Here is a 57,671-nt window from a genome sequence, read left to right as displayed (position 1 = left end):
CTTATAATGCTTAATTCTGATGTAGGATAGGTTTCCCTTTTTTTGTCTGATATAGATTTCTGGCTATTATTGTAAGGATCACAATTATGCCTCCAAAAATAGCGTGATGCCCCGGCATTTCCCCTGTAAACCAGAAGACCCAAATGGGATTTAGCAGTGGTTCTATGACAGGAATTAGGATTGCCTCGATAGCAGATACATGTAGAATGGCTGTAGTATATAAAATATAAGAAATTCCTAGCTGAAAAACACCTAACACCAGCAGTGCAAGGATACTTTTTAGGCTGGGTATCGATAAGAAGAAAAAAGGCAAAGCAATTACAAAAGTCAGCACGTTGCCCAGCAAGGTGATCTCTACCGGAGATCCTTCATTCTGAAGCTTCAAAAAAATAATCATAGCAGCCATAGCTATACCACTGAGAACGGCAATCAGATTACCCTCCATATGGCCGGTTTGCAAGTCCCCAATAAAAAATACAAACATTCCTAATAGCACAAGGACAATAGCAGCCCAATCTGATTTTCGAATCCTTTCCTTTAAAAACCAACTAGAAAACAAAGCCACCCATATAGGGGCAGTAAACTGCAGCAATATGGCATTGGCTGAAGTGGTGAGCTTATTTGCAGAGACGAAAAGCATTAGAAGGGCAGAATAAGAGAGGGCACCTCCCAGCATATTCTTTTGCATTGGAATTTTAGGTTTTCTTAGATAAAAAAGCATAACAATCGCAGCGATACCGCTTCGAGCACCGGCGATGGCCATAGGGTTCCAGTCTACCAGCTTAATAAATAATCCTCCGGTGCTCCATAGAATAGATGCGATGATCATATACTTTATTGCTTTTTGACGGTTCATATTCACTAATACTCTCCCATCATTTAGTTTTTTTAATAAAAATCTATTCTCTATTATGATTCAATTATATATACTAGAAGCATACGGTACAATGGTTTTAGAATAGGTTTTTAATAAGAGTCATTACATGACATTGTATAGGGGGCAGGGAGATGCTTAAAAAAACAATTTCTTTCTTTTTGATTTTGATTCTAGCAGTTTCATTCAGTGCTGTGTATGCTGAAGAGATTGTACCGTTGAAGGGTGACATCAACGGCAACGGGGTCGTAAACCATATCGATTTCTTGCTGTTATCGGAATATTTAGAGCCAAATATAGAGATCCAATATGATCAGAAAAAAGACCTGAATGGTGATGGTATCGTTGATACGAAAGATTTAGAGCTCTTAAGACAGGGGATGCCCTTACTGGAACTGCATGGTTATTATCCGAAAGAGATTTTCAAGGCCAATAATTTCAATCAAAAGGATCTCCTCAAATATTTCAATGATTTGAGTTTTGCATTTTACGATATTACGGAGGATGCTTCAACTGCTGAGAATCCCAGTATAGCCATAAGACCTATGGTTTTGAATGAAAACCACATAGAAGCCCTGCAAATTGCAAAACAAAATAACATTCCCATTCGCTTCAATCTGTTTTCCAAAATGAGTATATTACATAAAATTCTTCCATATGCTGAAAAACGACAGCTGTTGATTCAGCAAACCACAGATATGCTAACTCGGGAAGTTGTTCAGGATTCCGGAATCTATTGGAATGGTGTGGTGATCGATTTCGAGGAGATGAGGAATACGAGGATAAATTCCATCAATGGAGTAAGAGAAAACATACTGTACGAAGGCAGGCTGATGAGTGAGTGGTATGTACAGTTTCTGCAAGAGCTAAGGCAGGCATTAGCCGCTGCAGGCTCCGACAAAGACTTATATGCAGCAGTACCCTATTCAGCCTACTATGATGGTTATAATTATCGGGAAATAGGAAATATAGCAGATAAAGTGATCGTGATGGCCCACGACTATGAACCAAAGGGAAGCATTAAAAAATCCGATGTAATGTTGTATTTGAAAAATCCGGCTTTTGTGGATTCCATTGCACCGGCTAGCCGGATTGAAAAAGCAATACAGGCTTTGACAAATCAGGAGACAGGCATTCAAGATCCAAAGAAGATTATACTGCAGATTTCCTTTGGAACAGCCCAGTGGAAGTTCCCGAATATTGAAAAACCAGAGGATTGGGAAAAACTTTCTCCGGAAACAGTAGGAAACTATTCAACACCTTCCTATACACAGATTTATCAAAGAATGACAAGCAGCCTTGATCCGGCCATACCCAGCTATATCAAGGTACTGGAAAGTCCCTATATAGCCTACTATAACAGTGTAGATAAGTCCTATAACTTTATACTTTATGAGGACAGCAGGAGTGTAGCTGAAAAGATTAAAAAAGTACGGGAAGCCGGGCTTGGGGGCATTTCTCTCTGGTCATTGGGGAGGATTCCTGCCTATGAAAATCCTATAAGGGATAGCAGTACCCTGGAATTATATATGAATGTCTGGACACAAATCCTTGAGTCCGCAGGGTTCTGATTGATAAATAATCAATAGAAAAATATTAAAGCCATCTGTCCAATGATAGACAGATGGCTTTAATATTAAAAAAATGCTGATCAACATAGACTTCTTTCTTGACTTGATCACTTAGTTTATTTGCAATAGCTTTGACTGTCTCCAGAAGGGGGGGAATCTACAACCGCCTAAAAACATTTTTATAAAGCAGAACCTATTAAGGTATTGACACATATAGGACTATTATGATAATGTTTAATTATTGAAAACGATTATCATTATCATATTAAGGGGTGTCTAAAATGATTGAAATGAAAAAAGCTTTTCTAGAAAATGCTTTAACCTCCACAAAAGCAGCTGAAGATGGCTGCAGCTGCACCAATTGCCAATGCCATCAGCCTAAGGGATGTGGATGCAAGGAAAAAGGCGATTAAGCAAATCCACAGCAGCTTATAGAAAATAAGTTTAGTGCTAATGAAGGAGGTAATTGATTTGAAAAAAGTAACAGTGATTTATTGGAGTGGGACTGGAAATACGGAGATGATGGCAAAAGCTGTAGCAGAGGGCGCTGAATCTGATAATAGTGTGGTGAGATTGCTAAGTGTGGACAAAGCTTCTGCAGAGGATGTAGCAAATGCCGATGGCGTTGCATTAGGTTGCCCGTCGATGGGAGCAGAGGTTTTAGAAGAAACTGAAATGGAACCCTTTGTAGCGTCTTTGGAAAAAGTTGTAGCAGGCAAACCCCTGGTGCTGTTTGGGGCTTATGATTGGGGAAATGGCGAATGGATGAAGGATTGGGAAGAGAGAATGAAGGGCTATGGTGCGAACCTGGCTGCAGAGGGCCTCATTGTAAATCTAACACCTTCTGATGAAGATTTGCATGCTTGCAAGGAATTGGGAGCAAAGCTGCTCTAGCTACATAGAATTTTTACCAAACTGTATATGATAGTGAAAACTTAGGACATAATCTCCGGTGCAATGGAGGTTATGTCCCTTATTGTTTCAAACTGTAAATATGAAGCTTTAGAAAGAGGATCATTGATAGCATAATAAAAGCATTATAGATATCTGTAAATGGTTTTTATTCATAGGAATGGGTATAAAAAATATGAAGCAATGAATGTTTTACCTGTGATAAAATGGTAGATAGAGTTATTTTTTAGAATTGATAGATATAAGAGTAATATGATCACGATGGCAATTGTAAAAAAAAATTTACGAATATTATTTCATATTGGAGGGAGAAAAAATGAAACATAACCTTAAGAAAGGCTTGGCTTTATTACTGATGACGGCCTTAATACTGGGAATCGCTGCTTGCGGAAGAGTTGTGGCACCAGGAACCTCAACACAGGTAGAAACACCGAAAGAAAAAACCAAAATAAAAGTTGCTGCTTTAAAGGGGCCTACCGGTATGGGTATGGTAGAATTGATGCAAAGCCATGAAGCGGGGGACGCTGGGCTAGACTATGAATTTACTCTTGTTGGAAGTCCGGACGATCTAGTAGGTAAGATCATTAGCGGAGAAGTCGATGTGGCGGCAGTACCGACCAATTTAGCACTGGTTTTGCATAACCGGACAGAAGGTGCTGTTCAGCTGGCTGCAGTGAATACACTAGGGGTTTTATATATGATAGAGAATGGCGATACGGTCCACAGTATGGATGATTTGAAGGGAAAAACCGTATATACCAGCGGAAAAGGGGCTTCACCGGATTATATATTCCAATACATATTGCAGAAAAATCAGCTGACAGCTGACAAGGATGTTATGCTGGACTATAAACTGCAGCATGCTGAATTGGCAGCAGCCTTGGCTGCAGGAGACGTAAACCTTGGCCTTCTGCCGCAGCCTCATGTTACTACAGCGCTAATGAAAAATCAAAATTTAAGAATTGCCCTAGATATCACAGAGGAATGGACAAAGGTTGTAGAAAACCAAGGCAAGCTGGCCATGGGCGCTATTATCGTTCAGAAAGAATTTGCCGAAAACCATCAGGGAGCATTTAATGTATTCTTAGAGGAATATAAGAAATCTGTGGACTTTGTCAATACACATGCAGATGAAGCGGCGGTACTTATTGAGAAATATGAAATTCTCCCCAATGCAGCTATTGCAAAGAAAGCAATTCCTTATAGCAATATTGTTTATATAGATGCACAGGAAGCGAAACCTTTTTTACAGGATTTTTATCAAATTTTATTTAACTTTGACCCTAAATCTATTGGGGGGAAATTAGCTGATGAAGGATTCTACTATAAAAAATAATCGTAAACCCCTGAATAAATTATTCATTTTTTTGTTTTGGGTGGCGATGTGGCAAGGGATGTACTTTATCATTGGACGGGATATTTATGTCCCGTCTCCTTTTAGTGTACTTATGACGCTGAAGGAATTACTGTTTTTACCAATCTTTTGGAGAGCCATTAGCTATTCTATCTATCGGGTGTTAGCAGGACTCTTCTTGTCGATTATACTAGGCGTAAGCATAGGAATCATCTCCAGTATGAATGATTATGTTTATCAACTGATTAATCCCCTAATGGCAGCTATCAAATCCACGCCTGTTCTCTCTTTTATCATTATTGCTTTAATATGGTTTTCTTCTTCCAATGTTCCGATCTTTATCTGTTTTTTAATGTGCTTTCCTATTATTTGGACCAATGTGGTTGCTGGGGTCCGGAATGTAGACCGGAAGCTCTTACAGATGGCCCAGATATATGATGTTCGAAAGCTAACGACACTGAAAAAAATATACCTGCCCTCCATCAGCCCCTATCTATCTGCCGCATGCATAACTTCCCTGGGATTAGGATGGAGAGTGAGCGTGGCAGCGGAGGTATTAAGCCATCCTAGAAATGCCATAGGCAGTCATCTCTATAGTGCTAAAGTCTATCTGGATTCCAGTGAGCTATTTGCATGGACAGTAGTGGTTATTCTTTTAAGCCTGCTGTTTGAAAGTATTTTTGCCCGCTTGATTAGGAAAGTCACCATGAGAAAACCCTCTGCAATCAATAATGAATAAAAGGATGTGTCAGGATTGGAGCTGTTGATCAAAGACCTTCATAAAAACTACGGAAGCTTAGAAGTGATCGCTGGCTTGAACATAGCTTTGCCATCAGGGCGAATTCATTGTGTTTTTGGACCATCAGGATGCGGGAAGACTACTTTAATGAATATACTGACTGGCCTGATTCAACCGGACAAAGGCGAAATTCAAGGATTTAGCAATAAGACATTTTCCTATATTTTTCAGGAAGATCGGCTATTGCCTTGGTGCACTGTGGAGGAGAATCTTCTATTTGTTTTGGAAAACCGTTATGAGAGAAGTGAGGCAGTAAAGAGGGTAGATAAGTATTTATCACTAGTAGATTTAGAAAGGTTTAGAAAAAGCTACCCGGAAGAGCTAAGTGGAGGTATGCGGCAAAGGGTAACCATTGCCAGAGCCTTTGCCTATGGGGGAGATATTTTTGCTATGGATGAACCCTTTAAGGGACTGCACTTAGAGTTAAAAAAGACACTGATGGACTATATTATTCACTATTGGTACGATAAGAAACCTTTCTTCATTTTTATTACCCATGACATCGATGAGGCTTTATATTTAGCAGATGATATTTATGTTTTTCAGGGTCCGCCTCTCAATTTAGAAAAACAAATCACCATTGATATTCCTCATATTCGGAGGGAATGCAGAAAAGAGCAGATGAATCATTATAAAGCATTGCTTATGAAAAAATAATCTAAAAAAGTTTGGAAAAGAGCATTGACAGAAATTTCATTTTGCTATAAACTGAACATGTTCAAAACAAATACAATAAAACCTTGAAGCATTTTGGAGGTGTAGGATGAATCAAAGCGAGCTAGATGCACGAAATAGAATAATCAAGGCAGCAATCGAAATACTGGATGAAGTTGCCGATGTAGATAAGATTACTGTTCGACAGGTTGCTGAACGGGCAAATGTGGGAGTTGGCTTAATCAACTATCATTTCAAGACGAAGGACAATTTGTTGAGCATTGCAATTGGTGAGGTCATGGTGAAAATGGCTACTGGGTTCAGCACACCGGGGCATTACTCGGATATGGAACCTGTATTGAGGCTTAAAAAAATGCTGAAGGAGCTCTATAGTTTTGCGGAACGCCATGAAAAGCTGGTGAAGTTTACGTTAACCCATGGCATACTCAATGGGGATATGCAGACGCCTCTCTTGCTAGTACCTGCACTGAGGGAGATATTTGGAAACCGAAAGGATGAAATCCAATTAAGAATCATAGCATTACAGATCATTATGCCTATACAGGTAACCAGTATCAGTCCATCGGCCTTTCATTATTACAGCGGCATAGATCTGTACAATGAAGCCCAAAGAAATAACTTTATAGATACTTTAATAGACAATCTAGTGAATCAATAAAACAAACTGCTCTTTGTTATAAAAAAAATGAAATGGGGGATCTATATGAAGATTTTTTCACTTATTATCGCCATTGTTTCAGGATTGCTTTTATCTTCTACTTTGATCTGCGGGTTGTGGATAAGGGCAAATAAAGTGACAGATGTAAGTTCATTGAACTTTCACATGAGTATTGGGATTGCATCGGTTCTATTTAGTCTCATTGCGGTGATATTGCTGATGCGATTGGCATTAAGACTTTAACGAAAAGGTACAACAGGCAGTACATTCTTAGAAAGAGCTGCTTGTTTGTACATCCATCAGGATTTTATAGGTAGAGGTGAATTATGAAAATTATAGCATTGATGGGCAGTCAAAGAAAAAATGGGTCCGGTTACAGATACATGACTCAAATCAAAAATAAAATCATAAGTACATCCGGTATTGACTTTGAATATCTGTTTCTTTCTGATTTTGATATTAAAATGTGCAAGGGTTGCATGGTATGCTACGAAAAAGGAGAAGATGCCTGTCCTTTAAAGGATGATTACCTTTATGTTATTGGAAAATTGCTTGAGGCGGACGCTGTGATATTCTACTCTCCCACTTATACACTATCCATTTCCGGAATGCTGAAGAATTTTTTTGACCGCAGCTCTTATATCTGCCATAGGCCTTTATTTAAGGGAAAATATGCAGTGATCATGACCGCCGTGGGAGCATTTGGGGAAAAGATGACTCTGAGAACATTAAGTTGGATTGTTTCAGCTATTGGTTTTAGAATTATAGGAAAAATTGGCATTCGAAATGGGGGTTACGATAGAAAACCTGATTATGCATTAAAAATAGATAAAAGGCTTCAATATGAGGCTTTAAAATTAGTGAATCTAATAAAACAAAATCAGCCCATTGAGCCTAGCCTATTTGAACTTATATCTTATAACTATCAAAAAGAAATTTTCAGCAGGGATACGGAAGGCTGCAGGTATGATAAACAATATTGGATCAATCTAGGATGGACTGCTCCCCCCACGGACTATTTCTATGATGTGAAAATCTCCCAAATCAAAACAGCGATTGCAAAGCTTTTAACAAAAATATTGATAAAAACAGGGTTTATTGCAACTTAAAGTGATAGAATTGACGAGATAGCGACTATCTGTATCGTATAGGATGAGGATTTTTGCAACAAACCTCGTGGGCCATATGAATAAAAGCCTATAAAGCAGATTACAAATTTAAGGGCTGATTCATGTGTCGTCTTAAAAAAATTGGGCAGACACGAAGGCCTGCCCATACCGGAAATACAATTTGTTTTAGAATCATCGTAATTCTGCATACGAACCAGCGACAAAAGATTATTTAATTGGGATATATATGTCAAATTCTCCATTGCGCATAAATCTTTCGTCATATAATTCCAATTGAGGCCTGCAATCCATTTCATACCCTGAAGCCGGAAGCCACTGGGAAAATATATTTTCGTAAAAACCTCCCAAGTCTTTTATTGCACCGGCATAAGTATATACCACATACTTACCGCTTTGGACAACCTTTGTTTCCATAAATTGAGGCACATCCTCAAAGCTGTCTACCTCTGCACATGCAGTATAGTGAAATCTGCCTTCTGAGTCCATTTCACCATCGCAGATACCATAAAACCGCATAGACTTGCTTTTCTGCTTGATATCCTTGTAGTGTTTGTTAAATGCCTCCCAAAGACCAGGAATTTCTCCATTCTGATTGTCTCCAAAATAAGTCATTCCTACGGCTTTAAACTCTTGGATGTTTACAATTTTTCCTTCCATATTTATTAGCTCCTTTCATATACTTGATATAATCAATTATATCAACGAATACTTGCCAATAGCATGTCAGGATTTTATGGGATTATTATATAAACATAAAATTTTATTGCATTTTTGGATTATGTACTCCCTAAGCTCAGCAGGTTCTAAAACCTCTATTTTGCTGCTCAGAGGAAATATTACGCTGCAGGCAGTTTGAAAACTGATCATATCCATATCATAAATCCAGGTATCCCCCACTTTGATGGAGGCATGTACATGAAAGCCCTGAAGGAGCTGCTGCTTTTCCTCGTAGAATTTAAGCTTCACTGGATATGCATTATGCTCGGTCTTTGAAGAAGCCTGCTTCACAAACTGGCGTTTGCTATTTTCCCAAAACCTTTCCAGAGAAAAGCTCTCTGCTATGGTAAAACTTTCATCCAAAACCTCAATATTTTCTATTCTGTTACACATAAAAACCCGAATGTCATTTTTTAGTTCGCAAAAAGCGATTACATACCACTCTGAATTTTTAACTACAGCACCATAAGGCCTTAAAATCCTTTCTGATACTTCACCATTATACTTTTTATAACATACTTTTAACTTTTTCAAATTGAGTACTGAATTTTTGATGATGTCTATATTCTTGTTTTCGACTCTCTTGCCCCACCAAGGCTCCGAGTCAATAAAAAACCTTTCCTTCGCTTTTATGATTTCTTCCTTGTGTTCTTTAGAAACACTGTTTTCAAGCTTGATAACCGCATTTTTTAGTTGTTGGGCCATTTCAGTGTTCTTTTCCGGTCTAATGCCCATACTTGAAAGTAAAAGATGAAGGGCATCTCCACTTTCTAGGACATTTGAATTAATTTTATAGTTCTCCATAAAAGAATATCCTCCATTAGGACCCGGAATTGAATAAATAGGAATGCCTGCTTCGCACAATATATCAATATCTCTATATATGGTTCTTTCAGAGGTTTCAAGTATCCTGGCTAAATTTTTTGCTGTCATTATCCCGCGGGAATCAAGCAGCATCATAATTCCTAATAGTCTGTGAAGCCTCATTCAATCACACCTCCACCTTAATCTCATTTTCCTCTGATATAGCTTAGATCATGGGCTTTATTTCCCTTTTGGGAATAGAAAATGGTTTTTTTTTCAATTTTTCCATCGCTTTTTCCAATCTATTTATCCCTTCGGATATTACTTTTTCATCATGCTGCGAGAAGCAGAGACGAAATTCTCTGTCCTCTCCCGGTGCTGCATAAAAGGCTTCTCCTGGTATAAAGGATACTCCGGTTTTTAAAGCCTCCTGCAGCAGTTTTTTTGATGAAAGGCTTTCATTGATTCTACACCATATATAGAAGCCGCCTTGAGGGATGTGAAAGGAAAGCTTTGATTTGAAGCTTAGGTTAAGGGCATCTGCCATTACATCTCTGCGATTTTTATAGATTCCCCGTATCTTTGTCAGATGCTCTCCAAGGTGCCCTTCTTTGATGAATAAGTCCAGCAACCATTGTGAAATGTTGTTGCTGTGGAGATCAACATACTGTTTCTCCAGTATGATTCTGTTTATCAGTGATGGATGAGCAACCATGTATCCAAGCCTTAATCCTGGCATCAGGGTTTTTGAAAAAGTGCTTAAATAGATCACCCCTCCATAGTCATCCAAGGATTTCAAGCTCATGGGTGGAATATCTTCATAATAGATGCTGCTGTAGGGATCGTCTTCCAGAATGGCCAACCTATAACGGGCTGAAAGCTGAATGAGCTGCTTTCTTTCTCCGGCTTTTATAATCGCACCGTTGGGATTTTGAAAGGTAGGTATACAGTACATCAATTTCGGCCTGTAGCGGGCCAAGTAGTCTTCCAATATTTCAAGGGGGAAATGCTCTCTTTGGGGCAGGCTTAATACTCTGGCTCCCAATGATTGAAAAACCTGAATGGCTCCCAGATAGGTAGGCTCTTGGATGATCACATAATCACCGGGCTCAATCAGCACCCTTGCAGTAAGATATAAGCCTTGCTGAGATCCGGAAAGGATAACTACCTCATCGGCGTGACACCGGATACCCTCTAGTGCCAGCATTTGCGTAATTCTGTTTCTTAAGGGTTCATATCCGTGAATAGGGATATGTCCAAAATCTTTAGGGTCTAAGGCTGACAAATTATCCAAGTAGAGCTTAGAAAATGTATGGACAGGATAAAAATTAGGGTCTGGCATTCCCGCATCAAGGGAAATTTTATCCTCCAGCACATTGCTAACCATCAGTTCACTCATAAGAGAAGACATTGAAGACTGCATATAAGGCTTTAACAGCTGAGGCCAGGGCATTTCATAATTTGATCTGTTGCCTAGAATATATCTGTCACTGACATAGGTGCCGCTGCCATTTTTTATACTTATATAACCATCTTTTTCTAAGTGGCGATAAGCATTAATTGCTGTGGTTCTGCTTACCTGGAATAGCAAAGCCAGCTCCCTTTCTGCAGGAAGCCGTTCACCTACTGTGAGAGAGCCATCATCAATCTTAGCCTTTATAAGGGAAGCAATCTGCAGGTAATAGGGTGATGAAGTATCCAATTTAGTATTTGCGATCAATTTGGATATATCCATTTCTTGATTTTCACTCCTTTGGTATCCAATTTGCTCTAATAATAATATAATTGGATATTTATTTGGTATTTCCTTCTACGTATAATAAAAAATAAAAGGAGTTGAAATCTACAGTGGAAAAAGATATCGCCTACACCTTTCAAAATGGAAATAAACTTATCTGGAAGGAAGTACTGAAAGACTGCTTACCGATTACTGCAGGAATCGTTCCCTTTGGGTTGACTTGTGGCATCATGGGAAGAACAGCAGGTTTTTCGGCTTTCGAAATAACCTTCATGTCTATGACCGTATTTGCCGGGGCAGCCCAGTTTATGGCTATTGCCATGATTAACTCAGGCATTATCAATTGGGGAGTAATTGTCTTTACTACTTTTTTAATTAATCTGAGACACTTATTAATGGGAGCATCCTTATCCCCTTATCTTTTTAAGCAGCCTAGAATCCTTCAGTACCTTTTAGCCTTCAGCATGACCGATGAAAGCTATGCATTAACGATCAACAGAATTGAAAAAAAGGGCTATGATTTATATTACCAGTTGGGAGTAAGCTTTTTTTTGTATATCATATGGACGTCTTCTACTTTTCTAGGGGCTGTTCTTTATCAAAATATTCCTAACCCCTTGGAATGGGGACTGGATTTTGTCATCCCGTTAACCTTTCTGGTTTTGTTAGTACCTCGGCTGGCAAACCGAAATGCTCTGCTTGTAGCACTGGTTTCAGCTCTGACAGCTGTTTTAGGGGCTTTGTATCTGCCAGGCAAGTGGTACATCATTCTGGCCGCTGTTGCGGCAAGTATTGCTGGTGGACTTATTGAAGGAGGAAGAAGAAATGAATTTTAAACTAATTTCCGTTATAATAGGTATGGCTTTGGCAACCTTCATCACCCGAATGGGTGCACAGGTTATTTTTAGCAGCACGGGAATGCCAGTGTGGCTGGAGAAGTGGTTGAAGCATGTACCGACAGCATTTTTAACGGCGCTGATAACGCCGGCTGTTTTACTGCCAAAGGGTTATCTGGATCTATCCTTCAACAATAGTTATCTCTTGGCAGGGATTGTTGCTGCATTCACAGCTTATAAAACTAAAAATGTATTAACCACCATTATTGTAGGCATGGCGGTTATGATCGCTGTAAGTTATTGATTATGTCGTCATACACGAACTCTATCATCTTGTCCATATGAATCATGACCGTTCCTTTTGGCGCTTGGCAGGGAAAATCTATCCAAACTACAAAGAAGCGATGACTATTTTAGGGACGGAAAAAACGAGAGACATGTAGGAAATATTAATGCAAATGGAGGTCAAACATAAAATTTATATGGCGATTATACACTGAAACACAGTCATCAGATACCGCCTGAAAGCATTATAATATATTGGAAGGAAATAGACGATCTATTTAGAATTGTTTATAATGTATCTACAGACCGATTCAGATCAAGGAGGGATTATATGTCGCTTCAATCCTTGCAAGCTCAAAAGATCGTAGAAAGATTGATGAATATCTTAGGTAAAAATATAAATGTAATTGATACAAGAGGAAACATAATAGCATCAGGAGATATTACCAGATTGAATTTATTTCATCGGGCGGCAAAGGCAGCGGCGGATCAGAGAAAAACGGTTTTAGTAGATGATAATAATATTATTGACTATGAAGGATGCAAAAAAGGGGTTAATATACCAATTTTTAACGATAACAAAGTGATCGGTGTGGTTGGAATCACAGGAGAACCCTCAGAGGTTGAAGGGTATGGAATGATAGTGAAAGAATTGGTTGAACTTATGATTCAAGAGGATGAAAGAAAAAAGCTGGAGCTGTTCCATTCAAGGGCCATTAGAAGCTTCGCAAAAGAACTCATCAAGCATGCAGAAGGAGAGGATATAGACCTGTTGTACTCCAGAGCAAAGCTTGTAAACTTCGACTGCAGTGTGTCAAGGGTAGTGATTGTAGCTGATATTTGTGATTTTTCGAATCTAATAGATATAAATGAAGAAAAATCTGAGATCATGCTTCAAAGCTTAAAGCAGCAAATAACAGATATTATCAACAGCGTATCTGATTTAAGATATGATGTAGCATTTAATCTCTCTGAGGACCGGTTTATTATATTTAAAGAAATCAGCGGGAGCATGGATGAATACTGTCTAACAGTTCAAGAACAGGTGCTTAAAAAGACGGGTGTAAGATTATATATAGGAGTAGGGCCGAAGTGTGATACCTTAGATGACTTTAACAAATCATATACCCTGGCAAATGTGACCTTGAATATAGGAAAAAAGATGAGCAGGAAAGATATGATATATTTTTCAAAGGATTTTAGGCTGCAGCTGCTTTTAAAGCAAATTGGAGACAAGCAAAAGAAAGAATATATGGAGAGCTTTGGAGAGATATTTAAGCTGCCTATTGAAAAACAATCTAAGGATCTGTTTTTAACCATAAGAGCATACTATGAAAATAGCATGAATGCTCAAAAGACTGCTCAAGCACTTTTTATACACCGAAATACACTTTTATATAGATTGAGTAAGTTTAAGGAATTATACGATATAGATATAACCGTACCCTACAACTGTATGCTGATTTATATTGGTACAATACTGATGGATTTAGATTAATCAAGCAACCGTGTGCATTTTACTGCGTATTATACTAAATTGCCAGTAAAGATATGGACTTCCATATCTTTTGTTCTTTTTGCACAAAAAATAGCTCTTCAAAACCGAATATATTGTATGGTAAGTACATATCATTTGTGCATAGATTACTATATAATTTAAATAGAGTTTACGTTAGGTGGTTATGCGTATGAAGATAATAATAGCACCAGATTCATTTAAGGGAAGCCTATCTGCCAAAGCAGTAGCAGATGCCATTGAAATTGGTATAAGAAGAGTGGTTCACGATGTAGAGATTATAAAGGTGCCTATGGCAGATGGCGGAGAAGGAACGGTTCAATCCTTAGTGGATGCAACAGGCGGAAGAATGGTCAGCCTAAGGGTATTGGACCCTTTGTGCAGGGAAATAAACTCCTTCTACGGGATACTTGGAGATGATAAAACTGCGGTTATAGAAATGGCTGCAGCTTCTGGACTACCTTTGCTAAAGGAAGAAGAAAGAAATCCCATGATAACGACAACCTACGGGACAGGGCAGCTGATCAAGCATGCTCTTGATATGGGATGCAGAAATATCATATTGGGTATTGGCGGCAGCGCAACCAATGACGGAGGAGCTGGTATGGCAACTGCTCTTGGTGTCAAATTTCTGAATGAGCAGGGTGAAGAAATAGGTTTTGGAGGAGGTGCACTAGGAGAACTCCATAGCATAGATAAAAGTGGCATGGATCAAAGAATAGGATTATGCAAAATATCAGTAGCTTGTGATGTTTCCAATCCTCTTATAGGGTTAGAGGGGGCATCCTATGTGTTTGGCCCGCAAAAGGGGGCAGACAAAACCATGGTTGAAACTTTAGATGAGAATCTGAAAAGATACGGACAGCTGCTGGAACAGAATCTAGGGATTTCCGTATTAGATGTTCCGGGAACCGGTGCAGCCGGAGGCCTGGGTGCTGGGGTGCTTGCATTCTTAAATGCTGATCTAAGAAGAGGCGTGGACATCATAATTGAAGCTACAGGACTAGAAGGGAAACTGAATGGAGCAGATTTGGTGATCACCGGGGAAGGTATGATAGACCATCAAACCATATATGGAAAAACACCCTATGGCGTTGCAGAACTTGCAGGGAAATACAAAATACCCGTAGTTGCAATAGCCGGAGGAATAGGCAATAATATAGAAGTTTTATACAATAACGGATTTAATTCTGTATTTTCAATAGTAGACAGACCGATGACATTAAAAGAATCAATAGACAGAGCTCAGGTTCTCCTTCAAGATACTGCAGAAAGAATTATGAGATTATTTTCTATTAACCTCCATCATAAATGATGGAGGTTAATGTATAATATTATAAGAATAGGAGGTAGATTATGAAAATTGTAGTTCTTGATGGATATACACTAAACCCGGGAGATCTTAGCTGGGAAGGATTGCGAAAATATGGTGAGGTAACTGTATACGATAGAACACCTGCCGATAAGGTTGCAGAGCGGATAAGCGATGCAGAGGCTGTATTTACAAATAAAACGCCCATTACAAGGGAAACCCTTGAAGCATGTAAGTCTATCAAATATATAGGTGTTTTGGCCACAGGCTATAATATTGTGGATGTAGGGGCTGCAAGGGAAAGGAATATCCCTGTATGTAATGTACCTACCTACGGAACCGCTGCAGTATCACAGTTTGCAATAGCACTTTTGCTGGAGATGTGCCATCATGTAGGGGAACATTCCCAAACAGTAAAGGCAGGGGACTGGTCAAACAGTCAGGATTGGTGTTATTGGAATTATCCTTTGGTAGAACTGGATGGCAAGACCATGGGGATTATTGGATTTGGAAGGATTGGACAGGCAACTGGCAGGCTTGCTCAGGCATTTGGAATGAAGGTCTTGGCATACGATGAGCATCCGAATCATGAACTGGAAAGTGAGACGTTAAAGTATGTGACACTAAATGAACTGCTGGAAAAATCCGATGTAATTTCCCTTCATTGCCCCTTATTCCCGTCTACAGAAGGAATTATCAACAAGGATAATATCGCAAAGATGAAGGATGGGGCCATGCTCATCAATACATCCAGGGGTCCGCTGGTGGTAGAGCAGGATCTGGCAGATGCGCTTAATTCAGGCAAGCTGGCAGGAGCAGCAGTCGATGTGGTATCTGCTGAACCCATTAAGCCTGATAACCCTCTGCTTACAGCTAAGAATTGCATCATTACACCTCACATTGCATGGGCTCCAAAGGAGTCTAGAAAAAGATTGATGGATACAACTGTCGATAATCTTGAGAAATTTATGAATGGAAACTCAGTGAATGTAGTGAACCAATGATTTTTGGCAGAAACGTAAAAGTAGAAAGGTAGGACATTTTCAGTGTGAATATGTACCTGCCTTTTTTGTTTTTGATAGGAGCTTAAATTCGATGAGCTTTGTAGAATCCCAAAGGGTAAAACTGTTTTTTCAAGCTTTAATGGCTTATCTTCGTGGAAAACGATTTCAGATCCCTCGTAAATATACAAGAGACCAAAATATTCTCCTTCACTTTTATTAATCTCACTGGGGGTACGCTTCCCGTTGCATGTGTCGCAGACGCAATATAACAGCCGCACACCGCCTAAATGTCGCATTTTGATTTTACCGGAAAAACTAGTGGAAGGTGATTTGTCTAGTGACCATTTCAGATGAGAGTCGTTTAAAGCAGAACTCCAGGCTTCAAACTGAGACTTAGGAAAAAAGTCTAATGAATTCCACTCTGCCCAAGCTTCTTTAGCATCAAATCTCATTCTTATCCACCTACCTCAATAAAAATAGCAGACAGTTCCTTTTTAGAATAAAAATGCTTCACTGAAAGACAAGAATCATAAAAAGGTTGCTGATAAACTAGGTTTACACCAAGATCATCTCTACAATGCCTGTGACTTACAGTCAAATTGCGAAGTGGACAGGAATGCAGTTTAAAGCTGCTCCCCAAATTGCAGTTGTGCATATCCATGGTAATGCAATGATCAGTACTGTAATAGTATACGGAAGGAGGCAAGGCTGATGCTGAAATCAATCGTAAAGAGCTATTATGAAAATTTAGGCCAGGGCAAGCTAATGGGTAATAAGTGCAGTCAATGTGGAGGATATACCTTTCCTCCTACGACGGCCTGTGAACATTGTGGAAGCAGTAATACAGATAGGATTGAACTCTCCGGTAGAGGAGATTTATTGTTTGTTTCTCATAGTATGGAACCGCCTCCTAATCTGAGATTTAACAAGATTGCTCAGACTGTGTGGTTATTGATATAAATTTTCTTTTCTAAATACAAGATCCAAAAAGGATTTCCATTGTTACACCATTGATTTACAAATAGAACTAAATATGGACAAATATAAACTACGTCAAATGATAGTAGAGCATCCCTTAGGGACCATAAAACGAAGTTGGGGAGCTTATTATTTCTTAACCAGAAGAAAAATCTCTGTAACCGCAGAGATTTCCTTGGCGTTCCTTTCATACAATTTAAAACGAGTACTGAACATTCTTGGAGTTAAGGAAGTGTTAAGAAGGCTCAGAGAAAGAAGTAAACCAGCACTGGTGTAGCGTACTGGTCTATTGAAAATATACTATACATAAATTTAAGCGATGAATAGGGTTGTTAGTTCAGATATCTAGCTGAATAGCCACACAGTCTGACGGTTCTCTTGACATCGCATACATAACAAATTACATACCAAATAAATTTGGTAAAAAGAGTGTTATCTGTGGGATAAAAGTAACTAAGATTAGAGCAGCGATTAAAGCTAATAAAAATGGCCAAATTGATTTGACTAAAGTTTCAAACCTCATACCTGTTATACCACAAGCTACAAATAGATTTGAACCAACAGGAGGTGTTATAAATCCTATTGACAGGTTTAGGATCATCATTACGCCAAAATGGTATACATCAATCCCGTACTGAGCAACAATTGGGTATAATATAGGACTCAAAATGATGATGGCTGTAAAAGTTTCCATGATACATCCTACAATCAATAATATAATGTTAATGACGATTAATAATACATATACATTACTACTCAATGAAGTTAATGCAGTTTCCACCATCTTTGGTATACCTTCAACTGTCAAGATCTTCCCTAGCACCGATCCAGTGGCGACAACGATTAATATTGATGAGACAGTAATAGCAGAGCTAACTAAAGCTTTTGATGTTGCATTCATAGAAAGCTCTTTATAAATAAATTTTCCAACAATGAATCCATAGACACATGCAACAACAGCTGCCTCTGTTGCTGAAAATATACCACCATAAATCCCGCCTATGATAATAAGTGGTACAAATAAGGCCCATATAGCATCGATGGTACATTTTATTACATTTTTAAAATTAAATTCAGTGTTTGTACTCCTATAGCCATTCCTTTTAGCGTAGTAGCAAACTAGAATCATAAGAGTAACACCAGCTAGAAGTCCTGGTCCGATTCCTCCCATAAACATATTACCAGGAGAAGCAGCAGGGAGTGCCACACAATACATGATCATAGGGATGCTTGGAGGTATTATTGTACCTAAAACGCCGGCCGCAGCAGCAAGTGCTGTTGCAAATGAACGAGGATAGCCCTGTTCCTCCATCGCTGGGATCATGATAGTACCAACTGCTGCAACTGTGGCGATAGCAGATCCGCTAATGGCACCAAAAAATATACAAGTGAGGACGGTTACAATTCCAAGTCCACCTGTGAAATGTCCAACCAGTGAATTGGATAAATTAATAAGCCTTTTAGATAATCCTCCACCTTCCATAAGTGTGCCAGCCAAAATGAAAAATGGAATTGCAATAAGAGGAAAGCTATTCATTGAGGAGAAGATGGCTTGCGAGATAAAATCAAGTCCCATTGAACCACCTGCAAATCCATAAAGGCAAAGTGCCATTCCAATGGAGACACCAATTGGAACTGATAGAAATACAAATAAAGCAAAGGAAGCTAACAATAAAAATATGTGCATTAGTCTATCCCCCTATTTCTTTCTTCTGTTTTTTCTTTAAACAATAGCTTTGTATCGATTATGAGTCTGTAAATGCTAAGTACAAATCCAAAGGGGACGGCAATTTGTATCATCCACATAGGAAGTCCAGTAGATTCTGAAATTTGTGGATTAACAAAAATTAACTTATAAACTTTGAGTAGTGAATAATAACTGAAAATGCCACAAAACAGCATAAAAACTAAATTTGATAGTATTTTAAGATAGAACTGCATTTTTTCAGATAGAATTACAAAAGCTAATTCGACCTTGATGTGCTTTCTCTTCTTTACTGCCAATGAGATGCCAATAAAAACGGACCATATTAACATATAGGTAAGCAGATCTTGGCTCCAAGACAGCGAAAGATTAATCACATACCTAAAAAACACTTGAGCTGTTGCTATGACCAGCATAGCTGTATAGGTTGCTATTAAAATCCACTCTTCAATATGTTCATGTAGCAATTTTAAAACCTTCATAGAAACCCTCCCAAGCTTGATATAAATAAGGTGTCAAAAGACACCTTATTACTCAAACAATACATTGATTTTTATTTGCTTTCTATCTCTTTAATTTTAGCAAGAGCACTGTCCATTAGCTCTTTTCCAATTTTTTGTTCAAAATTTTTGTATGTTGGCATTGACATATCGATGAATACCTGTCTTTCTTCATTTGTTAAATAATAGATTTCGCTGGTTTTCTTAATGGTTTCTATACTTTGATTTTCAAGTTCAACGGCTAATTCTCTATTAAATTTTTGTGTACTCAAAGCAGCTTCTTCAATTATTTGCTTTACATCATCTGGATAAGAGTTGAATACGCCTGTATTAATAAACATTCCAGCGGGATCAAATGCATGTTTTGTATCAGTAAAATATTTTTGAACCTCATTAAACTTCATACTCGCAGCATTGCTGAAACTATTCTCTTGTCCATCAATTGTTTTTGTTTGAAGACCGACGTATATATCTCCATAAGGGAGTGGAGTTGGATTTGCACCGTATGCTTTAAAGTAGTCAATTTGAATAGGGTTATCTAATGTTCTTATTTTTAAACCTCTTAAGTCATTAGGGTTTTTAACAGGACCTTTGTTATTAGATACATTTCTAAAACCACCATCGAATACAGCAAGTTGTTTAAAACCTTTGTTTTCAATGCTTTTGGCTATGTTTTTAGCGATATCGCTATCCAAAAACTCAAAAGCTGCTTCTTTACTGCTAAATAAATAAGGCAAATTGTAAAGTAAAAACGCATCAGAGAATTGTGCAAAAGGTGGGTAAATGTTTACACACATTTCAATACTACCGTCTTGAACACCATTGAAAATATCGGCACTTCCGCCTAATGCTCCTCCGGGGAAAACCTCAACATCAATTCGTCCTTCAGACAACTTCTCGACTTGCTCTTCAAAGTGACGCATAGAACGTGTTGCGATATCTTGCTCTGGCGTAACAAGACCTACTTTGATTTTGAATTCTCCCTGCTTGATTTCTGTACCTTTATTGGTGGAATCCACATTATTTGATTTAGTGGAACATCCAACGGCAAACAACATAACTAAAATAAGTACCAATGATAATAGTTTTTTCACTTTCATTCCCCCTTTTTTAATATAAAGTATAATAAATAACAATTGAATTAACTCGTTTATTCCATGACGAATTATGACTTTTCAATATTATTTCAGTGTCAAAATGTCATATTTATAAATTGCTACTGATTAATGTATTAGACTTAGAAGGAAAAACTAAAGAGTTGATTTTGGAAGAATTTGTTTTGGACCTGGGCCGTGGGAAAATTGAATCTGACTCAATCATCCCTTCTATTGTTAAAGATCATGGAAATGTTATAATAAAAGAAAATCCATAAGGGGCGATGGATATGTCTAAAGTAATGGTTGTAGATGATGAAATTGAAATAGCAGAAATGATTGAAGACTTTTTAAGAATTGAAAACATTGAAGTTGTTAAGGCTGATTCTGGAGAGAAGGCATTAGAGCTTCTGAAAGAAGATATTGAACTATTGGTTTTAGATATAAATTTGGATGGAATGAATGGAATCGAGCTATGCAAAAAAATTCGCAAGGCCAATTTCATTCCAATTATTTTTTTAACCTGCAACAACTCCCAGAATGATATGCTTCTCGGACTGGGGGTAGGTGCTGATGATTATATTACCAAGCCTTTTAATCCTGTGGAACTGGTGGCTCGTATCAAGGCCAATATCCGCAGAAGCCGTTCCTATAATCAAGGCAGTATAAGGGATGAAATCATTACCTTTGGGGATATTGCCATCTATAAAAGAGGTTATAAGGTTTACAAAAACAAAGAGAATGTAAATATAACGTCTAAAGAATTCAATCTTTTGCTCTTCTTGATTGAGAATGCCTATATTGTTTTGAGCAGGGATCAAATTCTTAACAGAGTATGGGGGGACTCCTTCTACGATGAGAATTTGGTCAATACAACAGTTAAAAGACTTAGAAAAAAAATTGAAAACAATCCTGAAAAACCAGAATATATCAAGACTATATGGGGTGTTGGTTATGTTTTTGAAGGTGATGTGAGATGATCCTAAAAATACGTACCAAACTACTGGGGATGATGCTAATTATTGGGGTGATCGCTGCTCTTCCAATAACATTTATAAGTATGACTTCATTAATAAAGTCATCTAAAGAACAGGCAAAAGACTTTGGAGAGAAATCTGCCTATTACAACTCAGAGATCATCAACACATGGCTTTCGGAAAAAGCAAAGACTCTGATGGAATTAAAAACACAGTTAAAAATGAAACGGAGCCAAGAGGAAGTCAAAGAGCTCCTTAGGGTATATTCCGAAATTAACCGGGATTTCATCAGCATATTCATTGGGACGGAGGACAATGAAATGATGGATGCGTACGGATGGATACCAGATGAAAATTACATTGTTACTGAGAGACCTTGGTATCAAAAAGCAGTTAATCAGGATACCTATGTAACAACCTCTGCTTACCAGGATGTCAATAAAAAGGAGAATGTCACTGCCATTGCATCCAGTATTGAGCTGCAAGGACGCAAAGGCGTCATTGCAGCCAATATTTACGTAGATTATATTGTGGAGATTATCGATGATATAAAATATGGGGAGAATGGATTTGCCATATTATTGGACGATAACTATAATCTGATCACTGGCCCAAAAGATGATGACCTTTTAGAGGCGTTTAATCACATCTTTGAGATGCTCACTTCAAGGGGAGAGTTTTTTGTGGAATCAGAGGCTTTTGAAATTGAGATCGATGGCATAGAATATATAGCAGCTTATTCCAGTATCAAAGGATTTGACTGGAATCTTTTTTTAGTGGCACCTTTATCCGACTTTATTCAATCAGCCTATGCTATGCGGAATCAGATGATTTATATTTTGTTAGGAACGCTTATAATGATCTTTATGATTGATTATTACTTAAGCCGCTCTATATCCCGTCCTATAGAAACATTAGTTAACAGGGTGTCTAGAATTGCAAATGGGAATTTTGATATGGCTATAAACATTAAAACACAGGATGAGATTGGTAAGTTGAGCAAAGAGCTGGATAAAATGCGGATTAACTTAAAGACAATCTTTGAATCCCTTAAATATGAAAGTAAAATTATTTCTATGAATTCACAAAACTTAGCTGAGCATTTAGAGGAAACCTTTAAGGGGACATCTCGCTTTATGTCGATGCTTTCTCATGATATCAAAACACCAATAACCTTGATTAAGGGATACAGCAAGGCTCTAAGTATGGAGATGGTGGATCAGGATAAAACGAAGGAATACATTGAAAGAATCCATTATCGTTCTGAACAAATTGAGAACATTGTGACTGATATTCTAGACAACACATATGAAGCACATAACATAGCAGTAAATCTAAAGGAGATAAAAATCTCTGATTATATAAACATGATTCTCTATAATTCAGAAAACTATGTGAGCAACCAAAATCATCAGTTCATTCAAAAGATTGATTATGAAAATATTGATCCTGAGAATATCATAGCAGTTGATATCATAAAAATTCAGAGGGTTATCAATAATATCTTATCCAATGCTGTGAAGTTCTCAGAAGACGATTCAATTATTGAATTAGTCATAAAGGAAGAAGCGGGTAGGATATTGACCTGCTTCAAAGACTACGGGATAGGCATCAAGACAGAAGAGCAGGAGAAAATTTTTAATATGTTTTATAAATCCGACAACTCTAAAAAAGGTTACGGACTGGGATTATATATTAACAAAGCTATTATTGAAGCACATAATGGCGATATTTTTTTCGAGTCGGAATACCATCGAGGAACTATTAGCGGCTTCTATTTAAATTACAGAAAAAATTAATAAATAAGGATAGTTATGAGCGAGATAAGCAATGTTTTTTTCAGAAAAGTCCATCAATAGATTTGGAAAATATATTTTATCCATCATTCTACATCATGCACCAGCTTTATATAAATTGCATATGGTACTACCGAAGAAGGACTAGGCGCATATTTCCGTTATGAAACAATATTTATAAAGGAGCTGTTTATATGAAATCAAAAACGACAGATATTACAGACATTTTCACCAGTAAAGGTCTTACCTACCAGCAAAAGCTTTTTAACCTTGCCAACGTTGCAGAAAGGTTATTAGACCCGAGAGAATTACTGGGCTATACTGACGGAAATGATGTATATTGAAAATGAAATGATATCTATTTAGCCCCCAAAAAATTTAGATGAGCTGTTAGACAGCCTGCTGATACTTTACCGTCTTCTTCCTTCTATTACTTCCTTTCCTGTTTTTATAGAGGATATTGATAGGTTGATAGATCCCTTTATCACCGATGAGGAAAAGGACTATGTAAAGATTAAGCGGTTTTTAAATCACGTCCAATAGCCATGAAGCCCCTTATTGCGAAAGAACCAACAATCGTTATCTTTTACATGCTCAAGTAGGGGCCAGCCTTAGTGGGGAGGATGCCTGCAACACATCGGCTCATCGGGTAACTGTGGGGGATGAGCCTATTTTGCCGCTTCATATAAAGCAGGCAATTCCCTTCCATGAATATTTTACTTCCGGTACAGGAGATCTCTTTGCCTTTGATGAAACCTATCTGAATAAGCCAGAGGCGGTGCTGGACATTATTGAAGGAGCTTTTTCCTTAGGAGGACGTTACATCACCACCTACCTGCACAATACCGATCTTATACGGGTAACGGGTTATCTGGTGAAGAAAAGTGAAGTTAAAAAGGCCAGTGAAGGGGAAGCGGTTCTTAGGGATACAGATATTTTAGGTTATGGTACCAATAACATCGCCCATGTTTTTGAAAGAAGATTGAGAAAAGATGAACCCTAAAGCGGTGGTGAACAAAATTATTCCCTTTTCAAACGTCGATGGCCCTGGCAACCGGCTGGCGATTTTTCTTCAAGGCTGCAATATTAACTGTGTCTACTGCCACAATCCAGAAACGATTAACTCCTGCAACCACTGTGGGGCGTGTGTAAATCACTGTCCCACAAAAGCGATCAAGATGGCGGAGGACAAGGTAACCTATGAGGAAGGCCTGTGTATAGGTTGTGACCAATGTATAAAAATATGCGGCTATAGTACCTCACCCAGGACAAAAGAATATACCGTGGAAGCCCTTTATGAAGTGATCGAGGGCTATGCTCCTTTTATAAGAGGAATTACAGTTTCAGGGGGAGAGCCTACCCTTCAGGCGGATTTCATCGCAGCTGTTACACTTTTGTCTGCGTTTTGTTACACTTTTATATTACACTAAACGGCTTGGGACAGTGTCAATAAGGTATAAAAAGAGTATCAGATGGTGCCAGGTTATAAAAAATAAAACAGACACAAAAAGCCAGCGGCCCAAGATTAAAATGCTGGGATTACACTGGCTTTTTAAAATTTAGCCGTTTATACTGTGTGATTCAATCATACACTTTCATTTAAAGAACTATTAACATAAGAAAGAGATTTTTTCGAGAACTGCTTCCATACTGGCCACCATAACATCAATGTCCTCTTTAGAAATGACAAGAGGAGGCTGAAAAGCGACGACATCTCTATTTAAGCCATTTTTCCCAATGATAAAACCCCTGTCTTTCATTTCCTCTAAAATCATGTCTGTAATTTCAGCTGATGTGATAGACGGATTTGCGGATTGAATCTGCATGCCTAACATAAGGCCGCATCCTCTTATTTCCTGAATCAATGGGGATGATATTTGTTCTAATTTGTGTTTTAGATATTTTCCCAGTTCATCTGATTTCTCAACCAAATTGTGTTTTTCAATATAATTGAGGACACTTAGTGCGGTTTGAGCAGCCACAGGATTTCCGCCAAAGGTAGAAGCGGAAGGTCTGTTATAGGCTTTTGCAATTTCATCGGTGGTTGAGAAGGTGGAGATTGGAATTCCATTACCCAGAGCCTTTGCGGTAACGATAATATCCGGAACCACACCGTAGTGTTCTATGCAAAACATTTTGCCGGTTCTTCCATAGCCCGTTTGTACTTCATCTGCAATGAGCAATACATTATGGGCTTCCAGTAGGGCTTTTACTTTCTTCAAATAATTTTCAGGATACATGATGATTCCGCCATTACCTTGGATCGGTTCTACCAACATGGCACATATATTTTTTCCATGATTTTTTAAAACTGTATCCAGCTGCTGCAAAGATTTCTCTATCGCTTCTTCATAGCTGGAGCCGACAGAATAAGGCCGTTCAATGAAGAAAATATTTTCTTTCACTAAATGATCATCTAACCGCCACATGGGTATTCCTGTAACACTCAAGGTTAAATGAGTCCTGCCGTGCAAGCCGCCGGTTAAAGCAATAAATCCGTTTTTTTTCGTATATAACCTTGCTAATGCCATGGCTCCTTCGTTTGCTTCCGATCCGGTTACGCAAAAGAAGGTTCTTTTTATATCTCCGGGAAATACTTCTGCAAGTCTTTGGGCAAGTTCCACCATAGGCTGTGTCAGATATAGGGTAGTCGTGTGTTGTATGTTGTTTAATTGTTCGATGGTATCCTTCAGAATTTCCGGATTTGAGTGACCACAGTTCATGACCGATACGCCTGCAAAGAAATCAACATATTTTTTATTGTTGTGATCAAAAAGATACTGCATAGATCCTCCGATGATCTGAGGAGGCTCCTTGTAAAAATGAGCGGTAGCCGGGAAAAGATATTCTTGTCTCATTGTAATGATAGTATCAGGACCCATATAATTCATCATAACACTCCTATTCTATATTGAATTTGTAAGCCAGAGAGCCTGCAGTAAAACCGGCTCTTACAGATTTCATATGTGAAAATAGGTCTTTGCATCTGGATGGATCAGCTATGGCTGTTTGGTAAACTTCAATGATGTTTTTTAATTCCTCTGCTGTATAGGTCTGTCCCTCAATGCGAAAACCTACCGGTTTTTCAAAATTCAAATGGTCCAGAATGGGAAGCAGGCAGAACTCTTTCGAGGTAAATAAGTGATTTTTCAGGTTTTGATCTATGTAAACCGGGTTTTCACCTTTATCCGTCATCAATACCAATATACTGTTATCTACATATTGATTATCACCTGGCTCAATGGGTTCAAATGCTTTCGTATTTTCATAAAGATTATGATCCAAGTACATAACTCTTAGGGGTCCGTGAACAATGAGTTCTAAAGGTTTTTCGGACAGCGTGACGAATCTGGCCAATTCATCGACCTTTGCTTCTATAGATAGGGTGTGTTCACTAACACCTAGATTTTGATAGAATTCCATTGCTTTATGGTTATAAATGTTTACATTATAATCGGTTACAATCTTATACTGGTTCCCATATCTTTTGACAGCGCCCAAATTGGAAACCAGTAATCCGTCAAATAGGGAACCATGCTTCATCAAATAATGATCAATCCTATCAAACTGCAGCTCATCCATCATTTGCGGCAAATCAAGATAAAGCTCGGTAGTATTCTTTATACTTGCCAAATGCTGCAGCTGTTCCAAGGTTAGAAATCCATCGGGCAACAAAACTTCGCAAGGCAGATAGACCCGGTCTATGCCCAATTCTATACAAAGCTTAGCCTGGATATAGTTATTTACTTTTACCGATAGATTGTGTTTTGAGACGGATTGACCGGAATGCTTGCTTAGCTCAGTTTGAATCGTGTTGATAACAGGCTCTGTCAGTTCCGGTTCTTCCGTAGGGGTAGAAAAAACCTTACCGGTGGAATAAAACTTACCTGTACCTTCATATCGGGTATTGATGAAATCCAAACCGGGCTTTGAGAAAGCATAGGCAGTAGTAAAATCGCGTTTTCTGTTCTCAAACAGTTCTAAGGCGTGTTTTTTGCGGTCAAAGGCTAAAGGATCTTCTATATATCGATCGATGGCTTCCCCATAGGTGTTCACCAGATTCACAATAAAATCAGTATCCCGCATACGGCCTTCTATCTTAAATGAAGTAACACATGCTTCAATCAGTTCGGGGATATGCTCATACATATACATATCCTTTGCCGCAAGGGGATATTCAGTCGGGAAGACAAAACCATCCTTTTTTACACGATAAGGCCACCTGCACGGTTTAAAGCATCTTCCACGATTTGAGCTGTTGCCCCAAATAACAGAGCTGTAATAGCAGTTTGCGCCGTTGACGGTACACATATCTCCGTGTACGAAGTACTCCGTTTCAATACCTGTTTGTTTTTGGAGGTTTTTTGCAGTTTTCAGGTCCATTTCCCTTGATAATACGACCCTTGATACGCCGAAGGCTTTCAGTACCTTTACAAATTCGACATTATGAACATTCATCATAACAGAAGAATGAATTTCGAATTTATTAAAATGATGCTCCTTACAAATTTGCAGAATTCCCAAATCCTGAACGATGATACCGTCAACATGGCTGCTTTGTAAAAAATGCAGATATTCAGTGGCTTCATCGATTTCATAATCATTTAGCAAATTGTTTACCGTGACATAAACCTTTTTATCAACCTCATGGGCTATGTTTACAGCTTCATGGATTTCTTCATTGGAGAAATTAAATCCCTTTCTGATCATTCTCATATTTAAATTCTTGCCGCCAAAATAGATTGCGTCACAGTTTGCCTTCACCATGCTTTTAAAGGTTTCCATGGTTCCTGCGGGAGCCAATAGCTCTATCTTTTTACCATTAAAAAATCTTGACATATCTTCACCTCGAAAAATTATAATGAATAGGGCGATTTAACCTTCCATTTGCATATTGCTTCTTCAAGAAGATCTATTAAAATAAATAAAGCGAAACCCAACAGACTTATGACCACAATACCTGCGTACATTCCGATGTAATCGATTCGCATCCATGCATCCAGAATATAGTAACCGATACCATATTGCGTTCCGTAGCCTTCGGCAAAAAATAATATGGAAAGGGCAGTTCCTATGGATAGTCTTAGATTCGTAAGCAGCTCCGGTAAAATAGCAGGCACTGTTATGTGGATGAATATTTGAAGCCTTGAAGCACCAAGGCTCCTTATGGGATGGTAGGCTTCCGGTGAAATATTCAGCACCGCATCTTTTACCGCTACAATAACCTGAAATACTAAGATGAATACGATCAAGATAATTTTCGAGCGGTCTCCCAATCCAAATAACAGCATGACTACCGGCAGCAAGGCGGTTTTAGGTATAGGATATGTAAAATAAACTAAGGGATTTAACAGTTTATTTCCTATCTTCGAATAGGCCATAATCAAGCCTATAGAAATTCCTAATACTAAGGATAGGGCTAATCCGCCAAGGACCCTACATAGACTCACAAAAACGTGAATATAGAGCTTGTCGCCATATAGATGGTTCATATTTAGATATACATCTGTAGGCTTTGGCAGCACCCGCATGTTAATGACGATTGCAAGGAGATACCATAAAATATTAAATAGGATGAAGCCTTGTAAGAATATCTTTATTTTTTTTCCTGCCTTCATATTTGCCATCCTTTTTTCACAACATTTCTCAGATGTGTGGATAATTTAAGGTATTCTTCATTTTCTCTTAAGTTTTCAGTATTAAAAAGGGGATTATCGATGACTTCAACGACTGTACCGGGGCAGTGGGACAAGATTGCAATCTTCTTTCCCATGTAAATAGCCTCTTCTATGCTGTGGGTTACAAATATTGTAGTTGTTCTATACTGGTTCCATATGTCAATAAAAAGCTCCTGGGCTTCTTCTCTTGTAAGGGCATCTAAAGCAGAAAAGGGCTCGTCCATCAACAATAAATCCGGATTCATGATGAAGGCTCTGGCGATAGCTACCCTTTGTTTCTGGCCTCCGCTTAATTCTCTGGGATACCTGTCTTTTAATGAATGGATATTCAATTTATTCATGATATAATCTATTCTCTCTGTCAGAGAAGCATCGATCCTTTGTTTTTTGATCCTCAGAGAGAGCAGGCAGTTTTTTTGAACATTCTTCCAGGGAAGCAGTCCAAAGTTTTGGGGTATAAATCCAATATCATGTTTTTTGGAGTTAAGGCTTTCGCCATTAAGGGTTACTTGTCCCGTATAATCCTTTATGATGTCGCTCAGTACATGGAGAAAGGTAGATTTACCGCAGCCGGAGGGACCTATAAGCGCATAAATATCACCCGGTGCAACTTTTAGGTTTATAGGTCCTAAAGCATGGATCATCTTTTTACCGGAGCGGTAGCTGACAGAGAGTTCATCTATTTCAAGCATAGGATACCTCCATCTTATTATTGAATACCTATATCATTCAGTAAGTTTTGGGGATTGAGTGTTTTCTGAACAAGGCCATTTATGGCAGCCCAATCAATAACAGACTGAATTTCCTCTGCCGATGGAAGCTCATTTTTTCTAAAGCCGGGCAAGGTGATTTTGCCTTTCATGTCTTCTGGATATCCGACGGTTTTTATGATTGTATCTTCGTATGCAGCAATAGGCGTATTGTTGATATAATCTACAGCCTCATTATAGGCTCTGTAAAATGCTTTGATTTCGTTGGCTTTTGTATTGATTGCCTGCTGCGTAAAGGCTGTCACCGAAGGATAGAAGCCCTCTTCGTTTGCACTTCCCAGGAGTATTCCCCCGTCCTGGATGGCAAGGGTAGCAAATGGCTCTGGAAGCAGTGCTCCATCTACTTTGTTGTTTCTTAACATTTCAAGTCGGGTAGGGATGGGTGGAACCATGGACTTTTGCACATCTTTCGATTCCATACCGTTTTTCTCCAATATTTTATCCAGCATATATTCAATGCAGGTTTTTTCTGAAATAGCTATACTTTTGCCAATGAGATCATTCATCGTCTTTATTCCGGCGCTGGGATTTGCTATCAGCATAAAATCTCCATCGGTAACGCCTGTGATCTTTACATCAAAATCAGCATTTTGATAAAGACTGACGGCTACCATATCACAAATGATTCCATCCAGATTTCCGCCTTGAAAAGCGGCGTCCCGGTCCTTTGCACTTTTAAAGGGCTGAAAGTTGACTCCTACACCTTCTTTTTCAAAGTATCCCTTTTCAGCGGCGATAATAATGGGAATTACATCCACAGAAGATATGGCACCGATGTTTAAGGTTTGTTTTGGCCTTTGGCTAGTCGGAGTTTCCTTAGGAGATGAGCAAGCGGATAATGATAGGAGAAGTAAGGAAGCAATCAATATAGCAAATACTTTTTTAAATTTTAACATTTTCTAGTCCTCCCATTTTTTAAACAATGTATTTTCAATTGAAAGATTGTCCAGAATCTTTCCAACTACAAAATTGACTAAGTCTTCCAGAGTTTCCGGTTTATGATAAAAGCCAGGTATGGCAGGAAGTATGGTAACCCCCAGTCTCGAAAGCTTCAACATGTTTTCAAGGTGGATTGCATTCAGCGGTGTCTCCCTGGGAACGATGACCAGTTTTCTGTTCTCTTTTAAAGCCACATCAGCCACTCTGCATAATAGATTTTTCGCTAAACCATTACTGATTTCAGCAAGGGTCCCCATGGAGCAGGGAAGGATCACCACAGCATCAAATTTGAAGGAACCGCTGGCTACTCCGGAAAACAGATTGTTTATATCCTCTGGTTTGACATGGCTATACTTTTCTTTTAATGCCTCCATCCATTCGTCTATGTCTAAGGATGTCTCGTACTTCATAACTTTTTTGCCGTTTTCCGTACATATGACATGGGTATAGATACCTCTTTTTAAAAGCTCCTCGATCAATATTTTTGCATAGATACTGCCGCTGGCGCCTGTGATGCCTACTACTATTTTTTTCATATGAAACACTCCTCAAAGGTATATAAGTTACATTAAATCTAGTACATCCTTCATGTGACATAGGGGACAGTTCCATCGTCTTCCCTTTGGCCCTTTGCTCTGCTCCGGGGACGATTGAACCGTCCCCCTGTCACATATGAAAACACTCCTCAAAAGTAGGTTAGATTAGGATGTCTATCGTTCCACAGATCAAAAAAACAATGCTGACGACCTGATTGATGCTGTAAGAAGCGATCTTTACATTGGATAGATTATCCGGCGAAACCATTTTATGCTGTACCACAAACAAGATGGATATAATGGCTAGCCCGGTGTAATAAATCACGCCGAGATGATTGCTTAAAGCACCCACAATGGCTAATAGAAGCAAAGCTACTCCATGGAAAAGTGCGGCAATATGCAGGGCGTTTTTTACGCCAAATCTTGATGGGATGGAGTATATCCCATTGGCAGTATCAAAGTCATAATCTTGTGAACCGTAAATGATGTCAAAGCCGGCAACCCATAAGGTATTTGCGGCTCCCATAAATAAGGGAAGCCATGAAAGCTTTCCGGTAACGGCAAGCCAAGCTCCTACAGGTGCAGCGGCGCAGGTTATGCCTAAAACCAAATGACAGGTCCAAGTAAAGCGTTTTGTATAGGAATAAATGATCATTAGAAATAGTGCTATAGGGGAAAGCAGCAGACATAAAGGGTTGAGCATAGCTGCTGCAATCACCATGACGAAGAAGCAACCTGCTGTAAAAAGGATAACCTCTTTCTTTTGCAGCAGGCCTTGGGGCAGCTGTCTCAAGGCGGTACGGGGATTTTTAGCATCTATTTCTGCATCAATCACTCTATTGATGGCATTTGCACCGGTTCTGGCCCCCATAAAGGCAATAAATATCCAGAACAGTGTACGGAGGGAGGGGAGCCCATCGCTAGCCAGAAGCATTGAAATAAGGGCAAAGGACAAAGAAAAAACCGTATGGGAGAACATGACAAGGATTCCATAGTCATGAATCTTTTTAATCGCCTTATTCAATACCATATTCAGCCCATCTCTTTGAAACAAGTTCCTTAATATCCTCTGTCATTTCAATATCCTCCGGCCATTCTCTTGTATGCCCTTCACTTGTCCACTTCTTCGTAGCATCTATGCCCATGCGGTGCCCATAATGAGGAAGATTTGAGGCATGATCCAGAGCGTCCAAAGGCCCTTCAGATATGACTACATCTCTCTTGGCATCTATATTGTTGAAGACCTTCCAAGCTACAGTGGATAAGTCCGCAGGATTTATATTTTCATCCACTACAATGATCATTTTTGTGTACATCATTTGACCGATTCCCCATAGAGAATTCATGATTTTCTTGGCATGTCCGGGATACCGTTTCTTTATAGAAACAATCACACAGTTATGGAAAACTCCTTCCAGAGGGAAGTTGATGTCCACAATCTCAGGGTGTTGCATTTTAAGAAGAGGTAAGAAAATCCTTTCTGTAGCTTTGCCCATATAGCAGTCTTCCATAGGCGGCTTTCCTACGATGGTCGTGGGGTAGACAGGATTTTTTTTATGGGTGATACAAGTTACATGAAATGCCGGATAATAATCTGCCAGAGAATAATATCCGGTATGATCGCCAAAAGGACCTTCGAGTCTTAGATCCTCATTGACATCTACATAGCCTTCGATAATAAACTCTGCATCTGCCGGTACATATAGGTCATTGGTGATAGACTTCACCAGCTTCACAGGAGATTTTCTTAAGAATCCGGCAAACATCATCTCATCAATCATTTTTGGAAGCGGTGCAGTAGCGGAATAGGTTATGGCAGGATCGCAGCCAAGTGCAACAGATACAGGCATTCTCCCCCCCAACGCTTTATATTTTTCATAAATCTCTCTTCCATCCTTATGTAGATGCCAGTGCATACCGGTAGTATTTTTATCAAATACCTGCAGCCTGTACATACCCATGTTTTGAATATCAGTCTCAGGATCTTTGGTGATAACAAGAGGAAGGGTTATGAATCTTCCTGCATCACCGGGCCAGCACTTTAATATAGGAAGCTTCGTTAAATCCGGTTCGTTTTCAATAATTTCCTGACAGGAACCCTTTGTAGGCAGTTTTATCGGAAATACGGTTGCCATTCTAGCCAGTTTTGGAAGTGACTTAACTTTTTTCATAATTCCTAAATAATTGGACATATCTATAAATTCTTCGATATCATTTCCGATATCATCCAGCTTTTCCACCCCGAGAGCCATACTCATCCTTTCGTAGGTGCCCATTGCATTGATCAGCACGGGGTAAGGAGAGCCCTTTACATTTTCAAATAAAAGAGCAGGGCCATACTGCTTAGATATCCTATCGGCTATTTCAGTAATCTCCAGCTCAGAATCTACTTCTATTTTTATTCTTTTCAGCAAGCCTTTTTCATCTAACTGTCGGATAAAATCCTGCAGATCTTTATAAGCCATGTAATCACTCCTTGTAAATAATACATACTCTAAAAAGAGTCTATCATAGTTTTATAAAAAATTATAGTTTTATGTAATATAACCTATAGTGCTATACCTATGGATTTCAATCATATATCATAAATCTCCTTAAATATAGAATAACACCACTTTACAAGTAATGTAGTGATTTAAAAACAATTCCATAAAATAACAAAATCAGACACCTAAATCCTAGGAATGCTAATCCTATGACAAACCAATACCCTAGGAGGCGTCTGATATGATTAGTATATCCCATAATTCAATGAATCAAACATTGCTGCAATATTTAATGCAGTATAGATCGATTTTCAAGATACAGCAGATATTGAAACCTTCTCATCGGTCAGAGTATATATTAGCAGCATCGATCCTAATAAAATTAGGGCGCTGACTTCGAAAGTGCCAAAATTTATTCAACTGTTAAAGAAGCTGTGCAGAGCCTCCTTGACAAAGATCAGGTAGCTTAGTCAAACTTGTAAAGTGGTATGTTCATAGTAGATCAACTATGTGCAAAAGTTGTATTTTGATTTTATATTTTTGTATTTTAATGCAGCAGTTTACCTTTTCTACATGTGGGACATAGCCTTACATCCCTGCCAACTAGAATACAAAGAACTTCAATGGTTAATAGCCCTTCAAATTTGGGCTTGTACATTGAACTCAAGGTTAGTTTCCTGCAAAGGGTCAGCTTAGTATTTTTGTTACGGTTGGCAAGCAGTCCAAAATGCCTAATTTTAACAAAAACAAGTGTCCAGAGAACTCTTAATTCCCATCAGACTTTTTGAGGTCATATGAAGATAGATCAATGTGGTATGAATTTGTATTGTGTTTGGCATTTTCCCCTCGAATCCTCATGGTTTTGCTTGCAATTATTTTAGAATGTGCTATACTTACTAGGATTATCATCTAAGTTTAAATAGGAGAATTATTGAATATGAAAAATCAATCGTTTTACACACAGCTTAACAAAGATCAAAAATACATTTTGAATTGTTGCTTTTTTGTTTTTGCAGTCAATGGATTATATGCTATGATTTTAGGTTCACTGCTCCCTTTAATGAGTATTGAATATGGGTTAAGCAATACAGTAAGTGGAGGATTGATTTCTGCGCACCAAGCAGGCAACTTAATTTCTGGGTTTATTGCAGGGGTGTTGCCTCTGTATTTAGGCAGAAAAAAATCAATTATATTTTTATGCAGCTTTGTTGTTATGGGATTTCTAATCATGATTTCAACAGGCAATCCAATCCTATTGGTTTTAGGGTTTTTATTTACAGGATTAAGTCGTGGTAGTATTTCTAATTTTAATAACACTATTGTAAATGAGGTATCGAATAGCAGCCCAGCAGCACTTAATATTTTGCATAGTATTTTTGCGGTTGGTGCTTTAACCTCTCCATTTTTAGTTATTCTATCCTCAAACATTTCTGGGGACCTGGGCTGGAAAATAGCTGCCAGTGTAATTATTGTTCTTGCTATTATTTCTATGTTTCTTTTTTCAAGGATGAAAATAGATAACACTGCGAAAAAGATTGAGAAAGAGAAAGTGTCATATGAATTTTTGAAGGATAGAGGTTTTTGTATTAGTGCCGGGATTATGTTTTTTTATTTATGTGCCGAAGCAACTATTAATGGTTGGATGGTTAAATATTTTATTGACTCAAACATCATGACTATAGAATATGCTCAAATGCTTGCTTCCTTATTGTGGTTAGTTATTCTTGCTGGTAGATTAACCTGTGCATTTTGGGGGGATAGAGTATCGAAGAAATTACTACTGCTAGCAACCAGTTGTGGAACTGCTGGCTTTTATCTATTATTACTTTCTACACATAACTTAAAGATTATTACCATTGCCATAATGGGATTAGGATTTTCTATGGCAGGAATTTATCCTACAACAATTTCTACAGTTGGGGATATCCTTAAGTCTTACCCTATGGCGATGGGTGTCTTACTAATGTTAGGAGGAATCGGTGCTATTATCATGCCTATTCTAACCGGTGCATTATCGGATGCTTTTGGTATTTTAGCGGGTATGGGTGCTATTGTAGGTGCTATTGTTTTAATGATTCTATGCGTGGTTTTAAACGGACAAGGAAAAAAGAGCATGTTGGCAAAAAAATGATCAATGTACGTGACTGTTTACAGGTGCTATGGTAGTATGGTAAAATGTCATATATAATAAATAAAATAATTCCTCTAAAGGAAGTGAATATATGAATTTAGAAATAGAAAAGCCAAAAGATGGGATGTCAGTTGGTGATTATGTATATGAAGTCATCAAAAGAAACATTATTAACCTTAATATGGCTCCGGGAAATCGGGTGAGTGAACAGGAGATTTCTGATCTTCTAAATGTTAGTAGAACACCGGTCAGAGAAGCTTTTATTAAATTAGCCAAAGAAGGCTTACTCTACGTTCTTCCTCAGAGAGGAACCTATATTTCCTATATTGATTTAGCTATTGTTGAAGATGCAAGATTTATTAGGGAGAGTTTAGAGAAGACTATACTCAAGATTGCTACAGAAAAGTTTCCGGAGGAATTATTAGATGTTCTTCAAGAGAATATCGATATACAAAAAAAACTAATAGAGCAGAAAGCCTTCTTCAAGTTTCTCCAGATGGATGAAGAGTTTCATAAAACTATATTTATTGGATGCAACAGAGCAAGAACATGGTCTTTTATAGAACAAATTAATGCTGAATACAAGCGTGTTCGTATGCTTACCTTTATTGCAGATGTCAATTGGAAAAATGTCATTGGACAGCATATGCAGATTTTAGAGAGCATTAGAAATCGTGATGAACAATTGGGACAGGAAGTAATCAGTAATCATATCAAAAAGCTGATGTTTGAGCAAATAGAATTAAAAGAAAAGTATCCTCAATACTTTAAAGGGGATTAAAAAATTATCGATCTACGTCCAATTCATTTATAAAAATTTTATTTATGGCATAATTGACTCTGGCAACACTAGTATGGTAGTATATATTATAGATAAAGATGTGGGATAAAAGTTATTTAGTTATGTTAGATTTTAGCAAATAGATTATTGTATGGATGACGTACTTAAAAGAATAAGTGGTTTGCAATAAATGTGGAATTTTGCAGCATGAAGGAAGGAGCTTTTTTTTAGATTCTAGTGCAAACGTTAACAAATGCAAGCAAAAGCAATTGGCATTTATGTAGAAATTTCCTAGGTATAGGTATTGTTCTAAGGAAAAGGTTTTTTAGGAACTTTCTACAATGCAAATATCAAGTACAAAAAATAGGAGGGGGCAAAATGAAAAAAAGTTTTAAGTTATTGTCATTAAGTCTTGTGCTAGTGTTAATTGTTGCAGCATTGACAGGTTGTGGCACGAAAGCACCAGCGGAAGCACCGGCAAAACAAGATCCAGCAGCAGAGCCAGAGATTACTCTTGTATACGCAGAAGTTAATCCGCTGGATACGATTGTTGGTCAAACAGGTACTGCATTTAAGGAGAAAGTTGAAGAACTTTCGGGGGGAAAGATTAAGATTGATATTCAGGCTAGCGGCGTTTTAGGATCAGAAAATGATGTGCTTGACGCAATGCTTGGCGGCGGTGGAACAATTGATATGTCCCGTATCTCAGCATTTGCTCTTACAAGCTACGGCGGAGAAAAGTCAAAACTACTTTCTATTCCTTATACATTTGTAAACCGTGAACATTTTTGGAATTTTGCTACATCTGATTTAGCTCCTGAATTCCTTCTAGAACCACATGAAAAGGGCAGCGGTGTTAGAGGGTTATTCTATGGAGAAGAAGGTTTCCGTCATTTCTTCTCAGCTAAACCACTTAATAGTATAGAAGATTTAAAAGGTTTGAAAATAAGAGTATCCAATGACCCTGTTATGCAAGGCATGGTACAAGGATTGGGTGCTTCCCCTACAGTTGTTTCCTTCGGTGAACTTTATTCTGCATTGCAAACAGGTGTAGTAGATGCTGCTGAACAGCCTATTGCTAACTACAAATCAAATGCATTCCCAGAAGTTGCACCTAACTTAATTCTTGATGGTCATACACTTGGTGCAATCCAAGTAGTTATTACAGATGAAGCTTGGAATAAACTTACAGAAGAACAGCAAAATATTCTTATGGAAGCTGGTAAATATGCATCAGAATTTAACAGAAAGATTTCACAAGACGCTGAAAATAAAGTGCTAGAGCAGTTAAAAGCAGAAGGCGTTAATGTTGTAGATGTTACGGATAAGGCACCTTGGCAGCAGGCAGTAAAAGCTGTTATTGAATCTGCTACAGCAAACAACAAAGAGCTTTATCAAAAGATCGTTGACATGAAGTAAGGTTTATATTGTATTAATGGGACGTTTCTATAGACACAGAGGAGGACAACATCCTCTGTGTCTAAATTTTTAAGGAGGTAAGGTATGCCCAAAATTTTTAATACAATTGATAAGATTAAACCGGCATATGATGTAGCTTATAAGATTGTTCTTTTCTTATGTAAGTTACTTTTAATAGTGGATATTCTCATTACCACTATGGCAGTGGCTGGTCGATACATTTCATTTATTCCAGATCCGGCATGGAGTGAGGAAGTGGTTTTAACTTGTATGGCCTATATGGCAGTTCTTTCAGCGGCTTTAGCCATTAGAAGAAATGCACATATTCGTATGACGGCATTTGACAGATATTTGCCTAAAAAAGTGATACTGGCTTTGGACATTCTTTCAGATGTTGCTGTTTTAGGACTTGCTGTGGTGATGATAACAGTAGGTTGGAAGTACGCAGTGCTGCTTGGTTCAAGGGGATCTTATGTAAGTATGCCGACGGTTTCTAGATTCTGGATGTACTTCCCGGTGCCACTAGCAGGTATAGCCATGGTGATTTTCGAAATTGAGATTCTATATAATCATATCAAAAGCATTTTTGTAAAAGAGGAGGTATACCATGAGTGTTGAGAGTATGGCAATATTGATTTTGCTTGGTAGTTTTTTCGTCATGGTATTTTTAAGATTTCCTATTGCTTATGCAGTAGCACTTGCATCTCTATTTTCTCTTTTATACCAAGGCCTTCCGCTTACAACCATTGCTCAGCAGATGGTAAAAGGGATTAGCTCTTTCAGCCTTATGGCAGTACCCTTCTTTATTACAATGGGGGTTCTTATGGGCTCCGGAGGGATCTCTGAAAAACTGATTGCACTGGCGAATGCCTGCGTTGGCTGGATGCGGGGCGGTATGGCGATGGTTAATATCGTTGCATCGTACTTCTTCGGAGGTATTTCAGGTTCTGCAGCTGCAGATACAGCGTCTCTTGGCAGTATTCTAATCCCTATGATGGTAGACCAAGGCTACGATGATGACTTTTCAACAGCAGTTACCATTACTTCATCCTGCGAAGGACTCTTGGTTCCGCCAAGTCATAACATGGTTATTTATGCGACCACTGCAGGTGGTATTTCGGTAGGCAGTCTTTTCCTTGCAGGTTATGTACCGGCCGCAATACTTGCAGTATCTTTGATGATAGGTTCCTATATCATTTCTGTTAAGAGAAACTATCCAAAGGGTGAAAAATTCAGCATCATGGATTTGTTAAAACAGTTTGCTGTTTCCTTTTGGGCTCTGGCAGCGGTTCTGATCGTTGTAGTAGGTGTAGTTGGGGGTGTTTTTACAGCTACAGAATCGGCAGCTATTGCGGTTATTTACAGTTTGATTGTCAGTGTATTTATTTATAAAGGTCTTGACTGGAAGGGTGTTTGGAAAGTACTTGAAAATTGTGTGGATACACTTTCTATTGTACTCATTCTGATTGCAACATCCAGTATTTTTGGATTTTGTCTGACCCGCTTAGGCGTTCCTAAGTTAGCAGCAAATGCAATTATCAGTCTTACGGATAATCCAATTCTTTTAGCACTGCTTTTAAACGTTATCCTGTTGATTCTTGGATGTATTATGGACATGGCTCCAATCATATTGATTGCTACCCCAATCTTGCTGCCAATAGCAACTTCAATTGGCATTGATCCTATTCAGTTTGGTATTATGCTTGTCTTAAACTGTGGAATAGGTCTTTTAACACCACCTGTTGGTGCCGTACTGTTTATTGGTTCTGCAGTTGGTAAGGTGTCGATGGAGCGGGTTGTAAAAGCTACATTGCCATTTTATCTATGTATGATTATTACGCTTTTACTAATTACCTTCATTCCGGGATTTAGTCTATGGCTTCCGGCTCTATTTAGGTAAAGGGATATGAAATATAGATTTCCTTATCGAATAACAGCTTTTGATCTCTGGCAGTTGTCCATGTACGGTACTTATGGTTCAATGGTAGGGGTATGTAATATTATATTCACTGTTGCTATGTTACTGTTAAGTGCAAGGTTTTGGGGTGATGCAAACAGCATTATGAAAATAATTTTCATAATGGCAATCTGTTTATTTACGGTTATTCAACCTGCAGTCGTCTATATGCGGGCAAAAAGACAGGTAGCGATGGTTCCCCATGATATGGAGATAGGTTTTGATGATCATGGCATTCATGTAAAAGCTGGAAATCAAAATTCAGATTTAAAATGGAATACGATAAAAGGCGTATCTAAAAAAACCACTATGATTGTTATACATTCAACGACTAAACATGGTTTTGTACTAACGAATAAGGTGTTAGGAAAACAAAAAGAAGCCTTTTATGACTATATAGTTTCAAAGATTCAAAAATAAATAAAAGCAGGATAATTAATGATGGAAGCTTCCCAGAAAAATAGTTTATAAAACTAAGAATCATGCAAGAGCATACGGAGAATAACATGGAAATATATTAGTATGCTAGTATAGTTTTGCCATAATAGGGAGGAGATTACAGGAATGAAAATGACATTAAGATGGTTTGGAAGCAAATATGATACCGTAACCTTAAGACAAATAAGACAGATCCCTGGCTGTGTAGGTGTTATTTCAACGCTTTATGGTACAAAGCCCGGAGAGGTATGGAGTAGAGAAGCGATCAGAACCATGAAGGAAGAAATAGAAGCAGAAGGACTTGAATTGAGTGGTATTGAGAGTGTAAATATACATGATGATATTAAAATTGGCCTTCCTACAAGAGAACAATATATTGCAAATTATATTGAAACGCTTGAAAATCTTGGCAAAGAAGGGATCGATTTAGTATGCTATAATTTCATGCCTGTATTTGACTGGACAAGATCTGACCTTGCGAAAGAAAGGCCTGATGGATCTACAGTCCTTTCTTATGATCAGGAACTTGTGGATAAGATTGATCCAGCTAAAATGTTTGAAGAAATGGATGCCAATTCTGGTGGATTTATTCTGCCTGGTTGGGAACCAGATAGACTTGCAAGGGTAAAAGAACTATTTGAAATGTATAAAGAAGTAGATGAAGAAAAGTTATTCCAAAATCTTGTATATTTCTTAAAGGCCATTATGCCAACCTGCGAAAAATATGGAATCAAGATGGCCATTCATATGGATGATCCGGCATGGTCTGTATTTGGCTTGCCAAGGATTGTAAATAATAAGGAAAATATTCAAAGAATATTAGATGCAGTTCCCGTAATGAATAATGGTCTTACATTATGCACAGGTTCTTTAGGCTCAAGCCCTCACAATGATATTCCAGATATGATAAGAAGCTTCAAGGGAAGAATTCACTTTGGTCATGTAAGAAACGTCATCCATCTTGCACCAGGTAAGTTTGACGAGGCAGCCCATCTATCTTCTGACGGTTCTTTAGATATGTTTGAAATTATGAAAGCATTTTATGATATCGGTATGACCGGACCTATTAGACCGGACCATGGAAGGATGATTTGGGGCGAAAAGGCGATGCCTGGTTATGGCCTATATGATAGAGCTTTAGGTGCAACCTACCTAAATGGATTATGGGAAGCAATAGAGAAGTCAGCTAAAAAATAAGCTAAAGTATATCAATCTATAGCTATTCGATAAAAACCTATCAGACATCTCTATCTTAGGGCTGTCTGGTAGGAGTATATGTATGAATATTACTTATGGATTTAATGGAAAAATGAAACTAGAGAAAGAGGTGAACTAGTAATGAAGTTAAATTTAAAGGATTTAACCGATGAGAAGGTGTGGCAAAACGCAGAGTTTAAGTTGCCTAAATTTAATATTGAGCAAGTCAAAGCAAATACGAAGGCAAATCCTGTCTGGATTCATTTTGGTGCAGGCAATATTTTTAGAGCATTTATAGCAAATGTACAGCAAAACATTTTAAATGAGGGTAAGAGTGATAAGGGGATCATTGTAGCAGAAGGATTTGACTATGAAATCATAGAAAAAATGAATAAGCCCCACGACAACCTAAGTGTGCTTGTTACCCTAAAGTCAGACGGAAGCATAGAGAAGACGGTTGTAGCCAGTATTGTAGAATCCTTGATTGTAGATGCACAGAATAAGGAAAACTGGGATAGGTTAAAAGATATTTTTGTTAATCCAAGTCTGCAAATGGTAAGCTTTACAATCACAGAGAAGGGATATAGTTTAAATGATGCCAAGGGAGAATACTTCCCTGCGGTAGTTGAAGATTTTAATAATGGGCCTCAAAGTCCGGTAAGTTATATCGGTAAACTAGCTTCTCTTTTATATGAAAGATACATCAATGGAAAAACACCACTTGCACTAGTGAGTATGGATAATATGTCCCATAATGGAACAAAGCTTTTCCATGCGGTAAATGACTTTGCCCAAAAGTGGGTAGAGAATGGACTTGTAGATAAAGGCTTTGAAGCTTATATCAACGATCCTAAATCTGTGGCTTTCCCATGGAGTATGATTGATAAGATTACGCCAAGACCCGATTCAAGCGTAAGAGAGATGCTCGCAAAAGAGGGCTTTGAAGATGTAGAGGATGTTGTTACATCAAAAAATACCTATGTGGCACCCTTCGTGAATGCAGAAGAATCGGAGTACTTAGTTATAGAGGACCTATTCCCGAATGGAAGGCCTAATCTTGAAGAGGGCGGGGTTATCTTTACCGATAGAGAAACCGTCGATAAAGTGGAAAAAATGAAAGTTTGCACTTGCCTTAATCCGCTTCATACAGCACTTGCTATATACGGCTGTCTGCTAGGCTATAGGCTGATATCAAAAGAAATGAAAGATCCTGAATTGAAGACATTGGTAGAGAAAATAGGGTATACAGAAGGTTTGCCTGTGGTGGTAGACCCAGGAATTATTGATCCAAGGAAGTTTATTGATGAAGTCCTTCAAGTAAGGATTCCAAATCCATTTATGCCGGATACACCCCAGAGAATTGCCACAGATACTTCGCAGAAGCTAGGAATTCGTTTTGGAGAAACTATAAAAGCTTATATAGCAAGAGAAGATTTAAATGTTACAGATCTAAAGCTCATTCCCCTCGTGTTAGCTGGATGGTGCAGATACCTGATGGGTATCGATGATAATGGAGATAAAATGGAGTTAAGTCCAGACCCGCTGCTCGGAGAGGTAGTACCTTATGTTACAACGATTGCTCTTGGAGATAAGGGGCCATTCCATGACCAGCTTAAACCTATCTTATCCAATGAAGCCATATTTGGTGTAAATCTTTATGAGGCAGGCCTGGGAGAAAGAGTTGAAGTATATTTTGCAGAATTGGTATCGGAAAAGGGTGCAGTTAGAGAAACACTAAAAAAATATGTTTACTAAATAGATCATCCTTAAGAACAAGTTATCATTTCTACTAAAGCAAAGGAATTATCTATTCATTACAATAGCCTGTACCGTTGGATAAGTGAATATAATGAATATGGGGAAAGTGCGTTTCCAGGCCATGGAAGCGCACTTTATAATTCTCAATATGAAATCAAAAAGCTTAAACGTGAAAATAAAAAGGTTAGAGCAGCGTTGGAACTGTTAAAAAAATTCCAATTAAAATAAATAGGAGGGTTATTCGTGCGTGTATCTTATGATGAGCTGAAAAGTGAACTTAAAAGAGTGCTTATAAGCAGAGGCTTTGAACCAGAAGCTGCGGAGATGGGAGCGTCCATAATAGCAGACAACAGCCGTGATGGAGTACATTCCCATGGTTTAAATAGGTTTCCTGTTATTGTAAAATCTATAGATGAAGGTATGATTAAGCCTGATAGACGCCCGGTGAAGCTGAATAGCGTCGGAGCCCTTGAACAATGGGACGGACAGCTAGGCTTTGGTCCAATAAATGCGTGCATTGCCATGGACAGGGCTGTTGAATTAGCGGGACAATACGGTTTAGGATGTGTTGCTCTTAAAAACACGAATCACTGGCTTCGTGGAGGTACCTATGGATTAAGGGCTGCCAATGCAGGGTGTATCGGTATTTGCATGACAAATACATTCCCAAATATGCCGCCATGGGGTGGTACGGAAAAGCGTGTTGGCAACAATCCCTTGATTATATCTATTCCGGAAAGTAGTGGAGGGCACGTGCTATTGGACATGGCTCAGTCTCAGTTTTCCTTTGGAAAGCTGCAAACCTACGCCCTTGCCGGAAAGAAGCTGCCGGTTACGGGAGGCTATGATAAAGATGGAAATTTGACTAGCGACCCCAATGCCATATTAGATGGCGGTGAGGTTCTTCCTGCAGGCTATTGGAAGGGATCTGGACTTTCCATAGCCATTGACATGGTAGTTGCGGCACTATCCGTGGGCAAATCTACCTACGATATGAGGATGAGCAAAAATGATGCAGGCATTTCCCAGGTATTTATCGCCATTAATCCCACAGTTTATGCAGGTGAGGATTATGCTGATGCCTATATTGAAAGTATGTCTGCGTATATTAAGACATCAGCAAAAAAGAGCGGTGTTACCGATATCCTTTACCCGGGAGAAAGGACTGCCAAAGCACGGGAAGAAAATATGAGAGAAAAAATTCCCGTAAACCAGGAAATGTGGGAAACATTGCTGAAGCTATAAAGGGAGCCATTGTATGCAAAGGGGACGGTTCCTTTAACAGGATACGAGCAATAATGAGATGCCATATCAATCTAAAAAGACAGGTAAGCAATCATATTTAATGTAAATATGTGCTTGCCTTTTTAAAATCTAATAGTTTTTTTAGGAACGACAAACTCTTGGCCTATATAATGGGATGAGTTTACCGAGTAACCCGATCAAGTTTTATCATAGGCATTATTTTATGAATATAACTGTTTGCTTGGTAAGTTTATGAAGCTGAAAGTGAACAAGCTCTTGAGAGAGCTGCTTAGAAAAAAGAGAGGTCAATTAGTACAAATTAAGAAACTTCCTTGAATGCTAGGTTGTCTTTTATTGACAAAGTGGTAGGTTAGCATTATAATTTAGTTAGTTAGACTAACTAAATTAATGGAGTGAAAAATACAAATGAAAGAGTATATTATGACCGCAACAGAGGAAGTGGCAATGTTTTGCCGATTGCAAATGAATATCAAAAAACATTTACCAATTAGACCCAGTGAAATGGGAGTGCTAATTTATACATCAAAGCATCAAGAAGCTGTGACACCATTGATGATTAGTCAGTTTTTTCAAATCTCAAAGCCTTCTGTAACAGCTATGGTCAACTCATTAATCAAACAAGATTACTTAATGAGAACTGCGTCTGCCACTGATGGGAGAAGCTACACAGTTTCCATAACGCCAAAAGGTCGTAAATTAGTTGAAAATACATATGATGAGTACCTCAGTGCCATGGCACTTATTAAAGAAAAAATGGGAGAAGGGGACTTTAAGCTATTTGTTCAATTAATAATACGGGCAAATGAGATATTAAAAGAGGAGAGAGGCCAATGAAAGTATTGGTAACTGGAGCATCAGGTAATGTAGGCAGCTATGTAGTGAAGGAGTTACTAAATCAGGGAGAGAAGGTAGTTGCTGCAGGGACAAATATTGAAAAGCTAAAGAAATTATTCGGAGAGCAAGTTGATGCTGTAACCTTTGATTTTACTGATAAAACTACATATAATGAAGCTCTAAAGGGAGTTGATCGCGTGTTTTTAATGCGGCCACCCCATCTAGGAAAACCAGAAGATTTATACCCTTTTATTGATTTAATGAAAGCTTATAACATTAGACTGGTTTCGTTCTTGTCTTTAATGGGAGTTGAAAATAACACTATTCCACCTCATTACAAGATTGAAAAGTATATTGAGAAAACAGGACTTCCTTATGCACACATTCGTCCAGGATTCTTTATGCAGAATATCTCAGGAATTCATTCAGTAGAGATTAGAGAAAAAAATGAGATTTTTGTTCCGGCAGGAAATAGTAAAACGAGCTTTATCGATGCAGCAGATATAGGATTGGCAGTGGCAACTTTACTCCATGATCCTGAAAAGTATATAAATACTGCCCATACTATTACAGGAGCAGAAGCTCTAGATTACTATGAAGTAGCAGAAATTTTAAGTAAGGTAACTAAAAGAAAAATCACTTATAAAAAACCTGGTTATTTAAAATATAGAAGTTACTACATTAAAAACAGAGGTCTAGAGAAGGAATATGTTAATGTGACTGTAGCTCTTTATTTTATGACGAGAATGGGAACAGCTAAAAAAGTTACAAATACCTTATTTGAGTTAACGGGAAGAAAACCTAAAACATTTGAGAATTTTGTAAGGGATAATATAGACTGCTTTGTTTCAAGAAAATAATTAAGGATGCTAAGCAGTCCAAAGGCAATCCTTTTGATTGAGTGCAATAAGATAAAATTTATTATTCAGAATGGAGGAATCAAGATGTCCTTTATAGAGGGAGTGGTCTATCCCCGGGGATAGGTTTTGTTAAAAGGTTTACACAATAACTTTCATTTGTTATATTGTATAAGAGTATAATGTGATACCGCATGTAGAAGCGGTCAGCTGCTGCAATTTCGTATATATTTACAATATGCTAACAAGAACACACCATTCATTTGGAGACTGCTTGCTTAGTAAGGCAGACCCATAATGGAGACGGTACTTTCATTAAAAAGCATTGCAAAAAGATTTGAGTTGAGTCTTCAGAAGGATTAATTAGGAGGATAAGCTATGAAAATTTCAAAGAAAGATGCGTTGATATGGTTTGAATTGTTTGCTCTAATGCCTGAGGAAGAGGAAATTAATACAAAACATGAAGAAATCATTTACTCTACCTTTGCACAAATTGAGGCAGCGATCGATCATAGAAATGATACGTTAATATCGAAAATTAGAAGCTTGAAAACGTTGGAGAATAGAACTTTTTTTGTGGGAAATGAAAGCAAATTCCCAAAAGGATGTCGTTCTTGTCTGTTGGGCACTGGTTTGAGTGCGGTTAGGAAAACGAATAAATGTAACTTAGAGTGTAAGTTCTGTTATAATTATGGACAACTAGAAGATATTCCTCCAATTGGCGAAGATATGTGGGAAATTGGGGGCACTAAATTTTATGAGAAAGATATTGATTTACTTCTTTCCATCCACCAGAAACCCTCTGGCATTTCCTATGTTTATTTAGAGCCATTCATGGAAATTGAAAAATACTATTCGGTTATAAGGAAGTTTAGTGATGCGGGGATTCATCAACATCTATACACAAATGGTACTTTAGCTACGGAAGAGACATTGAAAGCATTAGGTGAAGCCGGTCTTAGCGAGATACGTTTCAACTTAGGTGCTTCTAAGTGTTCAGACAAAGTTATTGAAAATATTGGAATAGCGAAAAAATATATTGAAAATGTAGGTGTTGAAACTCCAATGACTCCTGAGTTTTTCCAAGCATTTTTTAAGAAAAAGCAAGCGATCTTAGAAACAAAACTCGATTTTATCAATTGTGCAGAATTACATTTAAATGAGAATAACATAGACAATTATTATGGGGAAAACATGTATATTTCCAGACACGGCTATATATCTCCGATTTGGAGTAGGGAATTAACTCTGAAATTCATGAAAAAAGCCGATGAAGAAAACTGGGATTTAGCAGTTCATGATTGCTCAAACTATACAAAATTTGCTAGGGGTTTAAATTTAAGCAGCAAAGCAGGTATGTGGTTCGGAGCCAGTAATTATGCCTGTGAGTTTTCTAGGATTCCATACGAAGTATTTTTACCAATTCTGCGTGATGACAAATTCAAATTTTTAAGTGAGGAAGAATTGCCTGACGGTTATAAACCAGTGGGCAATTAGGGACGGTCCTTGCTTGCTCTAGTTCTTATTGCAAAAGATGGTGAAGAATTGGACGGTGACAGAATTTTAAATGAATAGTACCAGCAGTTTTGCGATGCCTTTGAGTCCTCAAAGATAAAGCATAAGATAAGATGGCCTGAATTCCACGAAAGATATGCTAAAAGAGAATGAACCCTACACAGTGCTCCTATGACTACTTACTGTGCAGGGTTATTTTTCTGTTTCTAAAGTATCTATTGCCTTATCACCCTATAGGTGCCTGAGTCTTTTTTACAAACTAAGATGATTCCATAAAATAACAAAATCAGACACCTTGGATCCTAGGTATACTAATTTTATGACAAACCAACATCCTAGGAGGCGTCTGATATGATTAATATATCAAGGATCATAGAGCTATTTTTATATGCGAAGTTTCAGTATATTAGTTATCCCTACTCTTCTCAGCTTGTCATCTGATATTTTGCCTAAATTCGGTGCCTTTTTCAGTTCATCCATTTATCTTTTCACTCCTTGATATTGTATTGCTAAGATTAGAATACCTCATAAAACATGACAACAGGATGTCAGCTTTTGTAAATACCAGACTTTTTATTATCTCTGAATCCTTTAAAAACACTGTTAAACGCCTTTATTAATACAGCCAGCAGAAATGCTATCCCAAAATTAGGAATAGTTATACCTTTTATAAACTTATCTGCCAGTATTACAATCCAGGTATTTACAATTAAACTGAAAAAGCCTAGGGTAATTATGTTAAATGGAAGTACTATAAGAAGCAGCAGCGGTCTCAGAAGTAAATTTATTACCCATAATATGATACTAAAAATAATAATAGAGGTGATGCCGTCAGCTTCAATAAATAGAAATATATTGGACAATAAATATAAGCTTAAAATACTGGCTAACAGCCTCCATAGTTGTCTTTCCATGTTCTTTTCACCCGCCTATAAAAATTCCACTGCAACATATATTTCTTTTGTATCTACCTCTACCAGCTTAAAGCTTCTATGCTTACGCAGTTCATAGAATAGCTCCTGAATGAGTTCAAAGGCCTCTCTTAGAGAAAAATTATTCAGCGGAACGTAATCCGATTTCCATTTCAGTAATTTTTTGTTCCAGTCCGGGTGCAACCTTTCAAAAACCCACAGCCAATCTTCAGCTATTTCAAGCATTTCATCAAAGACTATAAAGGCTACAGGAATAGTAAGCTTCATTTTTCTTCCATGTTTGATTTTAATCAGCATTATTTTACTTAAGGCTGACTTAGTCAACATAAACTTCCACCTGAATTCTTCCCTGTTCAGGGTCAGTTACATCAACATCCACCAGCTTTCCATCGGACAGTCCCTGATCGATCAGCTGTACCATTTCATCAAAATCTATTTTTGAAATGTCTATTCCTTTTTGTTCCATTTGTTCCTTTGCTTCCTTTGGAACCATCCCTATGCCCATATTCACAAACTTTGAGGCAACCTTTAGAAGACTTAATGGTATGTTTACATCTACTTTTTTAACATGAGCCCCATCCCCTGTTACCCTCACTCTTAAGAAACGCTCTTTCATGTTTGCACTTGTTTTACTTAATGATAAAGTTTTCTCAGGTTTATCCGCCTCCTGAAGAGCGTTAAGTAGCTCTAGGCCTTCTCCTGAGGAAATTTTACCTTCCTGAATCATTTCCAGTATTTTTAGTTTTTCATTTTCCATAACAACCATCCTCCATATTATTTATTTTCCTAATTTACGAAGCTGCTGAGCCGCTTCCTGGGGGCTTAATTCTCCATTTTCCAACGCATTAAGTATTAACTGTCTTTTTTCACTTGTAATTTGGGAGTTCTTACGTTCTTCTGTATAGTCTCCCGTTTTATCAATGCTGTATCCAAGAGCCTGTATTACACCTTCAAGTCGATTCCGTACAGTGGGGTAAGAGATACCCAGTTCTTTCTCAACATCTTTAATATTGCCGCGGCATTTTATAAAAACCTCGATGAATTCAAGCTGTTCATCGGGAAGCCTGCAGAATTTACAGCCGGTAAAGTGTCCTTCCAATTTGGTTTTACAGGTTGAACAACCTAGACTTGTAATTTTCAGCTCATCTCCGCAGATAGGGCATTGACCCGGAGCTTTATAGTTCACTTTATCACCTTCTTATAAACAATATCTTCCTTATCTAATCAAATAATACTCCTTAATATTAATATTGTCAATATTAATATTAATATTTTTAATGTTTTAATTAATATTTTTAATATAATTTAATTAATAAACATAATCGTGGTAGATCGAGTAGATTGAATGAGTAGATTATGAAATAAACAGGAGAGAATAAACAGAAAAAAAACGTAAGACCCTTCGTACCTCAGGATGACAGCTGCACCCTGACAAGAAAAAAGTCTTCCTTATAAAAGATTTTAAAAGAAGACTTACTTGTACGAAGTACATGTGATCCTGAATGCTATGAGGATCTTACTTTACCCTAAAAATCCGAGGAAACAATTAAAAACGGTCTGCTTGATCACCAAAAATGATCTCACAAACCGTTTATAAGTTTTTTAACACGTTGAGTTTACAAACATATAGTTAATCTACTGCTCTCATCTTTATATTACTGTCGCCATTATCTGTATATACTGAATAGAATGTTCCGCCAAGATTCACTATTGCTACCACTGACCCTTTTACCACTACATCATTATATACCTGGGATGCTCCATTATAATGGATTTCTAGATTTGATGAGGATTTTCCGCCTACCACAATATCTATGCCATCAGTTGCAATAGAGCAAACCGACGAACCTGACAGGTTAACAGTATCTGCAAAGCTGATTGCACCTCCACTTTCACTTAATACTGATGTTTTGAATCCAGATTGATTATATAGAACGACTATTGTATTTCCGTATGCCGCTAAATCAAATAGATCAACCGTATCATTAGCCGTAGCTGAATAGGTTGTACTGTCACCATTGGCAGTGCCTGACTTAGCGTTTACCCCATAATAATGAGATGTTACTGCTGGCATTCCTGAATCTCTATATTGCTGGTACTCATGGTAAGTGATCATATATTCTCCATTTGAATTAACAGTAATGAATGAACCCTTTAAGTACCTAAAAATAAACCAAGGAGTTGTTGAATTATCTCTGTATCCATAAGCAATTACTTCTTTATTAAAACTTCCGCTTGTATTGTTAGCATACATGATATCTTCATAATCCCAAAGTCCATAGTTATAACCCTTCGTATCTGTATAAGTAATATGTGCATACCCATCAGTGTCTACTGCAATGTCAGGTTTAGAACATGCACCTTCATCATTACTTTCTATGAATACCTCTTCAATCCATGAACTTCCATCAAACACCTTATATCCTATTTTTCCAGATGTTGTATAGACAATATGGGCATTCCCTGATGAATCAATAGCTATTCTTCCATCTGTACCACTCCCAACTTCTTCTTCACTACTCCAAACTCCATTTTTATTTTCACTATAATAAATTGTTCCTGAATTTGTATAAATTACTCCAACAAAATCAGGTCCTGAAGCTGCATGAAGCATATCACCTATGGGACTCAATACAACCTCTTCCTTCACAGTTACGGTTGCTGTTACCTCCAGCAGTGTTGCTGGATCGGTTTGCCCTACTCCTGATGGTAAGCTGAAGCTTCCTGTGGCTGTATAGTCTCCGGCTGTATTGCCATCGTAGTCTTCAATACTCCAGCTTAAGCTTACTGTATGACTTCCTCCATCACTATCTGTTATGGTTGTTGTTCCTGCCAGTGCTGCCTTTGCATCTGCCTCACTTGTACCATAGTCCACTTCTACGTTTCCTACGGCACTAATACTGGCTATGGTTGGTAATATGGGAGGTACATGAGTATAACCCTGCCATCTTAAGAACGGATATCCATCATTTTCATCTGGATTGATTCCCCAAATACTGTCAAATTCCCAGTCAACAAATGTTGTATTCTCTTTCATCTCTTCTGACGATTTTGGTACACCTTTTTCTGTATCTGTTTTGCCTGTTGTATCTTTATCATAGTAACTGCTTATAACACTTCCCCAATCATCAAGATAGCCAGCAAGACCTCCTAAATAACTAGATCCTGATACTGCCCCTTTTGCATAGGTGTTTACAATGCTGCCAGATGCTCTTCCTACCAGGCCTCCCACATGCTCTACTCCGGATACTTGCCCTAAAGAGTAGCTGTCTTCTATGCCACCTCCACTGCTTAAGGATCCTACTAAGCCTCCTACATTCCGCTGCCCTAATACAGCTCCTGTAGCATATGATCTAATAATTTCAGAGTTATACCCACTTTCTCCTACCAAGCCCCCAACATAATAACTACTAGAACTTCCATCAGGTGAACCGGTTACATTTCCTGTGGCATAACACTGCTCTATTACTCCGCTCCAATTTTCTCCTACCAGTCCGCCTATTTCCTCATGACCTGACACATTGCCTGTGGCATAGCAGTTAAAAATGGTTCCTCCACTATTGTACCCCACTAAGCCGCCCACATTATAAACATCGGTTTCTCCTTCTATGTTCTTCACTGTTGCTGTGCTAAAGCTATTTTTGATCTCTGCTGAACTTGTGAGACTCTTACTATTATCTCCTACTAAGCCCCCTATTCTAGATCCTCTTCCCATTACTATACCACTAGAAAAGCAGTTATCTATTATGCCTGTGCTGATTCCTGCTAAGCCGCCGATATACATGGAACCAGTAACTTCCACATTTAATGCAGCACAGTTCTCTATTAAACCATTGTTATTGCCAACTAAAGCCCCTGTATAGTCATTACCAAAAGCTTGAGCTGTGTTTAAAGTTATGTTCTCTAGAACAGCTTCCTCACCTGTTAATCCAAACAATCCCGTATACCGTTCATATAGATTGAAATCCGGTCGATTTATTGTCAGATTTGAAATGGTTTTGCTATTACCATCAAAGCTTCCTGTAAATGGGTTGTTATAATTTCCAATGGGCTTCCAGCCATTCCCACCATGATACCCTGCGCCATTTTCACTCACATAATCATTCAGGTCTATGTCTTCTATTTGTCTATAATGCTTATCAAGATATTTGCGCACATTGTTTAGATGCTCCACTGTTGCAATTTCATAAGGGTCCCCCAGAGTCCCTGAACCCCCTGCAAACTCAGGTACATGCTCATAGCCCTGCCACATCAGAAAAGGATATCCATTATTTACTTCTGGGTTTAGTCCCCAGGTCGAACCAAATTCCCAGTCTTCATATGTACCCTGTGCCATCATTTCTTCTGTTGTTTTGTAGGTTCCGTCTCCCCATTGACCTGTGGTCTCGTAATTATAAAAACTATTTGTAATTACTCCTGTGTTATTATTTCCAATTAAGCCACCTAATTCACTACTCCCTGTAACAGATCCCATAGCATAACAATTTTTGACGGTACTACTAAAATGCAATCCTACAAGTCCTCCTACATTTCTATCTCCCTGTACTTCTGCCGTAGAGTAGCAGTTTTCTATGATTGCTCCATTCGTTCTTCCTACAAGACCACCAAAATAGTAGTTATTGTAATTATTATCTAATCCCTTTACTAATCCTTCTGTATAGCAGCCGGCGATTTCGCCATTGCTTTGACCTACTAAGCCGCCCATGTTATTATTGGCACTAACGCTTCCTTCAGAATAGCAATTAAGGATGCTCCCTTCATTAAACGATACTAGGGCGGCCACAAATGAGTTTCCTGTTATATTCACATTGTCTAGTCCAATATTCCTAACAATTCCCTCAGGTGCTAAGTATCCAAATAGAGCCTGGTACATTTCAGAGCGATTTATAGTTAGATTACTGATTGTAAATCCATTCCCATCATAAGTACCTGTGAATCTGTTGCTAAAATCACTTATGGGCTGCCATCCTTCTCCCTCATTCCATGGAGCAACCCCTAAGTCTATATCTGCCACCTGTATAAAATGCTTATCTAAATAGTTCCTCACTTTATCCAATTGCCCTGCTGTAGCTACTTTGTACGGATCAGCCTCAGTTCCTGACCCACCAGCAAAATCAGATAGTGTTTCAGGAACTATTGTATAAACAGCAGTCAGTACATTACTGTTTGTCATTCCAGCCTTAACGGCAATTGCCTTTATTGTAACTGACTCTGTTATGGTTATTGCACCTTCATACAGAGTACTGGAAGCAGTGGGGGTACTGCCATCCAATGAATAATAAATGGATGCACCGGCTGTAGTGGTAGTTAAAGTAATTTCTGTGCCCCCTGCTACAGCTCCAGCTCCTGGGTTAGCTGCAGGTGTGGCAACCTGTTGCACTGTTGACCCACCGCCGCCACCACCACCGCCGCCAGAGGTTGGTATGAGGTTCTCAGGCAGGTTTGTATCATAGCTTGAATCTCTTGCCACATCCCCAGTTGCTTTCTTTATTCTGCCTTCATTATTAAACTTTGCCTTCATATGAATCACTGCTTCTTCAACAATTGTTTCTCTAGAAGTTGTAATTACTGTACCTTCAGCCTTCTTATCTATGGTCAATCTGCCTATTGTTGTTTCGCCTTGAGTAGTAATGCTAACTCCTTTAGCCCTTACAGTAACATTTTCAAAAGAACCCTTTAATATTACTTTATTATCTTCAGTTTCAGGTTCTATAATAACATCTGTACCTTTAGCACCAATGGCTATAATACGTATACCACCCTTTACCTTTTGAATAATAATTCTTTTATATTTACCTCCATCAATTTCTACACTGTCAGCTCCGCCTCCACGGATAAAGGTATCTCCTTCAACCTCAACATTTTTCAGATATACTTCACCATCACCAACTTCTTCTCCTATGATAAGACTTCTTTTAATTATCATGTTTTGCAGGGTAACACCCTCCGCTTTAATCATTACATCTTTATCGATGACTTCTGTGTCCATTAAATTACCATAAACCCCACTCTTATCGATTATAAGTATATCCTGTAAAACATTAAACTTTTCCATCATTGCTTTGTTCAGTGTCACAATAGCTTCTGCTCTTGTAATAGGTATGCCTGCCTTGAAGCTTCCATCAGGATAACCTGACATATATCCTTTTCCTACTACTGCACCCACTTGACCTTTACTCCAATCTGGTATCTTTTCTGAATCGGTCAATTGATCTGCTTCCTTTGAATCCTCTGTCAGGTTCATAATGTTAGCTACCATGACAGCAGCCTCCTGGCGGCTGATGGGGTTTTTAGGTTTTATTGAACCATCAGGGTATCCTCCTATATATCCTGCTGCTGCTGCTTTCTTTACATCTTCTGAAAACCAGTCTGTGTTCTTTACATCACTATACTGGGCAGAGGTTTCTGCTGTAAACCCAAAGGCCTTGTTGGCAAGAACCATAAATTCTGCCCTGGTTATGGGATTATTAGGCTTAAAGCTATTATCAGGATATCCAGTGGCAAGCCTTTGCTCTATCCATTTTTGAATAATCTCCCCAGCCCAGTGATTGTCAATGTCATTGCTTTGCGCCAATCCTACACCAGAAGTCATGGATATCAGCATGACAAAAACAAGGATGAAAATAATACTTTTTCTTACAGCTGCTTTTTTCATATTCTCCCTCCTTCATAAATTATGGATGTTTTTAGCTCATCATTAAAATAAGGCAGCTCTTTTATACCAATGATCACTGCTGCCGTATTGTTAGGAAATGTTAAAATAAACTTATTGTATATAGTAACTGCATTATTATAAAGTTGAATGGACTCTTCCAGTTTTTCCTCAAGTCTTGCAAATCGTTGCTTCAGTTTGACAAAATCCTCATCTGAACTAAGATATTTATAGTGCTCGCTAATCTTAATTAACCTGATTAACTCGGCTCTATTATTCAGAAGCATATTTAATTGTTCCCCCTCGATCTCAATCCTCGATTTCTTATTTGTAATACTGTTGTAAAAGTATATAAGCCATCCTGAAATAACGATGATTATTGACAGTAAAATTCCCACTATTAAATGCGGCATGGAATTCCTCCCTTGTGTGATTTTCCATTTATCAGATAATCTTCATAATCAAAATATATCTGTTTTAGAATCATGAGATAACACATAAAAGGGGTAGTTTTAGCTATAAATAACCCCACACAAAAAGGGTAGGGCCTAATTTAGAAACAAAAACTAGAAAAACCCAGGACAATTATCCCAGGTTTTTCTTTATACCATTTTAGTTTTCAGCAAAAATTTTAATCAACTCCATTTTACTGTTAATATTCAACTTTTGATATATGTTTTTCACATGATATTTCATTGTATTTTCACTAATAACCAAGCTTTCCGATACAGCCTTATAGGTATACCCTCGCAATAAAAGTTCCACAATTTGAGTTTCTCTTTCTGTAAGCTGTTTATATACTTTAAAATCATCTATAATTCTTTTCCTCTCACTTTCTATCATGCTGGCAAATTCAACTAAAAAGACATGATTTTTTAACAGCCGGCTAAGCTTATTATTCAATATAGGTAATAGTATAATTATTATAAAAATAATCACCAATGCTATAATAGAAGCTTTAAAATAACCTCGTTCAAAGGTAACTATGTTACTGCCTGCGATCCCTCCAATAAGTATCCCTAATACATTCATGGATAGTCCTATTCCAAATATCTGAACAGGATTCTTCCAATAATCAAAAAAACTACCTAGAATACTCCACCAAAATAAATCACATACACCAAAGGCTCCCATCATCAGTGTATTTATTAATAGGTAGCTTAAAACCGATCTGTTAAGCCCCATAAATAAGATGAATGAAAGTCCAATCATTGTCAGTGCAATATATAATACATAGGCTTTATTAATTTTAGAAGGTAAATTTCTGAGAAGCAGAAGAGCAAGAATATAGGGTACTGCCCAATAATAGCTTGTTAGCAGCGAAAGATGTTCAAAGGCAGGATTCACAACTTGATACATGAGTCCGGAATTTATCGTAATAATTAAAATGAACAAGCACAAAAACAGGAGTGGATTTAAAATGCTTGGAATATTGTCAGGCAAAGCCTCTAAAGCTTTCTTAGATAACCTCACGTCAGTCTTGGCTTCTAACCTGAATGATAAAAGAAGCGAGCTGAGAAGAGCTCCAATTGATAATGTAAGAGCAGCCAGACCCGATACATTAACAGCCATTACATTGATGAATATCATTAGGACATTGGAACAAATCAGCACATCTGCTATAGTTCTAAGCCGTTCCCCTGCTGGTGAATAGTTTTTAAGATAAAATCCCCAACTAGCTACAAAAAGTCCAGAAAAAAACGCCACAAAAAAAATGGAAATATACCACAGCCTAGAAAATGGGAGATAAAAAATAAAGCTTCCAGCGATACATACAACAGTTGATGTAATCATGGTCATTTTTGCTGCAATTTGTTCTTTAATAAAAAAACCACTTGTAAATAAGCCCGCAAAGTTTGCAAATACAGCTAATATATTATGTGTGATCCCATGGATTTTTGAGTTTTCCATAAGGGTATATAGTACCTGTCCTTCAAAAGGAACTGATAATAACCAGCAGGAGAACAGGCAAAAACACAAAGAGGACAATGTTCTCTGATTTAAATCAAATTTCATGATTGATATACTCATACTTTAATGTGCTCCTTTCTCAGAACTTTGATTTTAAAGAGCTAAGTATTATATATCATTTTAGCATAAGAGTCTATTTTTGCATATGTAATCTAGTGATATTAGTCCACTACAATAATCCTCCACCACTTTACAAGTGATGTAGTGATTTAAAAACAATTCCATAAAATAACAAAATCAGACACCTAAATCCTAGGAATACTAATCCTATGACAAACCAATACCCTAGGAGGCGTCTGATATGATTAGTATATCCCAT

Annotated in this window: 57 protein-coding genes and 1 pseudogene; 35 read left to right on the top strand and 23 right to left on the bottom strand. The window is 38.0% G+C overall.

All coding sequences use genetic code 11. The features are described 5' to 3' along the window. Positions 1 to 10: 10 nt before the first annotated feature. Positions 11 to 856 (bottom strand): DMT family transporter, encoded by an 846-nt coding sequence (locus tag BUB56_RS08395; RefSeq protein WP_242946261.1) that lies wholly within the window; start codon positions 854 to 856, stop codon positions 11 to 13. Positions 857 to 1,008: 152 nt separating this feature from the next. On the opposite strand from BUB56_RS08395, the gene BUB56_RS08390 reads away from it, so the two are divergent. From BUB56_RS08390 to BUB56_RS08355, 9 genes are all read left to right on the top strand, one after another. Then, positions 1,009 to 2,445: a glycosyl hydrolase family 18 protein gene (locus tag BUB56_RS08390; protein WP_110940874.1), complete on the top strand. Its 1,437-nt coding sequence runs from the start codon at positions 1,009 to 1,011 to the stop codon at positions 2,443 to 2,445. A 281-nt stretch (positions 2,446 to 2,726) separates the two neighbouring features. Beyond that, positions 2,727 to 2,858, top strand: coding sequence for a hypothetical protein (locus BUB56_RS20100; protein ID WP_278319471.1), 132 nt, complete (start codon positions 2,727 to 2,729; stop codon positions 2,856 to 2,858). Between the two features lie 58 nt (positions 2,859 to 2,916). Then, a complete protein-coding gene (locus tag BUB56_RS08385) occupies positions 2,917 to 3,339 on the top strand; it encodes a flavodoxin (protein ID WP_110940873.1) in 423 nt (140 codons plus the stop codon). A 334-nt stretch (positions 3,340 to 3,673) separates the two neighbouring features. Continuing rightward, positions 3,674 to 4,693 (top strand): ABC transporter substrate-binding protein, encoded by a 1,020-nt coding sequence (locus tag BUB56_RS08380; protein ID WP_110940872.1) that lies wholly within the window; start codon positions 3,674 to 3,676, stop codon positions 4,691 to 4,693. Continuing rightward, positions 4,668 to 5,450: an ABC transporter permease gene (locus tag BUB56_RS08375; protein ID WP_110940871.1), complete on the top strand. Its 783-nt coding sequence runs from the start codon at positions 4,668 to 4,670 to the stop codon at positions 5,448 to 5,450. The genes BUB56_RS08380 and BUB56_RS08375 overlap by 26 nt, the downstream gene beginning before the upstream one ends. 15 nt (positions 5,451 to 5,465) lie before the next feature. Continuing rightward, positions 5,466 to 6,167: an ABC transporter ATP-binding protein gene (locus BUB56_RS08370; RefSeq protein WP_190014323.1), complete on the top strand. Its 702-nt coding sequence runs from the start codon at positions 5,466 to 5,468 to the stop codon at positions 6,165 to 6,167. A 106-nt stretch (positions 6,168 to 6,273) separates the two neighbouring features. Then, entirely contained in the window at positions 6,274 to 6,843 is a 570-nt protein-coding gene (locus BUB56_RS08365; RefSeq protein WP_110940869.1) for a TetR/AcrR family transcriptional regulator, read from the top strand. A 45-nt stretch (positions 6,844 to 6,888) separates the two neighbouring features. After that, positions 6,889 to 7,086 carry a hypothetical protein gene (locus BUB56_RS08360; protein WP_110940868.1) on the top strand — a complete coding sequence of 66 codons (198 nt, stop codon included), beginning with the start codon at positions 6,889 to 6,891 and terminating at the stop codon, positions 7,084 to 7,086. A gap of 83 nt (positions 7,087 to 7,169) precedes the next feature. Continuing rightward, positions 7,170 to 7,952: a flavodoxin family protein gene (locus BUB56_RS08355; protein ID WP_110940867.1), complete on the top strand. Its 783-nt coding sequence runs from the start codon at positions 7,170 to 7,172 to the stop codon at positions 7,950 to 7,952. A 228-nt stretch (positions 7,953 to 8,180) separates the two neighbouring features. Here BUB56_RS08355 and BUB56_RS08350 read toward each other — a convergent pair whose 3' ends face one another. From BUB56_RS08350 to pdxR, 3 genes are all read right to left on the bottom strand, one after another. Beyond that, positions 8,181 to 8,630 (bottom strand): GyrI-like domain-containing protein, encoded by a 450-nt coding sequence (locus BUB56_RS08350; protein WP_110940866.1) that lies wholly within the window; start codon positions 8,628 to 8,630, stop codon positions 8,181 to 8,183. A gap of 66 nt (positions 8,631 to 8,696) precedes the next feature. Then, entirely contained in the window at positions 8,697 to 9,677 is a 981-nt protein-coding gene (locus tag BUB56_RS08345; protein WP_110940865.1) for a helix-turn-helix transcriptional regulator, read from the bottom strand. Between the two features lie 43 nt (positions 9,678 to 9,720). Next, positions 9,721 to 11,229, bottom strand: coding sequence for a MocR-like pyridoxine biosynthesis transcription factor PdxR (gene pdxR / locus BUB56_RS08340; protein ID WP_110940864.1), 1,509 nt, complete (start codon positions 11,227 to 11,229; stop codon positions 9,721 to 9,723). 113 nt (positions 11,230 to 11,342) lie between these two features. Here pdxR and BUB56_RS08335 point away from each other — a divergent pair, with 113 nt between their 5' ends. The 7 genes from BUB56_RS08335 to BUB56_RS08305 all read left to right on the top strand — a co-directional run bounded on the left by BUB56_RS08335 (position 11,343) and on the right by BUB56_RS08305 (position 17,145). Next, complete coding sequence (locus BUB56_RS08335; protein ID WP_242946257.1) at positions 11,343 to 12,068, top strand: AzlC family ABC transporter permease; 726 nt, start codon at positions 11,343 to 11,345, stop codon at positions 12,066 to 12,068. After that, positions 12,058 to 12,372 carry an AzlD domain-containing protein gene (locus BUB56_RS08330; RefSeq protein ID WP_110940863.1) on the top strand — a complete coding sequence of 105 codons (315 nt, stop codon included), beginning with the start codon at positions 12,058 to 12,060 and terminating at the stop codon, positions 12,370 to 12,372. Before BUB56_RS08335 ends, BUB56_RS08330 begins: the two co-directional genes overlap by 11 nt. After that, positions 12,368 to 12,511, top strand: coding sequence for a M48 metallopeptidase family protein (locus BUB56_RS20290; RefSeq protein WP_207650414.1), 144 nt, complete (start codon positions 12,368 to 12,370; stop codon positions 12,509 to 12,511). The genes BUB56_RS08330 and BUB56_RS20290 overlap by 5 nt, the downstream gene beginning before the upstream one ends. 173 nt (positions 12,512 to 12,684) lie before the next feature. Beyond that, a complete protein-coding gene (locus tag BUB56_RS08320; protein ID WP_110940862.1) occupies positions 12,685 to 13,851 on the top strand; it encodes a CdaR family transcriptional regulator in 1,167 nt (388 codons plus the stop codon). Positions 13,852 to 14,041: 190 nt separating this feature from the next. Beyond that, positions 14,042 to 15,184, top strand: a complete 1,143-nt coding sequence (locus BUB56_RS08315) for a glycerate kinase (protein WP_110940861.1) — start codon at positions 14,042 to 14,044, stop codon at positions 15,182 to 15,184. Positions 15,185 to 15,225: 41 nt separating this feature from the next. Beyond that, positions 15,226 to 16,185, top strand: coding sequence for a D-2-hydroxyacid dehydrogenase (locus BUB56_RS08310; protein ID WP_110940860.1), 960 nt, complete (start codon positions 15,226 to 15,228; stop codon positions 16,183 to 16,185). Positions 16,186 to 16,896: 711 nt separating this feature from the next. After that, entirely contained in the window at positions 16,897 to 17,145 is a 249-nt protein-coding gene (locus tag BUB56_RS08305; protein WP_110940859.1) for a Zn-ribbon domain-containing OB-fold protein, read from the top strand. A gap of 418 nt (positions 17,146 to 17,563) precedes the next feature. Here BUB56_RS08305 and BUB56_RS08295 read toward each other — a convergent pair whose 3' ends face one another. The 3 genes from BUB56_RS08295 to BUB56_RS08285 all read right to left on the bottom strand — a co-directional run bounded on the left by BUB56_RS08295 (position 17,564) and on the right by BUB56_RS08285 (position 20,462). Beyond that, the gene (locus BUB56_RS08295) at positions 17,564 to 18,850 is read right to left on the bottom strand and encodes a TRAP transporter large permease (protein WP_110940857.1); all 1,287 of its coding nucleotides are present in this window, start codon (positions 18,848 to 18,850) and stop codon (positions 17,564 to 17,566) included. Continuing rightward, a complete protein-coding gene (locus tag BUB56_RS08290; RefSeq protein WP_110940856.1) occupies positions 18,850 to 19,350 on the bottom strand; it encodes a TRAP transporter small permease in 501 nt (166 codons plus the stop codon). Before BUB56_RS08290 ends, BUB56_RS08295 begins: the two co-directional genes overlap by 1 nt. Positions 19,351 to 19,421: 71 nt before the next feature. Continuing rightward, positions 19,422 to 20,462 (bottom strand): TRAP transporter substrate-binding protein, encoded by a 1,041-nt coding sequence (locus BUB56_RS08285; protein WP_190014321.1) that lies wholly within the window; start codon positions 20,460 to 20,462, stop codon positions 19,422 to 19,424. 290 nt (positions 20,463 to 20,752) lie between these two features. Here BUB56_RS08285 and BUB56_RS08280 point away from each other — a divergent pair, with 290 nt between their 5' ends. The 6 genes from BUB56_RS08280 (at position 20,753) to BUB56_RS08265 (ending at position 24,665) form a co-directional block, all read left to right on the top strand. Continuing rightward, positions 20,753 to 21,442 (top strand): response regulator transcription factor, encoded by a 690-nt coding sequence (locus BUB56_RS08280; protein WP_190014319.1) that lies wholly within the window; start codon positions 20,753 to 20,755, stop codon positions 21,440 to 21,442. Beyond that, a complete protein-coding gene (locus BUB56_RS08275; protein ID WP_110940853.1) occupies positions 21,439 to 23,238 on the top strand; it encodes a sensor histidine kinase in 1,800 nt (599 codons plus the stop codon). The genes BUB56_RS08280 and BUB56_RS08275 overlap by 4 nt, the downstream gene beginning before the upstream one ends. Positions 23,239 to 23,429: 191 nt before the next feature. Next, positions 23,430 to 23,579, top strand: coding sequence for a hypothetical protein (locus BUB56_RS19870; protein WP_242946256.1), 150 nt, complete (start codon positions 23,430 to 23,432; stop codon positions 23,577 to 23,579). 43 nt (positions 23,580 to 23,622) lie between these two features. Further along, entirely contained in the window at positions 23,623 to 23,778 is a 156-nt protein-coding gene (locus BUB56_RS20285; RefSeq protein WP_334292831.1) for a glycyl radical enzyme domain-containing protein, read from the top strand. Further along, on the top strand, positions 23,765 to 24,238 hold the full coding sequence (locus tag BUB56_RS19860; RefSeq protein WP_242946259.1) for a glycyl radical enzyme domain-containing protein: 474 nt from the start codon (positions 23,765 to 23,767) through the stop codon (positions 24,236 to 24,238). Before BUB56_RS20285 ends, BUB56_RS19860 begins: the two co-directional genes overlap by 14 nt. Continuing rightward, positions 24,228 to 24,665, top strand: a complete 438-nt coding sequence (locus BUB56_RS08265) for a 4Fe-4S cluster-binding domain-containing protein (protein WP_110940852.1) — start codon at positions 24,228 to 24,230, stop codon at positions 24,663 to 24,665. The genes BUB56_RS19860 and BUB56_RS08265 overlap by 11 nt, the downstream gene beginning before the upstream one ends. Before the next feature lie 180 nt (positions 24,666 to 24,845). Here the strand turns inward: BUB56_RS08265 and BUB56_RS08260 are convergent, their stop codons facing one another. The 9 genes and pseudogenes from BUB56_RS08260 to BUB56_RS20485 all read right to left on the bottom strand — a co-directional run. After that, a complete protein-coding gene (locus tag BUB56_RS08260) occupies positions 24,846 to 26,126 on the bottom strand; it encodes an aspartate aminotransferase family protein (protein WP_207650413.1) in 1,281 nt (426 codons plus the stop codon). Between the two features lie 10 nt (positions 26,127 to 26,136). Beyond that, complete coding sequence (locus BUB56_RS08255) at positions 26,137 to 28,074, bottom strand: U32 family peptidase (protein WP_110940850.1); 1,938 nt, start codon at positions 28,072 to 28,074, stop codon at positions 26,137 to 26,139. A gap of 17 nt (positions 28,075 to 28,091) precedes the next feature. Continuing rightward, positions 28,092 to 28,853, bottom strand: a complete 762-nt coding sequence (locus BUB56_RS08250; protein ID WP_110940849.1) for an ABC transporter permease — start codon at positions 28,851 to 28,853, stop codon at positions 28,092 to 28,094. Then, complete coding sequence (locus BUB56_RS08245) at positions 28,850 to 29,605, bottom strand: ABC transporter ATP-binding protein (protein ID WP_110940848.1); 756 nt, start codon at positions 29,603 to 29,605, stop codon at positions 28,850 to 28,852. The genes BUB56_RS08250 and BUB56_RS08245 overlap by 4 nt, the downstream gene beginning before the upstream one ends. A 17-nt stretch (positions 29,606 to 29,622) precedes the next feature. Beyond that, a complete protein-coding gene (locus BUB56_RS08240; protein WP_110940847.1) occupies positions 29,623 to 30,579 on the bottom strand; it encodes an ABC transporter substrate-binding protein in 957 nt (318 codons plus the stop codon). A 3-nt stretch (positions 30,580 to 30,582) separates the two neighbouring features. Beyond that, a complete protein-coding gene (locus BUB56_RS08235; protein ID WP_110940846.1) occupies positions 30,583 to 31,158 on the bottom strand; it encodes a UbiX family flavin prenyltransferase in 576 nt (191 codons plus the stop codon). A gap of 160 nt (positions 31,159 to 31,318) precedes the next feature. Then, complete coding sequence (locus BUB56_RS08230) at positions 31,319 to 32,188, bottom strand: UbiA-like polyprenyltransferase (protein ID WP_110940845.1); 870 nt, start codon at positions 32,186 to 32,188, stop codon at positions 31,319 to 31,321. After that, positions 32,175 to 33,623 carry a menaquinone biosynthesis decarboxylase gene (locus BUB56_RS08225; RefSeq protein ID WP_110940844.1) on the bottom strand — a complete coding sequence of 483 codons (1,449 nt, stop codon included), beginning with the start codon at positions 33,621 to 33,623 and terminating at the stop codon, positions 32,175 to 32,177. The genes BUB56_RS08230 and BUB56_RS08225 overlap by 14 nt, the downstream gene beginning before the upstream one ends. A 568-nt stretch (positions 33,624 to 34,191) precedes the next feature. Beyond that, a pseudogene (locus BUB56_RS20485) lies at positions 34,192 to 34,389 on the bottom strand (IS91 family transposase); the annotation flags it as partial. A 192-nt stretch (positions 34,390 to 34,581) separates the two neighbouring features. Here BUB56_RS20485 and BUB56_RS08215 point away from each other — a divergent pair. From BUB56_RS08215 to BUB56_RS08155, 13 genes are all read left to right on the top strand, one after another. Further along, positions 34,582 to 35,775: an MFS transporter gene (locus BUB56_RS08215; RefSeq protein ID WP_110940843.1), complete on the top strand. Its 1,194-nt coding sequence runs from the start codon at positions 34,582 to 34,584 to the stop codon at positions 35,773 to 35,775. A 91-nt stretch (positions 35,776 to 35,866) separates the two neighbouring features. Further along, entirely contained in the window at positions 35,867 to 36,556 is a 690-nt protein-coding gene (locus tag BUB56_RS08210) for a GntR family transcriptional regulator (RefSeq protein WP_110940842.1), read from the top strand. A 378-nt stretch (positions 36,557 to 36,934) separates the two neighbouring features. Continuing rightward, a complete protein-coding gene (locus BUB56_RS08205; RefSeq protein ID WP_110940841.1) occupies positions 36,935 to 37,975 on the top strand; it encodes a TRAP transporter substrate-binding protein in 1,041 nt (346 codons plus the stop codon). An 84-nt stretch (positions 37,976 to 38,059) separates the two neighbouring features. Further along, the gene (locus BUB56_RS08200) at positions 38,060 to 38,593 is read left to right on the top strand and encodes a TRAP transporter small permease (RefSeq protein WP_110940840.1); all 534 of its coding nucleotides are present in this window, start codon (positions 38,060 to 38,062) and stop codon (positions 38,591 to 38,593) included. After that, entirely contained in the window at positions 38,583 to 39,875 is a 1,293-nt protein-coding gene (locus BUB56_RS08195; RefSeq protein ID WP_110940839.1) for a TRAP transporter large permease, read from the top strand. The genes BUB56_RS08200 and BUB56_RS08195 overlap by 11 nt, the downstream gene beginning before the upstream one ends. Before the next feature lie 6 nt (positions 39,876 to 39,881). Continuing rightward, positions 39,882 to 40,352: a YcxB family protein gene (locus tag BUB56_RS08190; RefSeq protein ID WP_110940838.1), complete on the top strand. Its 471-nt coding sequence runs from the start codon at positions 39,882 to 39,884 to the stop codon at positions 40,350 to 40,352. Between the two features lie 144 nt (positions 40,353 to 40,496). Further along, positions 40,497 to 41,567 (top strand): mannonate dehydratase, encoded by a 1,071-nt coding sequence (gene uxuA, locus BUB56_RS08185; RefSeq protein ID WP_110940837.1) that lies wholly within the window; start codon positions 40,497 to 40,499, stop codon positions 41,565 to 41,567. 141 nt (positions 41,568 to 41,708) lie between these two features. Continuing rightward, a complete protein-coding gene (locus BUB56_RS08180) occupies positions 41,709 to 43,322 on the top strand; it encodes a mannitol dehydrogenase family protein (protein WP_110940836.1) in 1,614 nt (537 codons plus the stop codon). Positions 43,323 to 43,346: 24 nt separating this feature from the next. Beyond that, positions 43,347 to 43,553 (top strand): transposase, encoded by a 207-nt coding sequence (locus BUB56_RS20370; protein ID WP_110940888.1) that lies wholly within the window; start codon positions 43,347 to 43,349, stop codon positions 43,551 to 43,553. Between the two features lie 15 nt (positions 43,554 to 43,568). After that, complete coding sequence (yiaK, locus tag BUB56_RS08170; RefSeq protein WP_110940835.1) at positions 43,569 to 44,570, top strand: 3-dehydro-L-gulonate 2-dehydrogenase; 1,002 nt, start codon at positions 43,569 to 43,571, stop codon at positions 44,568 to 44,570. A gap of 426 nt (positions 44,571 to 44,996) precedes the next feature. Then, on the top strand, positions 44,997 to 45,425 hold the full coding sequence (locus BUB56_RS08165) for a MarR family winged helix-turn-helix transcriptional regulator (protein ID WP_110940834.1): 429 nt from the start codon (positions 44,997 to 44,999) through the stop codon (positions 45,423 to 45,425). Then, positions 45,422 to 46,285 carry an SDR family oxidoreductase gene (locus BUB56_RS08160; protein WP_110940833.1) on the top strand — a complete coding sequence of 288 codons (864 nt, stop codon included), beginning with the start codon at positions 45,422 to 45,424 and terminating at the stop codon, positions 46,283 to 46,285. The genes BUB56_RS08165 and BUB56_RS08160 overlap by 4 nt, the downstream gene beginning before the upstream one ends. A 375-nt stretch (positions 46,286 to 46,660) precedes the next feature. Next, on the top strand, positions 46,661 to 47,779 hold the full coding sequence (locus BUB56_RS08155; protein WP_110940832.1) for a radical SAM protein: 1,119 nt from the start codon (positions 46,661 to 46,663) through the stop codon (positions 47,777 to 47,779). Between the two features lie 566 nt (positions 47,780 to 48,345). Here BUB56_RS08155 and BUB56_RS08150 read toward each other — a convergent pair. From BUB56_RS08150 to BUB56_RS08120, 7 genes are all read right to left on the bottom strand, one after another. Then, positions 48,346 to 48,711, bottom strand: a complete 366-nt coding sequence (locus BUB56_RS08150) for a phage holin family protein (protein WP_110940831.1) — start codon at positions 48,709 to 48,711, stop codon at positions 48,346 to 48,348. 15 nt (positions 48,712 to 48,726) lie between these two features. After that, entirely contained in the window at positions 48,727 to 49,056 is a 330-nt protein-coding gene (locus BUB56_RS08145; protein ID WP_110940830.1) for a hypothetical protein, read from the bottom strand. Further along, positions 49,046 to 49,486 carry an SHOCT-like domain-containing protein gene (locus BUB56_RS08140; RefSeq protein WP_110940829.1) on the bottom strand — a complete coding sequence of 147 codons (441 nt, stop codon included), beginning with the start codon at positions 49,484 to 49,486 and terminating at the stop codon, positions 49,046 to 49,048. Before BUB56_RS08140 ends, BUB56_RS08145 begins: the two co-directional genes overlap by 11 nt. A gap of 21 nt (positions 49,487 to 49,507) precedes the next feature. After that, positions 49,508 to 49,915, bottom strand: coding sequence for a DUF2089 domain-containing protein (locus tag BUB56_RS08135; RefSeq protein ID WP_110940828.1), 408 nt, complete (start codon positions 49,913 to 49,915; stop codon positions 49,508 to 49,510). 444 nt (positions 49,916 to 50,359) lie between these two features. Continuing rightward, positions 50,360 to 55,384 (bottom strand): GLUG motif-containing protein, encoded by a 5,025-nt coding sequence (locus BUB56_RS08130; RefSeq protein WP_110940827.1) that lies wholly within the window; start codon positions 55,382 to 55,384, stop codon positions 50,360 to 50,362. Beyond that, positions 55,381 to 55,794, bottom strand: coding sequence for a LemA family protein (locus BUB56_RS08125; RefSeq protein WP_110940826.1), 414 nt, complete (start codon positions 55,792 to 55,794; stop codon positions 55,381 to 55,383). Before BUB56_RS08125 ends, BUB56_RS08130 begins: the two co-directional genes overlap by 4 nt. 199 nt (positions 55,795 to 55,993) lie before the next feature. Beyond that, positions 55,994 to 57,412, bottom strand: a complete 1,419-nt coding sequence (locus tag BUB56_RS08120) for a response regulator transcription factor (RefSeq protein WP_110940825.1) — start codon at positions 57,410 to 57,412, stop codon at positions 55,994 to 55,996. Positions 57,413 to 57,671: the final 259 nt, after the last annotated feature.

It is taken from the genome of Geosporobacter subterraneus DSM 17957 (genome assembly GCF_900142145.1).
Taxonomy (GTDB): domain Bacteria; phylum Bacillota; class Clostridia; order Peptostreptococcales; family Thermotaleaceae; genus Geosporobacter; species Geosporobacter subterraneus.
Note: the sequence above shows the minus strand (reverse complement) of the source record. Positions and strands in the feature narration are given on the sequence as shown.

Coding starts and splice junctions, on each gene's coding strand:
- BUB56_RS08190 (WP_110940838.1), top strand. CDS start 39,882: ATGAAATATAGATTTCCTTATCGAATAACAGCTTTTGATCTCTGGCAG.
- BUB56_RS08245 (WP_110940848.1), bottom strand. CDS start 29,605: ATGCTTGAAATAGATGAACTCTCTGTCAGCTACCGCTCCGGTAAAAAG.
- BUB56_RS08120 (WP_110940825.1), bottom strand. CDS start 57,412: ATGAGTATATCAATCATGAAATTTGATTTAAATCAGAGAACATTGTCC.
- BUB56_RS08345 (WP_110940865.1), bottom strand. CDS start 9,677: ATGAGGCTTCACAGACTATTAGGAATTATGATGCTGCTTGATTCCCGC.
- BUB56_RS08210 (WP_110940842.1), top strand. CDS start 35,867: ATGAATTTAGAAATAGAAAAGCCAAAAGATGGGATGTCAGTTGGTGAT.
- BUB56_RS08355 (WP_110940867.1), top strand. CDS start 7,170: ATGAAAATTATAGCATTGATGGGCAGTCAAAGAAAAAATGGGTCCGGT.
- BUB56_RS08365 (WP_110940869.1), top strand. CDS start 6,274: ATGAATCAAAGCGAGCTAGATGCACGAAATAGAATAATCAAGGCAGCA.
- BUB56_RS08275 (WP_110940853.1), top strand. CDS start 21,439: ATGATCCTAAAAATACGTACCAAACTACTGGGGATGATGCTAATTATT.
- BUB56_RS08240 (WP_110940847.1), bottom strand. CDS start 30,579: ATGTTAAAATTTAAAAAAGTATTTGCTATATTGATTGCTTCCTTACTT.
- BUB56_RS08290 (WP_110940856.1), bottom strand. CDS start 19,350: ATGAAGGTTTTAAAATTGCTACATGAACATATTGAAGAGTGGATTTTA.
- BUB56_RS08310 (WP_110940860.1), top strand. CDS start 15,226: ATGAAAATTGTAGTTCTTGATGGATATACACTAAACCCGGGAGATCTT.
- BUB56_RS08235 (WP_110940846.1), bottom strand. CDS start 31,158: ATGAAAAAAATAGTAGTAGGCATCACAGGCGCCAGCGGCAGTATCTAT.
- BUB56_RS08125 (WP_110940826.1), bottom strand. CDS start 55,794: ATGCCGCATTTAATAGTGGGAATTTTACTGTCAATAATCATCGTTATT.
- BUB56_RS08160 (WP_110940833.1), top strand. CDS start 45,422: ATGAAAGTATTGGTAACTGGAGCATCAGGTAATGTAGGCAGCTATGTA.
- BUB56_RS08255 (WP_110940850.1), bottom strand. CDS start 28,074: ATGTCAAGATTTTTTAATGGTAAAAAGATAGAGCTATTGGCTCCCGCA.
- BUB56_RS08395 (WP_242946261.1), bottom strand. CDS start 856: ATGAACCGTCAAAAAGCAATAAAGTATATGATCATCGCATCTATTCTA.
- BUB56_RS20100 (WP_278319471.1), top strand. CDS start 2,727: ATGATTGAAATGAAAAAAGCTTTTCTAGAAAATGCTTTAACCTCCACA.
- BUB56_RS08230 (WP_110940845.1), bottom strand. CDS start 32,188: ATGGTATTGAATAAGGCGATTAAAAAGATTCATGACTATGGAATCCTT.
- BUB56_RS19870 (WP_242946256.1), top strand. CDS start 23,430: ATGAAATCAAAAACGACAGATATTACAGACATTTTCACCAGTAAAGGT.
- BUB56_RS08200 (WP_110940840.1), top strand. CDS start 38,060: ATGCCCAAAATTTTTAATACAATTGATAAGATTAAACCGGCATATGAT.
- BUB56_RS08305 (WP_110940859.1), top strand. CDS start 16,897: ATGCTGAAATCAATCGTAAAGAGCTATTATGAAAATTTAGGCCAGGGC.
- BUB56_RS08375 (WP_110940871.1), top strand. CDS start 4,668: ATGAAGGATTCTACTATAAAAAATAATCGTAAACCCCTGAATAAATTA.
- BUB56_RS08150 (WP_110940831.1), bottom strand. CDS start 48,711: ATGGAAAGACAACTATGGAGGCTGTTAGCCAGTATTTTAAGCTTATAT.
- BUB56_RS08250 (WP_110940849.1), bottom strand. CDS start 28,853: ATGAAGGCAGGAAAAAAAATAAAGATATTCTTACAAGGCTTCATCCTA.
- BUB56_RS08130 (WP_110940827.1), bottom strand. CDS start 55,384: ATGAAAAAAGCAGCTGTAAGAAAAAGTATTATTTTCATCCTTGTTTTT.
- BUB56_RS08260 (WP_207650413.1), bottom strand. CDS start 26,126: ATGAATTATATGGGTCCTGATACTATCATTACAATGAGACAAGAATAT.
- BUB56_RS08180 (WP_110940836.1), top strand. CDS start 41,709: ATGAAGTTAAATTTAAAGGATTTAACCGATGAGAAGGTGTGGCAAAAC.
- BUB56_RS08145 (WP_110940830.1), bottom strand. CDS start 49,056: ATGTTGACTAAGTCAGCCTTAAGTAAAATAATGCTGATTAAAATCAAA.
- BUB56_RS08165 (WP_110940834.1), top strand. CDS start 44,997: ATGAAAGAGTATATTATGACCGCAACAGAGGAAGTGGCAATGTTTTGC.
- BUB56_RS08225 (WP_110940844.1), bottom strand. CDS start 33,623: ATGGCTTATAAAGATCTGCAGGATTTTATCCGACAGTTAGATGAAAAA.
- uxuA (WP_110940837.1), top strand. CDS start 40,497: ATGAAAATGACATTAAGATGGTTTGGAAGCAAATATGATACCGTAACC.
- BUB56_RS08295 (WP_110940857.1), bottom strand. CDS start 18,850: ATGCACATATTTTTATTGTTAGCTTCCTTTGCTTTATTTGTATTTCTA.
- BUB56_RS08195 (WP_110940839.1), top strand. CDS start 38,583: ATGAGTGTTGAGAGTATGGCAATATTGATTTTGCTTGGTAGTTTTTTC.
- BUB56_RS08265 (WP_110940852.1), top strand. CDS start 24,228: ATGAACCCTAAAGCGGTGGTGAACAAAATTATTCCCTTTTCAAACGTC.
- BUB56_RS08215 (WP_110940843.1), top strand. CDS start 34,582: ATGAAAAATCAATCGTTTTACACACAGCTTAACAAAGATCAAAAATAC.
- BUB56_RS08155 (WP_110940832.1), top strand. CDS start 46,661: ATGAAAATTTCAAAGAAAGATGCGTTGATATGGTTTGAATTGTTTGCT.
- BUB56_RS08280 (WP_190014319.1), top strand. CDS start 20,753: ATGTCTAAAGTAATGGTTGTAGATGATGAAATTGAAATAGCAGAAATG.
- BUB56_RS08320 (WP_110940862.1), top strand. CDS start 12,685: ATGTCGCTTCAATCCTTGCAAGCTCAAAAGATCGTAGAAAGATTGATG.
- BUB56_RS08360 (WP_110940868.1), top strand. CDS start 6,889: ATGAAGATTTTTTCACTTATTATCGCCATTGTTTCAGGATTGCTTTTA.
- BUB56_RS08205 (WP_110940841.1), top strand. CDS start 36,935: ATGAAAAAAAGTTTTAAGTTATTGTCATTAAGTCTTGTGCTAGTGTTA.
- BUB56_RS08390 (WP_110940874.1), top strand. CDS start 1,009: ATGCTTAAAAAAACAATTTCTTTCTTTTTGATTTTGATTCTAGCAGTT.
- BUB56_RS08330 (WP_110940863.1), top strand. CDS start 12,058: ATGAATTTTAAACTAATTTCCGTTATAATAGGTATGGCTTTGGCAACC.
- BUB56_RS08315 (WP_110940861.1), top strand. CDS start 14,042: ATGAAGATAATAATAGCACCAGATTCATTTAAGGGAAGCCTATCTGCC.
- BUB56_RS08350 (WP_110940866.1), bottom strand. CDS start 8,630: ATGGAAGGAAAAATTGTAAACATCCAAGAGTTTAAAGCCGTAGGAATG.
- BUB56_RS08380 (WP_110940872.1), top strand. CDS start 3,674: ATGAAACATAACCTTAAGAAAGGCTTGGCTTTATTACTGATGACGGCC.
- BUB56_RS08140 (WP_110940829.1), bottom strand. CDS start 49,486: ATGGAAAATGAAAAACTAAAAATACTGGAAATGATTCAGGAAGGTAAA.
- pdxR (WP_110940864.1), bottom strand. CDS start 11,229: ATGGATATATCCAAATTGATCGCAAATACTAAATTGGATACTTCATCA.